Annotated in this window: 45 protein-coding genes (1 of these 45 running past the window's edge); 28 read left to right on the plus strand and 17 right to left on the minus strand. The window is 59.5% G+C overall.

Translation table 11 applies throughout. The features are described from left to right. The 3 genes from CK220_RS25700 to CK220_RS25710 form a co-directional block, all read left to right on the plus strand. The coding region (locus CK220_RS25700) for an Ig-like domain-containing protein (protein ID WP_141245226.1) at positions 1–3,552 on the plus strand (3,552 nt) is incomplete at its 5' end. An 81-nt stretch (positions 3,553–3,633) separates the two neighbouring features. Beyond that, positions 3,634–4,002, plus strand: a complete 369-nt coding sequence (locus CK220_RS25705) for a hypothetical protein (RefSeq protein WP_095814206.1) — start codon at positions 3,634–3,636, stop codon at positions 4,000–4,002. Positions 4,003–4,035: 33 nt separating this feature from the next. Then, positions 4,036–5,433: an ABC transporter substrate-binding protein gene (locus tag CK220_RS25710; RefSeq protein WP_095814207.1), complete on the plus strand. Its 1,398-nt coding sequence runs from the start codon at positions 4,036–4,038 to the stop codon at positions 5,431–5,433. Between the two features lie 7 nt (positions 5,434–5,440). Here the strand turns inward: CK220_RS25710 and CK220_RS25715 are convergent, their stop codons facing one another. Genes CK220_RS25715 through CK220_RS25735 form a run of 5 tightly spaced genes read right to left on the minus strand, consistent with a single transcriptional unit; the run spans position 5,441 to position 9,897 of the window. Next, on the minus strand, positions 5,441–5,986 hold the full coding sequence (locus tag CK220_RS25715; RefSeq protein WP_095814208.1) for a prepilin peptidase: 546 nt from the start codon (positions 5,984–5,986) through the stop codon (positions 5,441–5,443). Then, a complete protein-coding gene (locus tag CK220_RS25720) occupies positions 5,983–6,531 on the minus strand; it encodes a tetratricopeptide repeat protein (RefSeq protein WP_095814209.1) in 549 nt (182 codons plus the stop codon). Before CK220_RS25720 ends, CK220_RS25715 begins: the two co-directional genes overlap by 4 nt. 52 nt (positions 6,532–6,583) lie before the next feature. Beyond that, positions 6,584–7,531 carry a type II secretion system F family protein gene (locus CK220_RS25725; protein WP_095814210.1) on the minus strand — a complete coding sequence of 316 codons (948 nt, stop codon included), beginning with the start codon at positions 7,529–7,531 and terminating at the stop codon, positions 6,584–6,586. Positions 7,532–7,546: 15 nt separating this feature from the next. Continuing rightward, entirely contained in the window at positions 7,547–8,515 is a 969-nt protein-coding gene (locus tag CK220_RS25730) for a type II secretion system F family protein (protein WP_095814211.1), read from the minus strand. Beyond that, positions 8,512–9,897, minus strand: a complete 1,386-nt coding sequence (locus CK220_RS25735; protein ID WP_095814212.1) for a CpaF family protein — start codon at positions 9,895–9,897, stop codon at positions 8,512–8,514. Before CK220_RS25735 ends, CK220_RS25730 begins: the two co-directional genes overlap by 4 nt. Before the next feature lie 498 nt (positions 9,898–10,395). On the opposite strand from CK220_RS25735, the gene CK220_RS25740 reads away from it, so the two are divergent. The 10 genes from CK220_RS25740 (at position 10,396) to CK220_RS25785 (ending at position 18,661) form a co-directional block, all read left to right on the plus strand. After that, positions 10,396–10,614, plus strand: coding sequence for a Flp family type IVb pilin (locus tag CK220_RS25740; RefSeq protein ID WP_095814213.1), 219 nt, complete (start codon positions 10,396–10,398; stop codon positions 10,612–10,614). Continuing rightward, the gene (cpaB, locus tag CK220_RS25745; protein WP_245429398.1) at positions 10,601–11,746 is read left to right on the plus strand and encodes a Flp pilus assembly protein CpaB; all 1,146 of its coding nucleotides are present in this window, start codon (positions 10,601–10,603) and stop codon (positions 11,744–11,746) included. The genes CK220_RS25740 and cpaB overlap by 14 nt, the downstream gene beginning before the upstream one ends. 113 nt (positions 11,747–11,859) lie before the next feature. Continuing rightward, positions 11,860–13,242: a type II and III secretion system protein family protein gene (locus CK220_RS25750; RefSeq protein ID WP_245429399.1), complete on the plus strand. Its 1,383-nt coding sequence runs from the start codon at positions 11,860–11,862 to the stop codon at positions 13,240–13,242. Then, positions 13,229–13,522 carry a hypothetical protein gene (locus tag CK220_RS25755; RefSeq protein ID WP_095814216.1) on the plus strand — a complete coding sequence of 98 codons (294 nt, stop codon included), beginning with the start codon at positions 13,229–13,231 and terminating at the stop codon, positions 13,520–13,522. The genes CK220_RS25750 and CK220_RS25755 overlap by 14 nt, the downstream gene beginning before the upstream one ends. Before the next feature lie 66 nt (positions 13,523–13,588). Then, positions 13,589–15,142 (plus strand): pilus assembly protein TadG-related protein, encoded by a 1,554-nt coding sequence (locus CK220_RS25760; protein WP_095814217.1) that lies wholly within the window; start codon positions 13,589–13,591, stop codon positions 15,140–15,142. A gap of 62 nt (positions 15,143–15,204) precedes the next feature. Next, on the plus strand, positions 15,205–15,687 hold the full coding sequence (locus CK220_RS25765; RefSeq protein WP_245429400.1) for a TadE/TadG family type IV pilus assembly protein: 483 nt from the start codon (positions 15,205–15,207) through the stop codon (positions 15,685–15,687). A gap of 41 nt (positions 15,688–15,728) precedes the next feature. Continuing rightward, entirely contained in the window at positions 15,729–16,328 is a 600-nt protein-coding gene (locus tag CK220_RS25770; RefSeq protein ID WP_245429401.1) for a TadE/TadG family type IV pilus assembly protein, read from the plus strand. Next, positions 16,325–17,488 carry an AAA family ATPase gene (locus tag CK220_RS25775; protein ID WP_095802502.1) on the plus strand — a complete coding sequence of 388 codons (1,164 nt, stop codon included), beginning with the start codon at positions 16,325–16,327 and terminating at the stop codon, positions 17,486–17,488. The genes CK220_RS25770 and CK220_RS25775 overlap by 4 nt, the downstream gene beginning before the upstream one ends. Before the next feature lie 55 nt (positions 17,489–17,543). Next, positions 17,544–18,107 (plus strand): L,D-transpeptidase, encoded by a 564-nt coding sequence (locus CK220_RS25780; RefSeq protein ID WP_095814219.1) that lies wholly within the window; start codon positions 17,544–17,546, stop codon positions 18,105–18,107. Then, entirely contained in the window at positions 18,104–18,661 is a 558-nt protein-coding gene (locus CK220_RS25785) for a hypothetical protein (RefSeq protein WP_095814220.1), read from the plus strand. The genes CK220_RS25780 and CK220_RS25785 overlap by 4 nt, the downstream gene beginning before the upstream one ends. Before the next feature lie 41 nt (positions 18,662–18,702). On the opposite strand, the gene CK220_RS25790 is transcribed toward CK220_RS25785, so the two are convergent. Beyond that, positions 18,703–19,239, minus strand: coding sequence for a hypothetical protein (locus CK220_RS25790; protein ID WP_095814221.1), 537 nt, complete (start codon positions 19,237–19,239; stop codon positions 18,703–18,705). 129 nt (positions 19,240–19,368) lie between these two features. On the opposite strand from CK220_RS25790, the gene CK220_RS25795 reads away from it, so the two are divergent. Both CK220_RS25795 and CK220_RS25800 read left to right on the plus strand, forming a co-directional pair. After that, the gene (locus CK220_RS25795; RefSeq protein WP_095814222.1) at positions 19,369–20,070 is read left to right on the plus strand and encodes a thermonuclease family protein; all 702 of its coding nucleotides are present in this window, start codon (positions 19,369–19,371) and stop codon (positions 20,068–20,070) included. A gap of 251 nt (positions 20,071–20,321) precedes the next feature. Continuing rightward, positions 20,322–21,068 (plus strand): GGDEF domain-containing protein, encoded by a 747-nt coding sequence (locus CK220_RS25800; RefSeq protein WP_245429402.1) that lies wholly within the window; start codon positions 20,322–20,324, stop codon positions 21,066–21,068. A gap of 67 nt (positions 21,069–21,135) precedes the next feature. Here CK220_RS25800 and CK220_RS25805 read toward each other — a convergent pair whose 3' ends face one another. The 7 genes from CK220_RS25805 to CK220_RS25835 all read right to left on the minus strand — a co-directional run bounded on the left by CK220_RS25805 (position 21,136) and on the right by CK220_RS25835 (position 29,825). After that, on the minus strand, positions 21,136–22,566 hold the full coding sequence (locus CK220_RS25805) for an NAD-dependent succinate-semialdehyde dehydrogenase (RefSeq protein WP_245429406.1): 1,431 nt from the start codon (positions 22,564–22,566) through the stop codon (positions 21,136–21,138). Positions 22,567–23,127: 561 nt separating this feature from the next. Further along, positions 23,128–24,228, minus strand: coding sequence for a patatin-like phospholipase family protein (locus CK220_RS25810; RefSeq protein WP_095814225.1), 1,101 nt, complete (start codon positions 24,226–24,228; stop codon positions 23,128–23,130). 109 nt (positions 24,229–24,337) lie between these two features. Beyond that, positions 24,338–25,030, minus strand: coding sequence for a peptide-binding protein (locus tag CK220_RS25815; RefSeq protein WP_095814226.1), 693 nt, complete (start codon positions 25,028–25,030; stop codon positions 24,338–24,340). Positions 25,031–25,042: 12 nt separating this feature from the next. After that, positions 25,043–26,017 carry a hypothetical protein gene (locus CK220_RS25820; RefSeq protein ID WP_095814227.1) on the minus strand — a complete coding sequence of 325 codons (975 nt, stop codon included), beginning with the start codon at positions 26,015–26,017 and terminating at the stop codon, positions 25,043–25,045. Beyond that, positions 26,014–27,348: a metallohydrolase gene (locus CK220_RS25825; RefSeq protein WP_095814228.1), complete on the minus strand. Its 1,335-nt coding sequence runs from the start codon at positions 27,346–27,348 to the stop codon at positions 26,014–26,016. The genes CK220_RS25820 and CK220_RS25825 overlap by 4 nt, the downstream gene beginning before the upstream one ends. After that, a complete protein-coding gene (locus CK220_RS25830) occupies positions 27,330–29,231 on the minus strand; it encodes a serine protease (RefSeq protein ID WP_245429403.1) in 1,902 nt (633 codons plus the stop codon). Before CK220_RS25830 ends, CK220_RS25825 begins: the two co-directional genes overlap by 19 nt. 69 nt (positions 29,232–29,300) lie before the next feature. Beyond that, positions 29,301–29,825, minus strand: a complete 525-nt coding sequence (locus CK220_RS25835; RefSeq protein WP_095814229.1) for a hypothetical protein — start codon at positions 29,823–29,825, stop codon at positions 29,301–29,303. A gap of 685 nt (positions 29,826–30,510) precedes the next feature. On the opposite strand from CK220_RS25835, the gene CK220_RS25840 reads away from it, so the two are divergent. Both CK220_RS25840 and CK220_RS25845 read left to right on the plus strand, forming a co-directional pair. Continuing rightward, positions 30,511–33,429 (plus strand): PAS domain-containing protein, encoded by a 2,919-nt coding sequence (locus tag CK220_RS25840; protein ID WP_176479207.1) that lies wholly within the window; start codon positions 30,511–30,513, stop codon positions 33,427–33,429. 17 nt (positions 33,430–33,446) lie between these two features. Beyond that, the gene (locus tag CK220_RS25845) at positions 33,447–35,273 is read left to right on the plus strand and encodes a CHAT domain-containing protein (protein WP_095814231.1); all 1,827 of its coding nucleotides are present in this window, start codon (positions 33,447–33,449) and stop codon (positions 35,271–35,273) included. Between the two features lie 32 nt (positions 35,274–35,305). Here CK220_RS25845 and CK220_RS25850 read toward each other — a convergent pair whose 3' ends face one another. The 3 genes from CK220_RS25850 to CK220_RS25860 all read right to left on the minus strand — a co-directional run bounded on the left by CK220_RS25850 (position 35,306) and on the right by CK220_RS25860 (position 39,599). Next, entirely contained in the window at positions 35,306–36,412 is a 1,107-nt protein-coding gene (locus tag CK220_RS25850; protein WP_095814232.1) for an MBL fold metallo-hydrolase, read from the minus strand. A gap of 7 nt (positions 36,413–36,419) precedes the next feature. Next, on the minus strand, positions 36,420–38,801 hold the full coding sequence (locus tag CK220_RS25855) for a S8 family serine peptidase (protein WP_095814233.1): 2,382 nt from the start codon (positions 38,799–38,801) through the stop codon (positions 36,420–36,422). Positions 38,802–39,095: 294 nt separating this feature from the next. Next, positions 39,096–39,599, minus strand: coding sequence for an NAD(P)H-dependent oxidoreductase (locus CK220_RS25860; protein WP_280952757.1), 504 nt, complete (start codon positions 39,597–39,599; stop codon positions 39,096–39,098). Positions 39,600–39,958: 359 nt separating this feature from the next. Here CK220_RS25860 and CK220_RS25865 point away from each other — a divergent pair, with 359 nt between their 5' ends. From CK220_RS25865 to CK220_RS25900, 8 genes are all read left to right on the plus strand, one after another. Beyond that, the gene (locus CK220_RS25865; RefSeq protein ID WP_095814284.1) at positions 39,959–40,570 is read left to right on the plus strand and encodes a cupin domain-containing protein; all 612 of its coding nucleotides are present in this window, start codon (positions 39,959–39,961) and stop codon (positions 40,568–40,570) included. Between the two features lie 122 nt (positions 40,571–40,692). Then, positions 40,693–41,631: a substrate-binding domain-containing protein gene (locus CK220_RS25870; RefSeq protein WP_095814234.1), complete on the plus strand. Its 939-nt coding sequence runs from the start codon at positions 40,693–40,695 to the stop codon at positions 41,629–41,631. Positions 41,632–41,705: 74 nt separating this feature from the next. Continuing rightward, positions 41,706–42,503 carry an ATP-binding cassette domain-containing protein gene (locus CK220_RS25875; RefSeq protein ID WP_095814235.1) on the plus strand — a complete coding sequence of 266 codons (798 nt, stop codon included), beginning with the start codon at positions 41,706–41,708 and terminating at the stop codon, positions 42,501–42,503. A gap of 59 nt (positions 42,504–42,562) precedes the next feature. Further along, positions 42,563–43,504 carry an ABC transporter permease gene (locus CK220_RS25880; protein WP_176479218.1) on the plus strand — a complete coding sequence of 314 codons (942 nt, stop codon included), beginning with the start codon at positions 42,563–42,565 and terminating at the stop codon, positions 43,502–43,504. Positions 43,505–43,508: 4 nt separating this feature from the next. After that, positions 43,509–44,600 (plus strand): phosphotriesterase, encoded by a 1,092-nt coding sequence (locus tag CK220_RS25885; protein ID WP_095814237.1) that lies wholly within the window; start codon positions 43,509–43,511, stop codon positions 44,598–44,600. 59 nt (positions 44,601–44,659) lie between these two features. Continuing rightward, on the plus strand, positions 44,660–45,430 hold the full coding sequence (locus tag CK220_RS25890) for a glutamine amidotransferase (protein WP_095814238.1): 771 nt from the start codon (positions 44,660–44,662) through the stop codon (positions 45,428–45,430). 3 nt (positions 45,431–45,433) lie between these two features. Next, the gene (locus CK220_RS25895; protein ID WP_095814239.1) at positions 45,434–46,342 is read left to right on the plus strand and encodes a PfkB family carbohydrate kinase; all 909 of its coding nucleotides are present in this window, start codon (positions 45,434–45,436) and stop codon (positions 46,340–46,342) included. Beyond that, positions 46,339–47,181, plus strand: a complete 843-nt coding sequence (locus CK220_RS25900) for a BtpA/SgcQ family protein (RefSeq protein WP_095814240.1) — start codon at positions 46,339–46,341, stop codon at positions 47,179–47,181. The genes CK220_RS25895 and CK220_RS25900 overlap by 4 nt, the downstream gene beginning before the upstream one ends. A gap of 262 nt (positions 47,182–47,443) precedes the next feature. Here the strand turns inward: CK220_RS25900 and CK220_RS32090 are convergent, their stop codons facing one another. Then, a complete protein-coding gene (locus CK220_RS32090) occupies positions 47,444–47,617 on the minus strand; it encodes a hypothetical protein (protein ID WP_176479208.1) in 174 nt (57 codons plus the stop codon). Between the two features lie 99 nt (positions 47,618–47,716). Here CK220_RS32090 and CK220_RS25905 point away from each other — a divergent pair, with 99 nt between their 5' ends. The 3 genes from CK220_RS25905 to CK220_RS25920 all read left to right on the plus strand — a co-directional run. Continuing rightward, positions 47,717–49,279, plus strand: coding sequence for an anti-phage dCTP deaminase (locus CK220_RS25905; RefSeq protein ID WP_095814241.1), 1,563 nt, complete (start codon positions 47,717–47,719; stop codon positions 49,277–49,279). A 257-nt stretch (positions 49,280–49,536) separates the two neighbouring features. Beyond that, complete coding sequence (locus tag CK220_RS25915; protein ID WP_141245227.1) at positions 49,537–53,118, plus strand: STY4851/ECs_5259 family protein; 3,582 nt, start codon at positions 49,537–49,539, stop codon at positions 53,116–53,118. Then, positions 53,115–57,671, plus strand: partial view of a DEAD/DEAH box helicase gene (locus CK220_RS25920; protein WP_095814244.1) — the 5' portion only. It continues 1,554 nt past the right edge of the window; 4,557 of the gene's 6,111 nt are visible here — the first part of the coding sequence; the start codon lies at positions 53,115–53,117; its stop codon lies beyond the right edge, outside the window. Before CK220_RS25915 ends, CK220_RS25920 begins: the two co-directional genes overlap by 4 nt.

The raw sequence follows: 57,671 nt of genomic DNA on the forward strand, positions 1-57,671 counted from the left end.
ATCGTCGACGACGTGCCGACGGCGCATAACGACACCAACAGCGCGCAGTCGGGCCAGACGGTGACCGGCAATGTCGAGACCAACGATACGGCCGGCGCCGACGCCATCGCCTCGATCGCCTGGACGGGCTCGTCCGGCAACACGGTGACCGGCAGCTTCGGCACCCTCACCTTCGCCGCCGACGGCTCCTACAGCTACCACGCCAACCCGAACGCCTCGGGCACCGAGGTGTTCAACTACACCATCACCGACGGCGACGGCGACACCTCGCCGGCAACGCTGACCATCACCGTCAGCAACGGCCAGCCGCAGCCGGTCGCAGCCACCCAGACCGTCAACGAAGCCGCACTCGACACCACCACATCGGGCAGCGACATCGATCACGGCACGGTCACCGGCTCCAATCCGTCGAGCACGGCCGAGACCGTCACCGGCACGCTCTCGCTCGGCGATCCCGACAGCCCGCACGTCACCAACATCCAGGGCGCGACCTCCTCGGCCGTCGGCGGCAGCGCCGTCACCGTGCAGGGCAGCTACGGCGTGCTGCAGATCGACCAGAACGGCAACTACACCTACACGCTGACCAAGCCGTACGACACCTCGCCCGACGCCAACAACGGCACCAACACCGAGACCGGCAAGGACGTCTTCACCTATACGGTCACCGACGCCCACGGCAACACGTCAACCTCCACCATCTCCATCAACATCGTCGACGACGTGCCGACGGCGCATAACGACACCAACAGCGCGCAGTCGGGCCAGACGGTGACCGGCAATGTCGAGACCAACGATACGGCCGGCGCCGACGCCATCGCCTCGATCGCCTGGACGGGCTCGTCCGGCAACACGGTGACCGGCAGCTTCGGCACCCTCACCTTCGCCGCCGACGGCTCCTACAGCTACCACGCCAACCCGAACGCCTCGGGCACCGAGGTGTTCAACTACACCATCACCGACGGCGACGGCGACACCTCGCCGGCAACGCTGACCATCACCGTCAGCAACGGCCAGCCGCAGCCGGTCGCAGCCACCCAGACCGTCAACGAAGCCGCACTCGACACCACCACATCGGGCAGCGACATCGATCACGGCACGGTCACCGGCTCCAATCCGTCGAGCACGGCCGAGACCGTCACCGGCACGCTCTCGCTCGGCGATCCCGACAGCCCGCACGTCACCAACATCCAGGGCGCGACCGCCTCGGCCGTCGGCGGCAGCGCCGTCACCGTGCAGGGCAGCTACGGCGTGCTGCAGATCGACCAGAACGGCAACTACACCTACACGCTGACCAAGCCGTACGACACCTCGCCCGACGCCAACAACGGCACCAACACCGAGACCGGCAAGGACGTCTTCACCTATACGGTCACCGACGCCCACGGCAACACGTCAACCTCCACCATCTCCATCAACATCGTCGACGACGTGCCGAACGTGTCGACTAACAATGCCGTGCAGTTGGACGACGACGCGCTCGTCGGCGGCAATCCGGGCGGCACGGGTGATGTCAATCCCGACACCGCCAACACCACCGGCACGCTGGCGCACAACTACGGCGCCGACGGCGCCGGGTCGACGCTGCTGACCACCACGGGCACCGTGCTGCCCGCCGGCTTCACTGCCGCTGTGAGCAATGGCGGCCAGACGCTGACCATCAGCCAGGGCGCCATGGCGGTGCTGCTGATCCAACTCGCCGACACCACCTCCGGCAACTACACGGTCACGCAGTTGCATGCGATCGACCACCCGACCGGGCTGAACGAGAACAACGTTGCGTTCACCCTAAACTACGTCACCACCGACGGCGACGGCGACACCGCGACCGGCTCGCTGGCGATCAACGTCAACGACGACACGCCGACGATCAGCAACATCCAGGATGCGATCATGCCGAACGTCAGCAACACCGACGTTCACGGCACTTGGACGCCGTCCTTCGGTGCCGACGGGGCGAGCGCGACGTCCGCCATCACTCTGGCAATGGGAACGGCTCCGAGCGGGTTGACCTACACGCAGACCAGCCAGGGCACGAACGTCAACGGCGATGCGGTGGTCCAGGTCGATGTCAAGAGCGGAGCCACGACGCTCTACACGTTCTATGAATACACCCACTACGACACGACTACGCATTCGTCGGAGATGTTCGCCTATACGAACCTCAACGACGCGAAGAACGCGACGGGATCGAATGAATATTTCACGCTGACTGCTTCGGCTGACGGCACGTACGATTTCCACCTCGTGACGAACAGCCTGCAATCGACCTCGGTCTTCGACGTCATCAATGGCATTCCGAATGGCAACGGCGACTATGTCAAGATCGCCGGCGGCGCAGCCAGCTTTGGCAGCGGTGCGGTACCTTCCAGCGGCTACGACGTTATTATCGACGGCTTCCAGGCCGGTCATCTCGCGACTGCCGACAGGGTGTTCAAGAATGCGAACGGCATGGGCATCGAGAATGGCAACCTCGATACCAACGAGACGATCACGTTCAAATTCGGCCTCACGCAAAGCGCAGTCACGGTTGGCATCGGAAAGGGCGGTAACGACACGCTCGAGCATTTCCAGGTAACCATCTGGGATTCGACGCACACCACCTCCGCAACCTGGAACGTGACCCAGGCGGACGGCACGCCGCTGATCGTCGACGCCGCCCATTGGGGCACCAACGGGACCAGCAGCGGCTCGTTCTTCAACTTCGGCGAGGTGGACGTGCAGAACATCGCCAGCGTCAGCGGCGAGGATCCCAAGGTCGTGCTTTTGTCGCTGACCTACAACTCACAGACGATTGTCAGCGATACGACGCTGAATTTCGCGCTCGGCATCACCGATCACGACGGCGACACCTTCACCAGCACCGACAATCTGTCCGTGGCGCTGGTCGGAACGCATTCCGGCAGCGGCTATCAGCTGACGGGCGTCAACACGACGGGCGAAGTCATTGCTGCAAGCTCGGGAGCCGACACGCTGCACGGCGGCACCGGCCTTGGCGATACCGTCGACTACAGCAACGCAATTGCCGGGGTCAGCGTCAACCTGCTGACACAACTGGTCGGCGGAGCAGGAGGGCTTGGCGACACGATCAGCGGGTTCGAGAATGCGATTGGTTCGAATTTCGCCGATACGTTGACCGCCAACAACACCGGCAGCATCCTGTCCGGGGGCGGCGGCAATGATACGCTGGTTGGCGGCAACGGTAACGACCTTCTGATCGGTGGCACTGGCCAGGACACGCTGACCGGAGGCGCCGGCGCCGACACATTCAGGCTTGATCATCTCGACATCAAGGACCTGATCACCGACTACAACGGCGTCGGCGGCCAGGGCGACAAGATCGATCTCACGGCGCTATTCCAGACCAACGGCGGCAACATTGCCGACTTCGTCAAGTATGACGCCGGCACCGGCAACTTGAGCGTGGATACGAACGGGACGACGGGCGGCGCCAACTTCTTGGATGTCGCGACGCTGCAGAACCATCCCGCAGCGAACACGATCACCATCCTTTATGATGACGGCCTGCACACACAGACGACAACTGTGGCTTGAGCGACACAGCGTCCGGCCAGAAGAGCATGCTATCATTTCATATTAGCGGGTAATGAATTCGCAATTTGGAGAGGGGCTTACATGAAACATTCCGTAAGACTGCTGGCTTCGGCCGTGGCGGTGCTGCTCGCCGGATCGAGCGGCTTTGCCGCAGATATCATCGGCGAGCCGGCGGTGAATTATTGCCGCACCGTCGGCACCTCGGACCTGGTGCTGACTGACAACATGGTCGAGCTCAAGGACAGGGTGGTCAAGCTGATGGACGACTCCGTCGCCGTCGCCAACAGCCCGGAATGGATCAACTCGTCGCGCCCCGCCTTCGTCTGGGCCTCGGAAGCCAAGGTCGCCTGCGGCAAGGCCTATGGCTACCTCAAGACCAACTACAAGGACGAGGACTATCTGAACAAGTGCGAGTGCTTCCACGACCGCATGGTCGAGTACATGCACTGAGCTGACGGGCGCCGACCAGCTGCGATGATTGCCATGAGAGCCTGGGCGAAGGCCGCCGCTTGCGCGCGCCCGGCGCCGGTTGCCGCGCATGCCGACGTGGCGCGGCACTTCCGACGCGGGGTTCCGCGAGCCTTCGAGCAGTTCATCGTTTCAGGCAAACGCCGAACTGCAGCGACTATTCGTTTTTGCGCAATTGCGGACGAGAAACCGCTGCGCAGTTTTCCTGGAATTGCTGCGGCGCTCGCGTTTGCCATTGTCGCGGCGATCTCCGGCTGCCAGTCGAAGAACGGCGCATCGGAGGTGCTGGATCCCGCGGCGATAGCCGCGCCTAGCAGCCAGGCCGGAGCCACCACCGCCGCGCCGGCGCAGCTGACCGCCAGTTCCGCAGCGACCGCCCCCAAGGGCAATCTGACGCTCGGCACTGGCTCGACCAAGATCGCCATGCTTTTGCCGCTCTCGGCCCCCGGCAGCGCGGGCGAGAACGGCAGGAAGATGTATGATGCCGCGCGCCTCGCAATGGCCGATCTCGGCGACAAGCTGGTGACGCTGACGATCGAGGACACGCGCGGCGACAGCTTCTATGCCAAGGACCTGGCGGTGAAGGCGATCACTTCGGGCGGCGTGAAAATCGTCATCGGGCCTGCCGAGCTTGCGGCGGCGCAGCACCTTGCCAAGCTCTCCGGCACGCAGCGGCCGCCGGTGCTGGCGTTGGCCGACAATTTCGCCGGCGGCCCGGGCGTCTATTCGGTGCGGCTGAGCGAAGCCGACAGCGCGGCGGCGGGCGCGGCAGCGGTCGCCGGCAAGGGCGCCAAGAAATTCGTGCTCTTGGTGCCGGCGGGCGCGAACGCCGGCGCCGTCGAGGCGCGGGTCGCCAACGCGCTCAGCATCTATGGCGCGACGCTGGCCGTGACGCTTCCCTATTCGGCGTCGGACGCCGACAAGGTGGTGTCCGACATGGGCTCGCTGGTCGAGGCGCCCGACGCCGTCGTCGTCGCCAGCGGCGACAACAGCCCTGTCGCCGTGCTGGCGGCGCTGAAGGCGAAGGGCATTCCGGGCAAGGCCGTAAGCCTGATCGGCACCGAGCGCTGGCTCGAGCGCCCGATCGATCCGCTCTATGAGGGCGCCTATATCGCGACGCTCGACCAGAGCGAGACCGGACCGATCGCCGACCGTTTCAAGGCGACCTACAACTATCAGCCCGATGTCAACGTCGCCTACGCCTATGACATGGTGGCGCTGTCGGCCGGCATAGCGAGCTCGGTCGGCCCGAACGGTTTCTCCAAGCAGGTGCTGGAAAACGCCAGCGGCTTCCGCGGCTCGACCGGCCTGTTCCGCTTCCGCGCCGACGGCTCGAGCCAAAGGTCGATGCCGTTTTTCAAGGTGGAAAAGGGTAAACTGAAGCTGGTGGAGAAACAGACTGCGGGGTTTTGAGGGCTGGCTAGTTAAGCTGCCCTAGAACCCCGGAGCTACTGGCCATTGCCACATTGGCATAGATCTGAAACGCGATTGCGCAGATTGCCGCCGCCGAAATCGGCACGCCGAAGGGCACGACGCCTTTGCGATCCAGGTGCTGCACATAGTGCCGGAACATCCCGACCGGCAGCAGAAAAGGGTTTCTCACCAAGACTGCTGTCGCGAGTGCGAAACCCAACAGAAACACCGAAAAGACGACTAGGCCGCTTCCTCCAATCAGAAACGGCGTGACAGCCATCAGCTTCACATCGCCGGCACCAACCTTGCGCAGGACCCAGAACGGAAAGAGCGCGATGAACAGGACCAGGCCGGCAATGGCGCTCAAGCCCATGTCCCACCATGACCCCGCCTGAACGGCAAGGAGCTGAAACGCTCCCAGCCCGAGGCAAAGCAGCAGCAGAACGTCGCGGTTGGAGATCTTCTGGGTCGAGAAATCGACCCAAGCGACCCTCGCAAGCAGCGGAATGGCCAAGGCCTTGAGCAGCAGCGACGCGGCCAGCAAAAGGCTCATGACCGCTCGATATTCCGCACGCTGGACGACAGAAGCTTCAGATTGTTGGCCACGGTTGGATCGTTGGGCGCGAGCTCATAGGCCTTGAGGAAATTCGCTCGCGCGTCCTGCAGCTTGCCGCGCAGCAGATAGGAGTAGCCGACGTTGTTGTAGTATTCAGGCGTCGCGCCGAGCAGCTTGTAGGCCCGTCTATAGGCCATGTCGGAAAGATCGAAGCGGCGGATGCGGTCGCAGGAGGCGGCAAGGCCCAGCCAGGCGACGCCATCGTTGGGCGCCAGCCGCGTCGCCTTGTAGAACAAAGCACCGGCATTGCCGTAATTTTCCGAACGGAACTGGGTCTTGGCCTCGGTGACCGCCTGGTCCGAGGCATAGTAGTCGACGTCGCTGACGGTCTTCAGCCCATCAAAGGCGTCGCCAAAGGCGGTGTAATCGCCTTTCGCGGGTTCGTTGGTGCGCACGACACCGTCGCTTGGATCGGTCTGGCAACCGGCCAGCAACATAGTCAGCACACCAGCAGCGGCCGCGAGGCGTATTTTCCCTGTCATTCTGTCCCCCAGGGCTCCCCCGACTCAGTTCAGAACCTAAGCATATGACGGCTTAGAAGAAAATGCCTTTCATGCGAATGATCACCGGCAGCATGAGGATCATCATGACAACCGGGAAAATACAAATGCCCAGAGGGACCATCATTTTCACCGGCAAGGAATTGGCGCGTTCTTCGGCCCGAAGAATTCTTTGGCTTCGCATTTCGTCACTGTACACGCGCAGCGCCTCGGTGAGACTCGTGCCGAGTTCTTCGGACTGCCTGAAGAGCACCGCCAATGATCGCGCCTCGTCCAGCCCGATGCGGTCGGAAAGATCACGCAGAGCCTCGCGCAGCGGCTTGCCAGCCCGTAGCTGCAGATTCATGATCGCGAGCTGGATACCCAGCCATTTGTGCGTGCCAGCCAATTCCTGGCTCACCCGCTCGACCGCTGCCTCGAGGCTCATGCCGGCATCGGCGCAGGTGATCATCATGTCCATGAAGTCGGGAAAGCCGCGCCGATAGATTTGCTTCTGCCCATTCTCAAAACGATCCAGCATGATGCTTGGAATGACCAGGCATGCGAGGCCAAAAAGAGCGGAGCCTGCAAAAGATATGAACGCTGGTAGGTTTTGGGGCAACACCCGCGATAGAAGCGCATACGCTGCCAGAAAGCCCACGCAAACCGCGCCAAGCCGAGTGAGTGTGTAAATGACAGGCGCACTGTTTTGATAGAAGCCGGCACGAAACAGCTTGGCTTCAAGGGCATTCGGTTCTCCGCGTTCTTTCTCGAGCGTACGAAAATAGGCATCGACCGGACGCTGGGCTGCGATCTTGGCAAGTTGGTCTTGTCCCGCCAACGATCGCCGGTCGGCGATGCCTTCCGCCATCAAGCTTTGTGTAACCAGCTTCCGCGTCTGCAAGGCAGGCAGAATGATAAAGGCGCCAAAAAGGAAAAGAGCCATGGCCGTCACGAACACGGCGATGGAGATCAACAGGCTAAGATCTTGACCAGAGAACAACTCTATCCAATCCCGTTAGAAGTCGAAGTTAACCATGCGGTACATGATGAAGTCACCCAGAAGTGCCCAGAGGCCGAAGATCGTGAAAACTGGCAATATTATCGGATTATTCCAGACGGTTCCATAATATGACGGCGCAGCCAACTGGAGAATTCCGAACATCACAATTGGAAAAAGCGAAATAATCCATGCCGATATACGCCCCTCTGCGGATAGCGCCCTTATCTTCATCCGGAGCTTTTGCCGCTCACGAAGAACGGCTGAAAGATTAGCGAGGATTTCGGTCAGGTTGCCGCCGGTTTTCGATTGGATCGAAAGCGACACAGAAAGCAGATGCAGGCCTTCAAAGCCGACGCGTTGCGAAAGTTTTCGAACCGCCTGCTCTACACTCAGTCCGAAGGTGATTTCGTCCGCGACGATGCCAAATTCTGTACCCAGCGGATCGGGCATCTCGCGCGCGACAAGACCTATCGCAACCGAAACAGGATGCCCGGCCCGCAGTGAGCGCACGATCATGTCCAATGCGTCGGGCAGTTGCGCGGCGAATCTCTGGATTCGCTTGTTCCGCGCCCGGCGCAAGACGAGAAGCGGCAATACTATTGCGACCACCAAGAAAATGATCATGGAAGCCAGCGCGGAATAATTGAGCAGAAACGCAAAAAGCAGCGACAGCGCAAGGCCCGACAACATGAACATCGCAGCAAAAGAGAGCGGATTCCCCGTAACGCCGGACTGCGTGTAGAGCCGATTTAGCCAAATGAATCTCGACAGGAAATCTCCCGACTCGCTGAGACCGCGTTCACTCAACAGCCCCTGCAAGGTCTTTTCGGCTGGAGTGTCTTCGGCGAGCCGCTTCATGCGTAAATTTATGGTGCTGGCGCGCGAACGACGGCTGGCGAACGAGAGATAGAAGGCCTCACCCGCAAGGATAACTGATGCGGCTGCTAGCACATAGAAAAAGTAAAGCAGGGTTTGCGTGCTCATAGCGCAACCTGCGGGTTGAAGGCGTCCTTAGCGAAGTGGAAGCCCATCGTGGCGGCTTCTTGTGCAAACCGGGGGCGAACGCCAGTCGCACGAAAATCGCCGACGATCGTGCCGTCGGCTCCGACATCGCGGCGAACGAAGTGATAGATTTCCTGAAGCTGCACGACATTGCCTTCCATTCCGGTCAGTTCCGAAATGGAGATGACCCGCCGGCCGCCATCGGATAGGCGTTGCGTCTGCACGATGATGTCGATGGCCGAAGCGATCTGCGCGCGGATAGATTCATGCGTCATGGGCATGCCGGCCATGCCGACCATCTGCTCAAGGCGCGAGAGCGCGTCGCGCGGCGTGTTGGCGTGGATGGTGGTCATCGACCCTTCGTGGCCGGTGTTCATGGCCTGCAGCATGTCGAAGGCTTCCTCGCCGCGCACCTCGCCGACGATGATGCGATCGGGGCGCATGCGCAATGCGTTCTTGACAAGCTCGCGCTGACGAACCTCGCCCTTGCCCTCGACATTGGGCGGCCGCGTTTCCAAGCGTCCGACATGTGGCTGCTGCAGTTGCAGTTCCGCAGCGTCCTCGATGGTGATCAGGCGCTCCTTGCTCGGAATGTAGCTCGATAGGGCGTTGAGCAGTGTCGTCTTGCCGCTGCCGGTACCGCCCGAAACCAGGATCGACTTGCGCGTTTGCACGGCGATCCGCAGCATATCGACCATCGGCGGCCGGATCGAGTTGAAGGCGATCAGCCGCTCCAGCGAATAAGGGTGCTTGGAGAATTTGCGGATCGACACCAGCGGACCGTCGACCGAGATCGGCCGCACGGCAATGTTGACGCGCGAGCCATCCTCAAGGCGCGCATCGACCATCGGCGCAGACTCATCGACCCGGCGGCCGATTGCCGAGACGATCTTGTTGACGACGCGCAGGAGGTGCGCCTCGTCGCGAAAACGGATCGAGGTTTCCTCGATCACGCCCCGACGCTCTATGAATACGCGCTTGTGCGTGTTGATCAGGATGTCGGCGATCGAATCGTCCTTGAGCAGAGGCTCGATTGGGCCGAGCCCAAGCATCTCGTCAGCCGTGTCGCTGGTCAGTTGATCGAGCTCACGCGCATTCAGAGGCACGTTCCGTCCACGAACGAATTCGCGGACGATGGGCCGAATCTCATTCAGAATCTCTTCCTTGGAAGCGTTCTCAAGCGCGGTGAGATTGAAGCGGTCGATAAGATGGCTGTGGAGTTCGACCTTTAGCGAAAGATAATCGTCACTATGAGATTCGGCTTCCGCCGCTGTAGCAACTGCAGTGTCATTCGCGATCGTAGCAGGGGCCCCTGGCTGCGGCGAGCGCGACTCATTCGGTCCTTTGATGAAACGCCCCAACATGTCACCAACCCCTCCTAATTTCCCCGACATCGAAACTAAGCGTTAACCACGAGAGGCACAAGCGGCCCGGAGGACACACTGGACTTATTACTTGCGACATAGTTAAGAAATTGAGATTTGAGAAATCGTTTTATTTTGCCCAGCTCGACGCCGACCGACCAAAGTCCTAGGACCTTTGCCGCGACATAGGCGGGACGCACCTCTAACCCCTTATAATATAAATATATATGTCATACCTCTAATGTGTTGTTCGATGGGTACGGGTGTGGCCGAATTGTGAACGAATGGTTAAGATCGCTTGAAAAGCGAAACGAATCAAGCTGTTGTCAAAATTGAGAAAGTCTCAAATCGAGTATTGAAAGGTTAAGGGACTGTTAATCCGTTTGACTCGGCTTTTTCGCAGGACCTAGGATTGAATTCGACGGGGGATGCTTGGGTATGGGGTTCATTCCTTAGGCTCGTCTCGTCGGGTTGAAACCTCCAAAGGGAGAAATTGGCATGAAGAAGCTCATGACGATGGCCCGGCAGTTCCGCGACGACGAAAACGGCGCTGCTATGGTCGAATATTCTATCCTTCTCGGCATCATTGCGGTTGCAGTCGTTCTGACGGTCATCGCGATCGGCGGCTGGGTCACGGGCCGTTTCACCGGCCTTTGCACCGCGCTTGACGGGACCAACATCGGCTCCTGCAACGCAGCCACCGGTGTCGGCACCTGATGTTTTTCAGCGTCAGGCCCGGGCTTGCCCGGGCCTGACGCCTATAAAGGAACTGGGGCATTGTGCCGGGCAACTGGCCTTTTTGGGGTTTGGGCTTATGCGTGCCAACACGATCATCATGATTATTCTCGCCGGCGTGTTCGGCGTCGTCGCGGTTGTCCTCGCCAATATGTGGCTTGCCGGTCAGCGCAGCGCGATGGCACAGGCGAATGGCGTGCAAGCAGGCACCCTGGTCGTCGCGGCAATGCCGCTGAAATTCGGCGACGCATTGAGCGCCGACAAATTGCGCGAAATTCCTTGGCCCGCCGGCGCAGTCCCGGCCGGGTCTTTCAAGACGGTTAAAGATGCTCTGGCCGGCAATGGCGCCAGGCAGGCGCTGCAATCCATCAGCGCCAACGAACCGATCCTCTCAGCCAAGATCACCGGACCAGGCCAGCGGGCCACCCTGTCGGCGGTGCTGGGAGAGGGCATGAAGGCCGTGTCCATTCGCGTCAATGACGTGCTGGGCGTCGCCGGCTTCGTCTTCCCGGGCGACCGGGTCGATGTGTTATTGACGCGCACGGTGCGCGATGGGGGCGGCGGGGAAAAGAGTTTTGTCGACGTGCTCCTACAGAGCGTCAAGGTGCTTGCGATCGACCAGGTTGCGGACGAGAGCAAGGACAGCCCGACCGTGGCCAAGGCAGTGACGGTCGAGGTCGACACCAAGGACGCACAGAAGCTGACTTTAGCCGCCGGAGCGGGTCAGTTGTCGTTGGCCCTAAGGCAGGCCGCAGGCAGCCGGGGAGAAACGACAGAGCGAGTGACCCTCGCCGACCTGATCGGCGATACTCCGGAAGACGTCGCCAAGCGGCAGGCGGAGCTCGATAGGCAGAAGGCCGCGGACGCTGCCGCCGCCGAAGACCGCAAGCGCGCCGACGCCAAGATCGATGGGCTGGCACAGGCCGTTGAGCGGGTCGGAACCCAGATCGATCAATTGAGCAAGGTGAAGCCCACTGTGGCACCCGCACCACAACCTCAAGAAGTTGTAAAGGAAGTGGTCAAATATGTGCAGCCGGAGCCGCCGGCCCGCGCTACAATCGGTGTGTTTCGAGGTGTAAAACTCGAAACATATGATGTGCCGCGGCTAAAGTAACGCTGGCATATTAGGGTGAGGGGCCCGAATCAGCCAGCGAGGGGGTAGCATAGATGCGTGCGTTCTGGGGACCACTTACGGCGGCTGCTTTGGTATTGTCTTGCGCATTGCCGTTGAGTTTCGCGGCTCGCGCCGCCGACCGCTTCATCGATGTGTCGAGCCCGTCGCTGCACCGCATCTTCGTGCCCGTTTCGCAATCCGCCACGATCCAGGTCAACGCCACGCTTGGCGATATCGTCGTCGGCGACGAGAAGATCGCCGATGCGCAGCCGATGACCGACAAGACGCTCTATGTCATCGGCAAGAGCCTCGGCACCACCACCGTCAATCTGTTTTCCGAGGACAAACGCTCGCTGGGCACTCTCCAGATCGAGGTCGGCCAGGATGTCAGCGACATGGCGGCCGCCATCCGCCAGGTGGCGCCGAAGGCGCGCATCGAGATCGGCTCGATCAACGGCAAGGTTCGGCTGAGCGGCCATGTCAAGGACGCCGCGACGCTGGCGCAGATCGTCGAAGTGACGCAGCAATATGGCCCTGATGCCATCATCAACGCCGTCACCATCGACGACAGCGAGCAGGTCAATCTTTCAGTGCGCATCCTGGAAGCCAAGCGCAATGCCGGCCGCGATCTCGGTGTCTCTTTAAAGAGCACAAACAGGAGCGGCACGACCCGCACTGGAACCGGAATCGCCGCAGTTGATGAGGATGGCGCAGTACTCGGCCCTGGCGATCTTCTGAGCGGTCTGTTGTCCAATAGCAGCCCGTTCGGCGCACTGATTACCCGCGTCATCGACAGCAACATCAAGGTCGACCTGATCATCGAAGCACTCGAGTCGAAAGGGGTGGTGCGGCTTCTGGCCGAACCAAACCTCACCACGGTTTCCGGCGAAACCGCCAGCTTCAACGCCGGCGGCGAGGTGCCGATCCGCAGCGTCAACAGCCAGGGCGAAATCGAGATCCAGTTCAAGCAATTCGGCGTCAATCTGAATTTCACGCCGGTGGTGTTGGACGACGGCAAAATCCGCATCAAGCTTGCGCCGGAAGTCAGCGACCTGACCGGCTTCACGCCCGCCGGCGATCCCATCTTCACCAACCGCAAGCTGGCAACCGTGGTCAATCTGCGTGACGGCCAGAGCTTCGCCGTCGGCGGACTTCTCTCCAGCAAGAACACAAGGCTGCAGGAGCAGGTGCCATGGCTCGGCCAGGTGCCGATCGTCGGCGCGCTCTTCCGTAACTCGAGCACGCAGAAGGAAGAGACCGAGCTGGTGGTCATCGTCACTCCGCATCTGGTACGGCCGACGAAACCCGGCGAGCAGCTTGCGACACCTTTCGACAAGACGAAGCCGTCCAACGATCCGGAATTGTTCCTGCTCGGCCAGCTCGAAGTCAGCAAGGACATGATCAGGAAATATGAGCACGGCGACGGCGTCACCGGTCCCTATGGCCACATGCTGGATGTGAAATCGAAGGACAAGCTGGTCTATGTCAAGAAATAAGCTTCTGCTCGTCCTTCTCGGCACCAGCCTGCTCGCGGGCTGCGCCGCCGACTATCTGAACAATTACGACACCATGACGCTGGCGTCGGGTGACTCTCAGAAGGCCAATCAGCTGCTGCAGACGGTCGATCCGTACAATCCGGTCTCGAACAACACGGAGATCGAAGGTGACGGCGCACGTGCTGTCGGCGTGGTTCAGCGGTACAAAGTTCCGCCGCCTCCACCGCCAACAACAAACATGACAGTCAATGTCGGCACGTCAGGAGTGACCGCTCCGTGAGTTGAACAAGGGGATGCGGCGGGCAGGCATTCGAGGGGCCTGACACCAGGGGTAGAGAGTAAGGCCATGCTGCGGACCATTCGCGCGTTCTGGCACGATCAGAGAGGCATAGCGCTGATCCTCGTCAGTATCATGCTGCCAGCGATCATCGGGTTTTCCCTGCTGGCAATCGACATGAGCAGGATGAACAACCTGCACAACGACCTGCAGAATGGCACCGACGCTTTGGCGCTCGCCGCCGCCGCCGAGCTTAACGGCAGGTCCGACGCCTGGACGCGCGCACAAAACGCGTTGGACAATCTCGTCGCCAACGACACGCGGTTCTCGGATGGCGGAACCACAGTGCTGACCACCGGAAACGGAACAGCGACGGTGGACCCGACATATTCGGCATGCCGGTCCAAGGGACGAGTTTCCTGGTGCTTCCTTGCAAGCATCCCGGCTAACGACTCGGACCCGATCACAGCTGCCAACTATGCAGCGTCGGCCGTCGTGACACGGTTTATCCAAGTGAGGGCGCAGCCGGAAACATTCACGGCGATCTTCCCGGTCTCCTTCTCGTCCTCCGGTAGCGCCGCCGACACCAGCTACAATGTCAGCGCGATCTCGGTTGCCGGCTTCACCTCGGGCGTTTGCAACTACACGCCCGTCTTCATGTGCAATCCTTATGAGATGGTGAACGGTACCAATTCTGCGGGCGGCGCGACGCTCGAGCAGGCGGTTTCCGATCCGGCTATCCACCGACGCCTCATCGAGCTCCGGATGGTGGGAAACAACGCCGCCTACGGCCCCGGCAATTTTGGCTTCCTGGCCCCGCCGGATGATGTCGGCAATGGTGCCCAGGCGCTGGCTCAGACGATCGCCACCTCGGCGCCTCGCGGCTGCTATTCGGCGCAGGGCGTCAGCACAAAGACCGGCCAGAACACCGGACCGGTGCAGGACGCGTTCAATGTACGCTTCGGCATCAAGGCGAGCGGCAATGCCTTCAACAGCGCCGAGTACGGCCCGGCATCGAATGTCCGAAAGGGAGCTTCGACCGGCGGGAACGGAAATGGAAACGGAAACGGGAATGGCAACAGCAACCAGTGCCCGCAGTACAATCAGCTGACGTTCAACGCGACAGGGAATATGGGCCTGCCGAGAGACGCGACCACGCCGTATATGGGCGGAAGGATGGGTGACGGGAACTGGAACCTGTCCGGCTATTGGAGCACCAATTTCGGGGCCACCAGCTACCCCTCTTCGTGGAATACGACCAAGCCGACCCGGTACCAAGTCTACAAATATGAGAACGCAAACAATCTGATTAGCCACGCTTCAACAGGCGGCGAAGTGGGAACGCCGCCGAGCGCCTGCCAGGCGCCGGTCACGACCGTGGACCGCCGCCTGCTCTATGGCGCGATCCTGAACTGCAATGCGCTGCAGGCAGCCGGCAACAACCTAAACGGCAACAGCACCAATCTTCCCGTCGAGGCTTTCGCCAGCTTCTTCATGACTGAGCCAGTTCCAGGCGCATCGGCAGGCGGGTCCGTCTTTGTCGAGCTCGTCGACATCACCGGTCGCGGCGGTGCAGGAACGCTCGACAATTTCCTGCGCGACGAAGCGCAGCTCTATCGGTGATGGCCATGAGAAACCCGCTGTCACGCGCGCTGAGCCGTTTTCGTCGTGACGAGCGCGGCACCGTGCTGGTCGAGATGGCGATCGTAGCGCCCCTGATGTTCATCCTGTCGGCAGGCGTTTTCGAATTCGGCAATCTTATCCATGACAAGCTTCTGATCGAAGCCGGCCTCGAAGATGGCGCGCGGTTCGCCGCTCGCTGCAACAGCCAGCTTTACACCGATGCCGGACTCACGATTGATTGCGCCAATACCGCCAGGAACATTGCCATCTTCGGCAATGTGGCGGGGTCTCCACCGGCACGTGTCCGCGATTGGCGGACAACGGACGTGACGATCAACATCGCCGACCCGGCCACTTGCAGGAACGCGATCGATCCAAGTACCGGGACCGTCCTCTACCTTTCGACGACAGCCCAGGTCTGCATCGTAAGGGCGTCCGCCACCTATCCCTATGCCAGCCGCGACAGTGTTGGATTTCTGTCCCTGCTCAATATTTCCGGCATCACACTTTCTGCCAGCCATGAGGAGCGGTTGATCCGGTTCTGATGATGCTGAAGCGATTCGCAAGATCGGAAGACGGAACGGCAATGGTCGAAATGGCCATCGCTGTTACGCTGTTGCTTACCCTCACTCTCGGCTTTATCGATTTCGGCTATGCCTTGTACCAGTGGAATGCGGCGACCAAGGCGGTGCAGATCGGGGCGAGGCTTGCCTCCATTTCCGACCCGGTGGCTTCAGCCCTAACTACCGCTGCACCGATCTCAAATCCGGGAGCGCCGGTCGCTGCAGGCGCCTATGGCCCGTTTGTCTGCACCTACAGCAGCGGCGGCACCGGCTCCTGCTCCAACGGCGGCAATCTCAGCCCCGCCGCTTTCAGCCGTATTTTCCGCGGCGACACCGCGAACACCAATGATGATGCCTGCCCTGCCCTGGGCACCAATCAGCGGCCAGGCATGTGCCACTTCTTTCCGGGGCTGAGGCGAAACAACGTTGTCGTCACCTACGCGGCCACCGGCTTGGGCTATCAGACGCGACTGGGTGGGCCGGTGCCGACGATCAGCGTCAGTCTGCAGAACATCAGCTTTCAGTTCTTCTTCCTGGGCGGTCTGCTCGGGTTCGGCAATATGACCATGCCTTCCATGCTGAGTACAGTAACGGGTGAAGATTTAAAGAGTACCTCGCCATGAACGCCATCGACACCAGAGTGCTGCCGACGAAACGCAAGCAGGTCGCGCTGTTTTCGTCGGATGCGAATTTCAGGCACGACGTGACGACCCGGCTCGACGCGCTGGCGATCTACGACGTCAGGGTTTCCGAGGCGGTCGAGTTCCTGAAAGGGCCGCCGGTCGATGCGCGGCCGGGCATCATCATCCTCGATCTCGGCGATGGCGAGCTGCTCGGCAACAATGCGCTCGTCGAGGCGCGCTCGGCCTGGGCTTCGGTGCCGCTGATCGCGGTCTCGGGCGAGCTGACGTCGGAGCAGACCCGGGTGCTGGTGCGCATGAATGCGTCGGACTGGCTGCACAAGCCGCTCGACCCCAAGGAGCTGCTCAACGCCGTCACCTTCCACGACACCGGCAACCAGGGCACCAAGAGCCGCATCGTCACCTTCATTGCCGCCAGCGGCGGCGCCGGCGCGACCACGCTGGCGATCTCGGCGGCCGAGCATCTCGCCTCCAAATCGGCCGAGCGGGCGGCCTCGACCTGCCTCGTCGACCTCGACTTCCAGAGCGCCAATTGCGGCGCCTATCTCAACCAGTTCAACCAGTTCGACCTTGCCGGCATCATCGGCCAGCCGGAGCGGCTCGATGTCGAGCTGATGGACGTCATCAAGCTGTCGCGGCCGTCCGGCCTCACGCTCTATTCCTTCGAGCGGCCGCAATTGCCGTTCGAGCCGCGCGGCGCCGATTTCGTCTTCCGGCTGCTCGACCTCGTCGCCTACCGCTTCGACGACATCGTCATCGACCTGCCCAACATCGAGACGCCGTGGCACGAGTCGGTGCTGCGCACCAGCGACGAGATCTTCATCGTCTTCGAGCTCAACGTCGCCTCGCTCAGGCAGGGCAAGCGGCTCTACAAGAAGATCCGCGAATTGCGCGGCAACGGTGTCTCGATCACGCTGGTCGCCAACAAGCACAAGCGCAAATGGTTCGGCAACCACTTCTCGCGCAGCGAGCTGGAGAAGATCTTCAAGGCGCCGCATATCAAGTCGCTGGTGCTCGACAACGCGCTGCTCGCCGATGCGCTGAACCGCGCCATCCTGCCTTCCGAGGTGGACGGGCGGGCCCGCTTCAACAAGGACCTGAAGCGCATGTTCAAGGAGCGGCTGGACAATGCCCAGCGCTAGAGCAATTCCAGGACAAGCGCGCAGCGGTTTTCCATCAGGAATTGCGACAAAGCAAATGCGGCGGATAGCGACAGGCCTCGCCGGCGCCTGCCTGATCGGCATCGCGCTGGCTGTGCCTTGCGGTTTCGCGGAAGCCGGATCGGGGCCGCCGCCGCTTCCCGCCATGGGCCCCAGCCTGCGCAAGACGGTCGCCTTCCAGACCGGCGAGCAGCCGGGAACGATCATCATCCGCAAAAACGAGAAGGCGCTCTATCTGGTCAGCAGCAAAGGCCAGGCGCTGCGCTACCAGATCAGCGTCGGCCGCGACGGCTTCGGCTGGACCGGCACCGTCACGGTCGCAGCCAAGACCGAATGGCCGGAATGGCGCCCGCCCAAAGAAATGCGCGTCCGCCAGCCGGAGCTGCCGGCGATGGTGCCCGCCGGTCCCTACAATCCGCTCGGCGCCAGGGCGCTCTATCTGTCGCGCGAGGGGCGCGACACGCTCTATCGCATCCATGGCACCAACGATCCCAAAGGTGTCGGCTTCGACGGCACGTCCGGATGTTTTCGGCTGACGAACACGGATGTGATAGATCTCTTCAAGCGCGTCGCGGTGGGCGCAAAGGTGGTGGTTGAATGACGATGATCAGCGAGCCGGACATTCCGGCAATCGAACTCAGCGAACAGGAAAAGACGCCGGGCAGGCCGAGCCGGGCGAGAACCATCGGCGCGGTCGCGGCCGGCGCGGTCCTCGTCACCGCCATCAACGTCACCGCCGCCATCTACCTCTATCGCGGGGTCAACGACCTTCGAGCATTGGAGGCGCGGCTGGACCAGCTCGGCCAGTTCGAGCAGCGGATCGGCGCACGCATCGATACCGTCAACAACGGCTTCCAGAGCCGGTTCGAGACGCTGGACCGGCAGCTGCAGGCGAGTTTCGGCCAGATCAACGGCAATATTGCCCGGCTGGAGCAGGGCCAGCCCGTCGCCGCCGATGCCGAGACGCCGCGGGCGCCAGAGCCCGGTTTCGCCGGCACGACCGTGGCGGAGGCGTCGGCAGTTGAAAACCCAACCGAGCCCGACTCCGCCGGCGCGCCGGCATTCAAGCGCAAGGCCGCGCCGCCCGGACCCAATCCGTCCTATCAGCGCATCCAGCAGGCCGACGGCAAAGTCTACTACAAGAAGATCAACTGACGCGGCATCGCGATAGCGGAAGGCATTCCGATCAGCACGGTCTAAAGATCACGCTGCAGCGCCAGGATGCGGACGGCGCGGGTTTCGGCGCGCAGCCTCGCCTCGCGCAGGAAGGCGACATGGCAATAGGCGCAGGCCGCAAGGCCAAGGCACAGCACCATGCAATTTTTCAAGCTGAAGTCGATCGCCAGCGAGAATTGAAATCCGCGCGGCGCGGTGAAGGTAGCGATCGTGCTCGCCGTTTCCGAATGGCTGCCGGCCGCTATCATCAGCCCGGCGAACATCAGCGCGGCATGGTTGGCGAGGAAGAAGCCGGCCGATCTCTTGGCCTGGCAGGCCATCCAGCAGGCGGCAGACGCGACGACGATGATGGCGGCGTTCAGCACCATCGAGCCGCCGAGATAGAAATCCACCTGCTGCCAGAACATCGTCGAGAAGGGGCGCAGCTCGAGCCAGATGCGCCACATGGTCGGGCTGGCCGAATAGGTTCCGAGCAGCAACGTCGCCGTCCGTTCCGCCGCCAGCAGGAACAGCATCAGAGCCGGGAAGGCAAAGAGCAGTGTCGGCTTGCGCGTCATGTCATCCCCTCGACATCCGATGCTCGACTGTAGGCCGCATTGGTTGCGCGAGACTTAACGCAAAGCCTTGCTTTTCAAGCGATGTCACCGGCGCCTAATGTATGATCGGGTGAAACGACGAGGCGCGCTTTGGGCGAGGCGAAATCGACCAGCCGGCTTGCCACGACGCTCGGCAGCCTTGGGCTGGTCGCGGGCGCGCTGCTGGTCGCCGCGTCCAGGCACTGGTTGCCGTCGGAGCTCCCCTCCTCGCCCGCCCAGGTCGCGAGCGAGGCCCGACCGGCCTCTCGCGTCGCCATCCATGACACACGGCTAGGCCAGCCGGCGCGCAGGATAGCCGAGGACCTCATCGCGCCGCCGCCGCTCGACGTGGCGGGGATCGATCGCATCGAGCCCCGCCCTCCGCTCGGCGAGCTCGGCCTCGCCGCGCCGCCGAAGACGCCGATGCCGCAGGGCTGGCATGAGACGCTGCTTTATAGCCCGGTCGCCACCTCGTCGGCGATATTCGAGGCCATGGGGCGCAGGGTGATCGTCAGCGGGACCATCGACGTCGATCCCGCCAAAACCTGCGCGTTCGGCGACGCCATCTGGCCCTGCGGGCAGCGCGCCCGCGCCGCCTTCAATGCCTGGCTGCGCGGTCGGGCGGTAAAATGTGTACTGCCGCCCGATGCCGACCGCTTTGCCATCGCCGCGCCCTGCATGCTCGGCAAACAGGATGTCGGCGCCTGGCTGGTTGCCAATGGCTGGGCAATGGCGTCCCCCTTGGGCATCTACGGCAAAGCCGAAACCGTCGCCAGGGCTGCCAAGATGGGGATCTTCGGTCCGCCGCAATAGGCCATTCCCGGAAAGGCGCATAGCGGCATTCCGTTCGGCATTGCGTAATAACGGAATGGTTAAGGCAGCTCAGCGATCTTACCAAACGCTGACCCGGTTTGCGACGAATCACATCGGAGCGAGAACCGGGCCGCAGCCGCCGGCGCCATCCAAGGAGAAAGACACTGATTTCCTTCAAATTGTAGGCCTCGCTGAAACGGAAATCGTAACACACCGCCTTTAAGCCAATGCGTCCAACAGGAGATTGGCCAGTGAGCATAAAAAACGAGACCGCGCCGGCAGCGGCCTGGAAGCATGTCGTCTGGCTGTCCCTGCTGGGCACCGCCGGCTGCGTCGGCCTGTCGCTCGGCCTCAACTATCTGCTGCTGCTCAGCGACGCGTCGACGCCGTTCGGCCGCAGCGTCATCACGGCCGCCCTTCTGCCCATCATCATCGGTCTGCCGCTTTTTGCCCTGCTCGGCTGGAGAGAGGTCGAGATCCGCCGCTACCGGCAGGAGCTCACCAGGTCCGGCACCTACGACCATCTGACCGGCTGCCTGAACGGGGCCGTGTTCACGTCGATGGTCGACAGGCGAGCGGCCAGGCCGGCCGGCCCGCGCTCCGGCGCCTTCCTGGTCATCCACCCGGAACATCTATCGGCGATCAATTTGCGCTTCGGGCTCGAATGGGGCGATGAAGCCTTGCGGCTCATCGCCGCCGCCATCCGGTCCTCGGTGCGCAAGGAGGATCTGATCGGCCGCATCGGCACGGCGATGTTCGGTGTTTTCCTTGCCGGCGCGACCGAGGAAGACGCCAAGGAGATCGGCAAGCGCATCCGGGAAGCGGTCGGGCAGATCTATTTCGCGCCGAAAGGCGACAAGGATGTGCTCGCCATACGCGCAGGCGGCGTCGTCTTCGAGCATGAGCTGGCTTTCGAAGATATGTTCCGCTCGGCCGAAGAAGGATTGTCCGAGTTGCAGGACGAAACCGACTTTCACTTGTCCCATTTCAACAACTGAGCGGCGCAACCAGCAGCCCAACCCGGCCGACAACCTGGCCGCGTGCTGCGGTTCATAGCTCTGCGTCTCAGATGCCGCCCATGCAGAGATATTTCATCTCAAGGTAATCCTCGAGGCCGTGGCGGGACCCCTCCCGCCCGATGCCGGACTGCTTGACGCCACCGAAGGGTGCTGCTTCCGAGGACATGCGCCCGGTGTTGATGCCCACCATGCCGTATTCCAGGGCCTCCGCCACACGCCAGACACGCTTCAGGTTGGAGGCATAGAAATAGGCGGCTAGTCCGTAGATCGTGTCGTTGGCCTCACGCACGACCTGATCGGCATCCTCGAAGCGGATGACCGGAGCCAATGGCCCAAATGTCTCCTCCTGCGCCACCGTCATCGCGCTGGAGATGTCGGTAAGGACCGTCGGCTGGAAAAACGTGCCGTGTCTGGCAATCCGGCCTCCGCCGCACCGGATCGCACCGCCTTTTGCCACGGCATCGGCGATGTGGGATTCGATCTTGGCGAGAGCCCGGCTGTCGATCAACGGGCCGATGGCGACACCGGGATCGAAACCGTCGCCGACCTGAAGCTCGCAAACCCGCCGGACGAATTTGTCGACGAACTCATCGTGAACGCCCGATTGGACGTAAAGTCGGTTCGCCGAAACGCAGGTCTGGCCGGCATTGCGGAACTTCGCCTGGATCGCCCCGTCCACGGCGGCATCGATGTCGGCGTCGTCGAAGACGATGAAAGGCGCATTGCCGCCGAGCTCGAGGCTGACCTTCTTGATCTGGTCCGAGCACTGGCGCATGAGCAGGCGCCCGACCTCGGTCGATCCGGTAAAACTGATCTTGCGCACTTTGGGATTGTGGCAGAGCTCGCGCCCCACCGCGGCACCCTCCGAGGCATAGACGAGGTTGACAACGCCGTCGGGAAAGCCGGCTTCGGCGGCGAGCGCGAACATGGCGCCCGCGACAAGCGGCGTCTGTTCGGCAGGCTTAAGCACAATGGCGCAGCCTGCCGCCAGCGCCGGCGAAATCTTGCGCGCCACCATCGATGTGGGAAAGTTCCATGGCGTGATCGTGCCGACGACGCCGATCGGCTGCTTGATCACCAGCATGCGGCGGTCTGTCGAGGGCGCCGAGATCGTCTCGCCATAGATGCGATTGGCTTCCTCGGCATACCATTGCAGATACGCCGCCGCATGCGAGACTTCCGATTTGGCTTCGGCGAGCGGCTTGCCCATCTCCGCGGTGAGGATCGCCGCAAGATCGTCGGTGTGGGTGACGATCAGTTGATGCCACTGCCACAAGATTTCGCTGCGCTCCCGGGCGGTCAGCCCCGCCCATTCGGCCTGAGCGCCATAGGCCCTATCGATCGCCGCCCGCGTCTCCTCGATCCCCATGTCGGGAAGTTCCGCCAGCAATTCGCCCGTCGATGGATTGAAGACCTCGAACGTGCGCCCGCCGACCGGCGTGCCAAGCGCCGGCACACGGTCGATCGCGCCGAACAGGTCAGGGGATTTCAGGTGGCGGGTGATCGGCAGGCACAGGGGCAATACCGGTCTCCTCCTTCAAAGAGCTGACGTTGCACAAGGCCAAGATGTATTCCGCACGTCCGTGCCTCTCAAGTGCCGAGCGTGATAGATGGCGCTTCTTGGTCTAGGTGTCTTCTGTATCGAGGCTGACCTTGACGGTTGCCCCAGCTTTTGCCGTTCCTATGGTGTCGCCAACGGGAATACGGACCTTCCGTCCAGCGGAAAATCTTCAAGTTGGAGGGGCGCGTTGTCGAAGGTACTAGACGCCGGGCGTCTTCCATCGCCCAGGGTCCAGACAGTGTCGAGCTAACACCACCCCTGTGTACCAGACAGGCGGCGAAAAAACCAAGAAGGTCAGATAACTATTCCCAGTCAACGGGATAAGCTGGTGCTGCGAGAGAGGATTGAACTCTAGATTACTTCAATAAAATCAATAACTTATGATGATCTTTGTAACATTGTGACAGACTAAAGAATGGCCGAAATTCGAACACCAGCGTTTTGATGCGAAACTTGGGGCAACAAAAACAGTCTTCCTCAGCTCAACGGGAAATTCGGCAGTGGCCAGGCTTTCGGCGCCGGCTCGTCTTGAGTGATACGGCTGCGCATAGCCGCGTCCATCATTAGCCAGCCCCAGTTGATCAATCTGCCTTGCTCCTCTTCCGAAAACGGGTTGAGCCGGGTGCGCATTCGAGCAAGTGCTGCGACGGTGGCCGTGTTCACTGTCAGGCGCTGCTGCGCCGTGAAATCGGTGATATCGACGTCGATGCCGCAAAATGCTGTGACGCGCTTCGCGGCACTTGAGGTCGCGAAGAGCAGCCTTTTGCGCAGAGCACGCGCTTGGTCTGTGGCGATATCCAGAGCGCGAAGCGCCTGTTGAGGCCAGAACGCGCTGCTCACATCCTCGACGCCGAATGGTGCGCCGGCATCGCTGACGATAACCGGGTTGAAATCATCGACCGTCTCGAGCCCGAGATTGTCGTAAGCACCGCCGTCGGTCATTGAGAGTTCGCGCGTGTATTTCGCATCGCCATAGTGGCTTGTCCCTTTGATATTCACCCACTTCGTTGGATCAACCTTGATGACGACTGGCGAAAGCACCGGCGGAAATGCGCTCGACGCAGCAACAGCCACCGCCAGCCTGATGTCGGGATTTGGAATTTGGCCGATCGAGTATTCTGCCAGACGCAGCTTTTGCATGCGCACCAGCCGGCCGGTCTGCAGGTTCGTTGCGTTGAAGACGAATTGTGGGCTGTCTGGCAAATGCTGAAGCGTGATACCTCTGTAAAGATCGTCATAGGTGTCGGCCAGCACGTCAGCGACCGTTTTGCCTGGGAGCGCGGCCCCCCAGCCGACTGCCGCGCTATCGACTGAGCGGCGGCAGAAGGCCCGCAAGGGATCAACCACCTCCTTCTGCAGGTTGGTGATGACGCCGTTGGCGACGTTAAGGCGTGGCCATGCCGCGGCCAGCATGCCGCTTGCGATCGAACCTCCAGAAACGCTGGAAATTCGACTGACCTTAGTAAGATAACTTAGCTCGTTGAGGCGCATCAATGCACCGCAATGAAACAACGTCGCCCGGAAACCCCCACCGGACAGCGCGAGCGCCGGCGTGTTGTGATCTATGGACTGAGACATTTTTCGGTCTTGTTGGGTTTCGGCACGGTTTGCACCGGTAACCTAGCGTGGACTTTACATTAAACCATTCTGATAGAATGGGCTGTGTGTCGTCAAAATTCCCTAGCAGTCAAAACAGACCCTTTGCGGCCGTTAGGTTGGCGTCGATATGCTCGCCGTAGTAGATGCCTTTGTCGTCTTTGTAGCCCTGTTTGAACCCTTTGCTCGCCATGTCCTTCTTCGTGCCTTTGACGCCGCGGTTATAGGCTATCCCCACGAATACAGCCTCGTTGTGCGACAACGCTCCTTTGTCGGCACCGTATAGACCTTTTACGGCGTTCTGAAGCTCGACCGCGCCCTTTTCGAGGGTCCCATCCCAGGTGGCCCATCGGCGATCAAGGAAATAGTCCGGATCATCTTTGAAAAACTGAATGTCGTGCTGAAACATTCCAAAGCCGTGGCAGAACTTGTCGGGGTTTTTGACCACTGTCTTGAAGCCCGTGTTGATCTTGGCGATCCGCTCCAGCGCTGTCCTCGCCACGTTGAACATTGGCTTACCCTTGGGCGCAGCCTCGAGCTCGGTTCTATTCTTTGGCCAGGCGCTGCTTCGCTTCGGGAAATCCAAGGTATCACCGACGCATACCGCTAGAACGTCCTCCGGCGTCCCCACCTTGTATATCTTTGCCCATATGTAGAACGTCTCCTGGATTCCGATTGAAATGACCAATGACTTCGGAATTGGAGTGTTCCTCAGCTTCGCGTCAATCTTCGCGCCAAACGTGTCGTTCATCCAGATCATTGCATCTTGAATAGCCGTCGTCATCTGCTCCCCCGATCAATCAAGGCTAAGTTCGACCGACTGAATTCCCGCTTTCACATCCACCATTCTAGCCGATTCAAGCTGCTTGCCTGCGGCAAGTGCTCGGGTCGCTATTCTGTGGGTGCCGACGCGAACATTGTCGAGCGCGATGGTCTTGCCCACGCTGCGTGCGGCCTCGGCGCCGTCGAGTAGCACAGTGACCTCACCGTCAAAATTACCTTTGATGGTGAGGTTGATTTGCCCCGGACGCAACGCGTCCACGGCTGCCTTTGCTTCGGCAGCTGCTGCTTGAGCGGTTTTGACATGGTCCTCGATCCGCTTGGTCACGTCCTCGATGCCTTTTTTCGCCGCCTCGTCGAGTTCGCCGCCCGATGTCTGGAATTCTTTGTTCCACTCCGTCGCCTCTGCCGTGGTGATTTTGTCAAGATCGTTGCAATAGGCCTCGGCGAGGGCGAAGATTTGGTCACGGGCCGCGGCCTCAGCGGCCTGGACATCAGTCGCCTTCCGAACCTTCTCGAGTTCTTTAAGCATCTCGAACTCTAACTTGGTCCAGAGATCACGCATCGAAAGAATTGCGATAACATAACGGAAATACGCGCTCGCCCTGTCCGTCGCGCGCTCATAGAAGGCAATCGCCCCCATCACGGCGTATATCACGAGGGCAAGAATCAGCGCGATGCGGCTCCACGGCGCAAAGCCTGGATCAAGCTGAAGCGCGGCCGCGGCCGCGGTCAGAAGGAAAGCCAGCGCACCGGCAACGGCAAGAAAGATCCGCGAACCGAAGACCCATCTAGTGCTGGTCGCACGCTTCGCGTCATAATAGTCACGGCGCTTCCTTGTAAACTCTCCGAGCCGTTCGAAGATATCGGACACGAGCTCGGCAAAAGTCATCGGCCCGTAGATTTGCGGCGCAAGTTCAAACGGAATGAAGGTGTTGCCGTTGCGATGTTTTGATTGGAACCGAGGCTTCGTCTTGTCATCTGCCGTCATCGATCGATCTCCACATCAACAAAGCCCTTGGACCCGAGCAAGCGCTCGAGGTCGGTGCGTAGCGGTTGTGGTTTGGCGAACGACTCGCTCTCGAACTCGGCGAATTTCGGCACATTCGAAGTCGGAATACCTGCCCCCCTCAGGGCAATTTGATAGTTTTTGGTATTGGAGACGCGCCTCCCGATCTCAACAAGAAGGTCCGAGCGGGGAATCGTTTCATAATTTCCTCGGCGCGTCGAAACGACTGCTTTGGCCATGGCTTTTGAATCTACTGGAAGGATCGAATCCAGAATTGCAAGTGGCTCGCCTTTGCTCGCGCCTGGCATCTGCCAAGGGGTGGCATTCACACTGCCATGATGGCCAATCTTGAGGAAAGCAAGGGGACCGTCGAGCTGTTGCTTGCGGAGATTCCACATCACGTTCCAGGCACAGTTTCCCTTACCTTTCTTGAACCCTTGGTCCCATTCGGCGTCGCCGACGAAGAGCAGTCGCTTGCCACCCCACTCCAGCAACAGGACGACGCTTGTGTTGTTGCAAACTTTGCCGTCGAGGTCAGCAAAAGCGAGCGCCGTCGATAGCATGCGCGATCGCAACTGGCGGAAGTCGGCGGGATCTATGTTTTTTGGTATCACGATATCAGAAGCAGCAGGCACCGCAGCGGTCACCGATGGCAACCCGGCTTCAACAAAACGCAACGCGCTTCGCAGCGACGGGTCCCCGGGGTCGCCCAGATAAAAGAAGTCGATATCTCTCTCTGGTCCAAGCACACTAATGCTCGCGCCATTTAGCGGCAGTTTCAGATCTGCCTTAGTCGAATCGGCGTGAACGTAGATCGGTTTGATTTTACTCCTATTGGGAAGCGTCTCCCTGAGCGTCGTCATTGCGTCCTTGTTGAGAGCCACCGCGCTAGCCAATTCCTGTAACCCAGGCCCGAGCGCTAGATTAAGCCGGACCGCCTGCGCCATCGCGCCTGCAGCAAAAGCGTGGAGCTTCTTGGCCTTCTCGGCCTCCGGATGGTTCAGGTCCATCGCGGCGTTCATCCAAATGGCACCGAACGAAAAGTCATCCCAGAGCTTCAGACCAAAACCAGTCATATGATCTTTGTGCTCATGGGTAACTACCAGGAGGTCGATCCGGCGTTTGCCATCGATCAACGGCAGTAAGGGCCTGAGTTTGCCCACGGCAGTCGCGAGAAGATCGGTGCTGCTCAACGTGCCGCAATCAATCAGGATGTGGAAGTCACGACCGTCGATATGTGCTTTCGGGACGCAGCAATATATGCAGTCACCTAAGCCGACGTCGAAGAGCCGGATCAGAAGCTTATCTGCCATTGCCGATCTCCGGTGTTATGGCTTTCGGCATGCTCACTGATCGAAAAATGCGGAGCAAGCTCGAAGCGGATGATGCCGTCCACGTTGCGAGCTCCAAATGGCGGCGAAGCGCGCGCAAGCATGCCAAGCTCGCCCGCGATCAATTCTCCGATCATTCCCGACTTGATTCTGGCCGCAATTGTGCCGAGGAGTTCTTCCCTCCGCTTCGCACCATTCGCCTGTTCGGCAAGCGCCTCTGCACCTTTGCCGACACTCACGGTCCCGGGCTTGCGGGCCCAGTGAATTCGGTTGCCGTTTTGGTCGAGGACCATCGTGGCGCCGCAAAGCATTGTGGTGCGCTCTCCGTTGAAACGGCCAAATCGCTCGCCTTCGAGACGCAACTCCTCACGCCAGATATATTGCACGACGATCTGGTCAGGCATTGATCGGAGATCAGGAGTCCGCTTACTGGCGCGAACGACGTCTGTAACTAAGATATCGGCATTGAGGGGGATAAGAAGTTTTGCGCGGTTGTCATCAAGGAAACGGTAGGCGCCCCCGCGCGAAGCGGCGATCGCATCGACTGAGTGAAATACGTCGAGCTGAGGCCGCTTAAATACCGGTGTAGGTGCAAGCAGCGCTTCGCGTTCCTCCTCCGCAAGAATGCCGCGCCCAATGAACTTATCGATCATCATAGATCGATATCCTTTGGGGTCGGTCGGATTGGCCACCTGTTCGGCCCGAAGGACCGCAAGGGCATAGTCCCGGAAGGTCACGGAGCAGGGAGGCAAAAGATCAAGCGGTTGAATTGCCAGCGATTGCATTCTTGGAACGGTATGAGCAAGCGCTGCTCGGTCGCTCGGTTGCTTGATGCTGCCTGCCTGGAACCGCTCCAATTCCGCCTCTCGCTGCTTGGCAAACACTCCCTTGAGAATGTCGAACATTGCTCCAGTCAGGACCTCGGACAGCGCGTGAGGTTCAAGGTTCCCAGCCATTGATTTCATCGTTTCGGAACTGAGTGCACTTCGCAGATAGGGCGCGTCCGAGACCGCTTCTCCAAATTGCTGGGCAAGCCCAGCCAGCAAAGTTGCAGCATCAAGGTTGCCCTTGCTTTCCTCAAGGACGTGTCTGCGGAAGGAATTGTTGCGGAATGCCATTAGGATCGCGGTGAGATCGCCTAGAAATTCATGAAAGCCCGCAGCCTCGGCACCAATCGACTCGTAAAAGTAAGGTCGCAATCCATCGAGAATGGCGTGGCCAAACTCGTGATTGACGATGTCACTAGAAAGGCATGTGTAAATGCGTTCCTTTCCCTCCCCGAACCAATAGAACTGAAGCGATTTACTCGCGCGGTCATAGTAGGCATTCTCGCCATAACCGGCATGAGGGAGGATGATGAGCCGATTGCCTTCGAAAGCCCAGCTAATCCTGCGACCCAGCCCAAAACCACTCTCGAAGAAATCCAGCGTATTCTGAACGATGGCCCAGACGCTCAGCTGATGAAATTGCGGAAGCGCGATCGCTTTCCCGTCGAGAGGCGTGCCGTTTGGCGCTATATAGCGGTTATTGCTGCTGTCCCAAACCGCGCTGGGCGCCAGGGTGTTGCTGGTCGAATCATAATCGACGACCACGAACCGAGCGCTAGTCGGACCATCGCGGAGGCCGGGCTCCCAAGGAGTGTTGAAGTCGGTGTCAATGCCGATATCTTTGTAGAGTTCGGCAACGCGCGGATCCTTGAAATAGACCTGGACCGGCATACGTAGGCCTGTCTCCTTCTGAGCGTCGAGCGATAGGTAGTGCCGCGACGAATAGAGGTTCGTCATCGTGGCGCGGGAGAGCACAGGATCCAGTTTAGGCGACTTGCTCGCTTTCGCCTTCGCCGTCTTGCTCCTCGCATTTCCCATGCCGTGCGCCTCCCCCTTTACGATCACTCCCCCGAGATACGCGTCACGATAGTAGGCTTTGAAAGTCGGCTACTGAATCACGACCGTCGCATTCGGTATTCTGACGCCATTGTTCGCCGGAAAAGACGCGCCAAGGAATGATTTCAGGTCATCGATGATTGCGATGACGCGGTTGCGGCTATCGATGAAGGCGATGTCATCGCTTACGTTTGCAAGATCCGTTGCCGGATTGATGCAACCAATGGACGAAAGGAACCCGCGGCCTGGATGAAATAGAATTCCTACCCGTTTGCCGGTCGGAAGCAGTAGCAGACCCGGTCTCTTAAGCGCAGCAGGATTCACGTTCGACGTATAGCCGATCGTTACATATTTATCGCCCGCCTGAGTGAACAGGTTATAGGTGCCGGCCTCTACACAACGATTATTGCCGGCGGTCTTGTTGTCGCCGGGCCCCTTCGTCTCTGCAGTTGCCCCAGAGAGAGCACCTGCGCTGACGCCGTCATGAAAGACTTGATACTTTCCCGTGGTTCTTCGCCGACTATTTCGCGTCTGCTCCCCAGCACGGGTAATACGCAATTCCCATTTTTTCGCCACTGACCACGCCCCCCTTTTGAGGTCTATATTACACGACAGTTTAACAAACGCGAGTGCTTAATCCCTTATTTTGAAATTTTGGATGGTGTCTTGGCTGTTTGTCGGGAACCATGTCGTCTCTCCGTCCATGCAAATAACGATAAGGATACTTCGCAATTCAACTTCCAACCGCCGGCACTTCGGATATTGAGTTTTGACGATTGGTCCCGCAGACCTTCGAGCCGACACCACGGGCGGTGCCGGTTGGTTGCCGTGGCTTGAACAGTTGAAACGTCGGCTCACTACCATTCGACAAGCAGTTCGCCCTACGCAATCCGTCAATCGGATTCCGACAGCTTCAACAAGCTGGCCTTGCGCGCTTCGGCACGAGACTGGCGTTGTCGCCGATATTCCGTTACTCGAACCCTTTCAGACGAGCAGGGTTGTATTGTCGATTGACCGGAGGGGCCAAAAATTTACGCTGTGCTCATTCTTCGTCCTAGTTGCCAACGAATCGGGAACGCGGCACACTACTTTCGCAAATTCACTGGAAAAGATGCTCGGGTGGCGTTCTCTGTGACTTATCCCTGAATTGTTTCATTATTCATGCTTTGCAGTCGCAACAGCTTGGCTGCATCGGCGTCCATTTTCAGGCATGCAAATGAAGCGAAATGCCTTACCGCATACGGCATTTAAAGAGGCTGGAATGACGAAGCGACAGGTATCTATTGATTCTGGCGGAAGCGTCGCAACCAAATCCGACAGTCCAGAAGCAGAGCTCCTTAGGAGAATAATTAGCGACAAGAGCCAAGAGGGGGCCGTCGAGGAGCTGATTTCGAAATTGAGGGGTCCCGGATACACGTTCGTAGAGCTTTTTCGCGATGCTGCCGGCCTGAAACAAAGCATCGTTGCCGTCAAAGGGCCGTGGAACCAAGTGATCGACCGCTGGAAGAGGCTTGACCGCACTGTCAGCGAGTGCGTGGTCCGCACTTCGGCGGCGCACGAGAGTTTCATGGACAAAACTGCTCACGCATTCTGTGAGATCGATCGAGAGGGCCTCATCGTTACCGCCAACGCGGCGATGCACAAATTCGACCCAAACTGTATTGGGAAGCCCTTGGCGAGCTACTTCGGCGAAATGGCAGAGTCCGTTCGCACCGCGATCGGAAATTCGCCGCGCCAACTTTTCCAACTGACGTTCAACGGCGAGCGAAAGTATCCGGTGCTGGCCGAATTTGGCAGGATCGAGACCGCTGGCCGCAATAGCGGCTACGCTCTGCTCGTTGACATGACAGACCTCTTCAATGCCGATCGGAAGGCGCTGGACGCCGCGCCGACGGGCATGGTCAAACTCGACGTTAGGCAACGGATTATACACGCCAACGCGGCGGCACTTAAATTGCTTGAGATCTCCGAGGCTGAAGCAATTGGCCGCGATGCCCGAACATTCATCACGGATGCGAAAAGCAGACGGACGGTCAAGCACCAAACCGCCGTGCGCCGCCAGGGTCGCGGCGGTGTGTATGAGGCTTTGTTCAGAACAGAGAAGAGCGGCAAGGAGGTGAAGCTGAGATTAACCAGCACGCCACTGTTCGACTCGACTGGGGCCTTCTCCGGTTCACTTATTTCGCTCCAGCCGATCGACTACGAGCGCGCGCATGAGGATATCGCTAGACTTCTCGCCACTGAGACCGACGTGCAGAAGCTCTTCGATGGCCTCGTCGAAATTGTCCGTCGCTTCGTTGAATTTGACTGGGCCGATCTCGTGGCATTCACGCCAAATCGGGACTACTCGCACTCTTTCTGCCGGTATCCGGTAGGAGGCCGCCCTGCTTACCATTCTCGTTGGTTCCCGATCCCGATTGAATATCGCAATTGGGTTGAAATGCCCAAGTCGTGGATAGCTGACTACGAGAATTTCCTATTGTCTTCCGAACCCGGCAAATCCCTCCTACAAACAAATCGCGATGTCCAGGACGCGATCGCGGTAGGCGTTAAGGCACTCATTACCGTCCCAGTTCTCTCCGGAGGCCGGGTATTGGGCGCGCTCTCACTCCAATCAAATCAGATCGGCAAATATAACGCAGCGACCCAAAAGACGCTCCACCTTCTCGGCCTGGACCAGGCTCTTCAAGCCATTTTTAGGGAGCGAGAGCGAACGGAGGAGCGTTTTTATTCCAGTTTCTTGAAAAAGCTTTGGGCGTCCAAATCTCACACCGAGCTTGCGCAGGCTATAGTCACCGGAATTGCCGAGCATTACAATTTTCAAACTGTCTCGATCTTCCGAGTCAACGCTATTCGCCAGCAGTTCGAGCCGCTAGCGGAAGCGAGCCGCGGGCTGCGACGCCGCATCAGCCCATCTGATTACAAGCTGCCTCTCGACAAGGGTCTGAAAGGTCTCGCCTATCAGCGCAAAGATGGGGCCATACTGCAGGATCCGAACGATGGAAGTGAAGAAGCCAGCGCGTTTCTGACCGCGCGGAAAGCCTTAGGCGTGACCGACGCAACGAAGTCAGAGCTCTGCATGCCGATCCGGGCGCGGAAGCGCACTCTGTGGATGCTCAGTATTGCTGATGACAGGGCGCATGCCTTCGCTGACACTGACTATACGGCGATTAACAAGATAATCGAACAGATCGAGCCTGCAATCGAGTGCCTCTTTCAGGACTTGGTGCGTCAACAATTGATCAGTGCTTTCCCGGAGGCCGTAGTTGTCGCAAGCATCGAGGGTAACATCCTGCGTTGCAACGAAAAAGCATCGCAAATGTTCGAATGTAAGTCGTTGGAAGGCCGTGCCCTCTCGGAATTCTTGCTTGATGAAGAAGGCCGTGCCGCATTCAAGGAGAGGAGATCAGCTCCAACATTGACCATTATTGTTGGGTCTCGTCGGAAGAAGACAACGGTTTTGATGTCCATTTTTACCCTTCCGGAAGAATTCGATCACATCGTCTTGCGTCTGCAGGATGTGACGAAGCTGCAATGGGAGACCGACCTCGAACGACTAAAGGCCGCGCTTGCAGAGGCGACCAGCCAAGTTCGCGTGCCACTCTCTTTGGTATCAAGTTTCGTCCAGCAACTTGAGCAAAAAGCCACTGACAATGGTTTGGCTGACCTGGCGAGGAACACGGTCCGCCAACTTGGACGCATCGAGCTGACTTACGATCGAGTGATGGCCTCTTATGGCAACAAGGCGCCCGTGAAATCCGGGAAAGCCGAGGTCAACCGCATCCTCCGTTACCTCATTGGCCAACTTCCAGATTTGAGCCGTCAAGTCATCAAGCACTCCGCGTCCAAGCGAGAACGCTGGGTTTCAGCCGACGAATACCGTTTAGCCTTCGCACTTGAATCCATGCTGGCCTATCTCCTTCGGGCGCACTGTGGAGAAAGCCTGATAGCAATCAACGTTAGTGATGTCGGCAACTCGGTCCAAGTTTCCATGTCGGGGCCAGTCCGGCAGATCGACGCAAACGGTGAACTTGCTACTCTAGTCGAGGCGACCCGAACGGATATTGCTCTCGGCGACGATGCAATAAGCCGGATCGCCGGTGACTATAAAGGCGCATTTACACGACGCCGTCGGCTGCAAGGTCGCGAAGAGCTGTTGATCCGGCTCCCATCGGCCTGAGCAGAAGGATTCTCGCAATGACATGGACGATCATTGTAGCAACAGGTGACACGGATCAATTGATTCAGCTTGTTGACTGTGCGGAAAAGATCAAAGAGCTCATGAGTTCGGCCGACCGCGTCCGTATCCTCAACGCTAGATCACTTGAAGGTGTCAAGGAACTGCATGGGCAGATTGCCGAGCCGGAGAAGGAGCTGATTATCATCGAAGCCGATCTCGCATCGAATCAGCCGAGGCTCAACGGCGGCGCACAATCTGGCCTCGATCTACTGAAGCAAATACAGGAAGAAGAAATCCCGCCGGCGTCGATTCTGGTTACAAGCCATGGCGAGCATTTGTTGGATGTCCAGCGCATGAAGCGATCCGAAATGCTTCTGGTCGACTCTGGAACGGAATACATCAGCCTGTCCGTGCGGCTTGCCCGCAGCCTCGGCGTGGTGAGCGCGCAACCGACAAGTGCGCTTTCCATCGACGAGACGAGCACAGCATCGAACGCAGCACTACCCGAAGTTCGACTGGAATTGCCGCCGCCGTATGCGCTGATTGAAGTCGACCTGCTGGAAGACGTGAATCATTCCATGGTGCGACTTCAAATCAACGATCGCCAACGTCCACAAGAAGATCGCCCAATAGCTCCGCTCTACCTTGACAAGGACGAAGTCGCGAAATTTCTGGAGGATTCCCGTCGATTCAGAAAGAACGTTTCCAATGTTCGACTGCAAGCTTTCCGCAAGCGTTGGTATGCCCATTATGCTTCACTGGGTGAAAGAGTCCACGACATGCTTTGGCGGACAAAGTTTTCCGAATACTATCTCCTCGCGGAGGGAGCCGTCGGATCGAATATTCGCTTGCGGTTCAATCTCGAGCCTGCCGTGTTCGATGGCCTTTGGGAATCAATACGCACGAGACGCAGTGACGGTTTCCTGATGCTCACAAATAGCGTAACGCGCAGGGCACGACGCTACGATAACATTCAGCTGTCCTCTGAAGGCGACATCGGCAACCTGAGCATTTTGGGAGTGGGATCCAAAGTGTCCTCCAATTCAACGCCGGTCGGACCGCAGGATGATACCTGGACCCGCTATTGGAACAAATTTGGTCGCCCGCTCCCACCTCTTGACCATGTTGAAGTCGAGATGCGGATGCTGAAAATGCTCCGCACCAGGGGCAGGCGGCAAAGCAAGGTTGGCGACGCACCCGAAAGCTCGGGGGTCGACGTCAAGATTTTGCCATCAGTGGCAGATGCCGACACTTGGTCGCTCGCCGACGCGCTAGAGCAGGAGCTCAAAAAGCATCCGCGCCGCTACGATGTCGTGCACTTTGCCGGCCACGCGATCTTCGCTTCGGACGCAAGGGGGGACCAAAGGGGCTATCTCGTTTTCTCCGGCTCGCCTAACCCGCGCGCCGTGCCGATTGCCAAGGTTGCAGGTTGGCTGGCGGGGACAAGCGTGCAACTCGTGTATCTGAGCTGCTGCAGAAGCAGCGCTCCGAAAGCCGCCATCGAACTTGCCAGCAATAAGGTCCCCATGACCATAGGGTTCGAATGGAATCTTGACGACTCCAAGGCGGTCGACTTCGCAAGTGCCTTCTACAAGTCGCTGTTGTCATCGGATTTTAAGGTGTGCCACTCCTTTCGCCAGGCACGGTCGCAGCTAAAGGGGGACTACGAAAGCGCCGATTCCATATGGGCCTCGCCCGTGCTCGTCACTCAACCGGAGAATTGGATGCAGGTCGAGGGGGTTCTTCGCCCGCCGGCTCGCACGCGCCGCCACGATGCGGCGGCCCGAGGCATGCGCGCAGCCGTCGACGAGCCCTCGGCTGACCCCAACATGCCTTTGGTGTAGGGGGGCCGCGCACTCCTGCACACGAAGAGCCTCTATGGGCTCAACGCTATCTCGAAGCTGTGCTGGCCGCACTGCAGGATCTCCAATGAATAGCCGAAGGTAGAAGGCTTCAGCTTCCGACGCAGCCTCTCAGTGGTCTCAGTTTCATTGGTCACCACGAGCGTGATCGGGCGACGCGCATCGCGCGCGCTTTCCACGATCCACTCCAGCGTCGAGAAGTCCGGGTTGCCATACCTACCATTCGCCGAGATCACATAGATGTCGGCGGTGACGGCTCGGAAGAAATCCCGTGTAGTGTTTCGGTCGCTTCCATGATGCTGCACCTTGAGAACGTTGACGTGAAGTCGACCGTCATCGGTGAGCTTCGCGGTCTTCAGTCCCTCGCAGATGTGGTCACCACGCGCGTCGCCGGTCAAAAGTAGCGTCTTGCCGTCACACTCGGCAACGATCACAATGCTGCTGAGATTGGGCACGCTCTTATCCGCCATCGCGGCAACCTTTGGGTTCACCGCGACCCTCTCGGATGTCTCCTCGAGCCATTTCAACCATTCGGCGCGTAGCGCCTCGAGATTGCCATTGGTCGGGCCGGCTATCGTGACCTTAAGGGGGCCCAGCTTGATGGCCTGGCCTGCGGTATCCACTAAGATGAGGTCGTCCTTGAAACCCTTGTTTGCAGCGATGGCCAGCTTTTGTGCCATCAGCCGCAGCCGATGTCCCTCCTTCACTCCGTAAAACGCATTGGCTGACAACGGCATGGCAACGTTCATTGCGCCTGCGGTCGCCATTAGCGACTGTAGGGTCTGTGCGATCATACCGGTCGGGTCGATGGTTTTCGAAAAGGAGTTGTGCCACAGGCCGCCCACTCGCACACGCGGCGGGCGGCCGCTGACAGCATCATCCTCCATGGCGGCGAAGAGTTCGAGCAGGCCGATAATATGGTCATTGTCGATGTGGCTGAGCACGATGCGGTCGATCTTGCCGCCAATTCCGATGATGCCGTCGAGAGCTGGATCGAGATCGGCAGCGAAATTGCCCGGCGGACCGCCGTCGACGAGTAAATAGCGCGGCCGTGTCCGAGTGCCGAACTCAAGAATCAGGCTGTCCCCGTATTGTGCTTGAACGACGTGCAGCTTGAACATGCTGACCTCAGAGCTGGGTGAGCTCGGAAATGGGCGAAGGGCGCGATTCTAGATCGCCGGTTACTACCAGCGCAAAAGTTTGTGGTGGGTCCCGCAGGGTATCTGCCAAAACAACGATAGTGTGACGGCCGGGCTTTGGCTTGTCGATACGCACGATCTGAACATTGTTGTTCGGATCGTCCTTCATTCCCGAGATATTAAGCACGGCTGCGGCGTTGCCGTTGCCTACAAACTTTTCACCGGCTTCATTATCAGCGATCAACAGCAGGCTATTTTGCAGACTGCGCGCCGCAGGGTCCGTCCAAGCGAGGCATATCCGCAATGGCAACCTGTCGCCCACCGTGATCTCGTAGCGAAATTTTTGTCCGGTTCGTCCGAATATTTGGGCCGGTTTCTTCCAAGAATCGACGAAGGCGAGCGCCAACCCGGGAGCAGCAGCGCCGGGAATACTCGCCGCCATATCAATCCTGCCGAAACCCTGGTGGAAATTCGGTTCCCCTGGCAGAGGAGCGACAGCACAGACACCTGTCATCCGTCTTGTTCCGTTGATCAGCGTAGCCTTCAGAAGAGCTGCGCTCGGCTCGTTCCACTTGCCCTCTTTCTGAAAGCACTCCCTTACCAGCGCAGCGCATCCCGCGACATAAGGCGCAGCCATGCTGGTGCCTCCCATGAAAGCGTAGAGCGGGTTGTTGGGGTAGGCGCCCCAGAACTTGTAGAGTGCCGCCTGGCTCGATTTTGCCGCCGCAATATCGGTCCCGGGGGCGACGATGTCGGGCTTGATCCTCAGGTCGTCAGAAGGCCCGCGGCTGCTGAAAGCAGCGATGCACTCTGGATCGCCGGAGACCTTCTGGCTAGCGATAGGACGTTTTGGATAATTCTCGTGCCAGGCTTCGCCCCAAGTGAGCTTCGCATAGCCGCCGATGGTGCGGCTGTTGCGGCTCGCTCCAACCGTAAGCCCGTTCTTCGCCGTCGCTGGTGCAGCGACAGAAGGCCAGTCAACAAACCCAGAGGATGCACTGGTCTTGGCTCCCGGCTCGCGAGGCACCGCAATCCCATCGTTTCCCGCCGCAATAACGATGAGCATGTCGGGGTGGGCCGCCACGAAACGGTCGACATCCATCGACATCTCAGAGTATCGCGCGTAGGCGAATGCGCCCCAGCTGTTGTTGTGAATGCGGACGCCCATCTCATATGCCTCAAAGAAAAGCGATTTGAGGTTGTTTGGAAGCCCGCCAAGGCCGCCATTGGGGTCGAGAACCGATTGGAAGAAGAGCTTCGCCTTCGGCGCGGCGCCGCATACATCGCCGTTCGACTTAATCCCGTCGCCGAGCGCGCACCCTGCGACGTGAGTTCCATGCCCTTCGGGGTCGCTATGGTCGCCGGGTCGACCCAAGGCGCTGATTCCAATTATGCGACCTTTAAAATCGGGATGGGAATCGTCGATGCCTGTGTCGGCCACGCCGATGATCTGCCCCTCCCCCTCGAACCTGTGCTTCGGCTCGCCGGACCGTTCGATCCCTAGGATCTCGCGCGCCATCCGGTCAAGCAGTCGCGGCGGTTGCAGCTCTTCGACAACCGCTACCTCTGGCCGACTGGCAAGCTCGATCAGGTCGACGCTATCCTGCCTCAGTGACACGCGCAAAGCGTCCGGGTGGGTAACTATCGGTTTGCGACCTCGCTTCGTCAACCATCGCTCTACCGCTGGCAAGTCTTCGGCGCGATGCACCCGGACCGCATGCGGCAACGTGAATCGCGGAGCTGTCGACTCCGTTTCCAGGCCGCGAAACGTGCGCTCTGCCGAGGGTGGCTCCCTACGTCGCCTGGCGTCAGCGACGTGCAGCGTGTCCGCCTCTGAGTAAAGCTGGATGCTGTCGACAAACGACAATGCCGCACAGACGCGCACTTCCTCTGGCTTGAGGTGACACGTATACTTGTTGCTGCTCAACCGCTCAATCAGCCGGATCCTTTTCAGCTCGCCTCGCCGGCTCTCTGTCAGCGGACCGTTTAGCCGAATGATATAGAACTGTGGGCGAAGGACATCCTCCGATATGATCTTCTCGTCCGAGCCCTTGTCAGCGATCGTGATGGCCAAAGAGCGGCCGCCCCGTATCGTCGCGGGTTTGCGGGGAGCGCCACCATGCGACTCGCCGCCCCGTGTCGCCTCGGCGATCGGCGGCGAGACGGCGTCCGACCGCGATTCAATTATCTCGACTGGCTTTACTACGAGGCCACCGCTGGCGAGCCGACTTATGTCCTTCGAATCGATCACGCCTATGACGTAACCCTCGGTCCATTCCGCTTCCGTAATCGTCCCTACCGTTTCAGCAGCGCGGGCGACATCCCGTTCCCTCTCGTGCATAAAAAACGCTTTTACCCGATACTTGGCCATCAAACATCCTTCCGCGGAATTCGATCTGCGAGCGCCGTATATCTGGCTGGGCTTAAATGCTATATCACAAATAGGAGCGGCACCCAACTTGCAATATGACTTCAGTCGGGCGCAATGACCTCCCGGCGACGTCAAATGGTGTTGCTATTGCTAGAGAATATGTTTTGCGATCGCTACACGGTAGCGAGGTTGCTTGGGGTAGGCGCTCGCGTGCCATGCAGTTATCTCACGACAGCGATCAGTGCCGAAAGAGGATTGAACTCTGGATAGTTCAAATAAAATCAAATACTTACGTCATAGCTTGTAACATTGTGACGGCCGAAAAAATGACCGGGAAGTCGCCCCTATTCCCCATGGTTTCGGCTGGACGCCAAAGACCTGCCCGGCCCATCTAGATCGGGCCTCAATTTGAATGCCTGGGCTGCCACCGGTCGCCGCGAGCAGCACGGTCTTGCCCGTCAGCGCACGACAATCGACGAGATCGAACAGGTGTTTGAGGGCGCCAGTGTAGGAAGCCCGATAAACGGGCGTTCCGACCACGAGCAGGTCGGCCTTCTCGACACGCTGGATGATTGCTTCGCCGGAACCGCCAAGTGCGCCGCGGGATAGCCCAGCGAAAAGCGACGGCGCCGCTTCGGTGATTTCGATCAGACCGGTGTCGGCCGGCACCCGAAACGCGACCGCCTTGACCAGCGCGTTCACCATCGCTGTGGTGCGGGATGGCGTGCTTACGCCGCCTGATATTCCTAGAACCGATATCGTGCCTCGCCGTCCAACTCTCGGTTCCTGTATGCACAACAGGCCATTTCTAAGCTGGGCAGACGATATTTGACATTTCTATAGAGATAACGAACTATGTTTCATTTTTTGGCTTCGGAGAGAAAAATGGCCGTTCTGCTCCATGATCTGTAGCGACGCCCATGTGGGAGTAGACAGAAGCGCAGGCCATCGCACGAGAAGGATCGAAACGGCCTCAAATTCATCCATCGACATTTTCAAAGGCGCCTTTTCCTTGCGCAATCAGGAACGCGTGTTGGAATAGACGTCATCAGCGTTGAGCCATTTATCGAAATTGAGGGACCCCACTTGCAAATCGGCCGCCGCTGTCTTTTGCTCGCGCGGCAGTCCTCCCTTGATGTTGAATGCTCGGCGAACGGATGAACAAGATCGATCGGCGACGACCAGAACCCGAAATGGGCGGCACCGTAAATGCGGCGCGGCTTGGAACGCGGTTGCGCCTCGCCCGCCAAACGCGTGGCATGACGCTAAAGACGCTGGCCACTGCTGCGAACTGCTCTGAAAGCCTCTTGTCCAAGATCGAGAACGGCAAGGCTTCGCCATCGCTGCCCATGCTTCACCGCCTGGTCGAGGTTCTGGATACCAATATTGGCTGGATGTTCGAAGAGGTCGACGATGACGAGGCGATCGTCTTTCGAGCTGGTGCGCGGCCGTTGATCACGCTTGACGCGTTGAGGCGCGGCGATGGCATCTCACTGGAACGCGTCATTCCGTATTCGTCCGGTCACCTGCTGCAGTGCAATATCCATCACATCGAGCCAGACGGCGAGAGCGAAGGTCCGATCCAGCACGTCGGCGAGGAAGTCGGCTATGTGCTCGCGGGCCGGATCGAGCTGATCGTCGATGGGAAGAACCATGACCTCGCTGCTGGCGACGCGTTCGTGTTCAGGTCGGAGTTGCCGCATCACTACCGCAACGTCGGCAAGGAGCGCGCGAGCATTTTCTGGGTCAACACGCCGGCGACCTTCTGATCGCGTTTCGGCCGTTCAAACTCATTGACAAATATTCAAGTGTCTTGAATTGTTGCCTCGTGCCTGTAGCACCAATGGGACCAACCAAATGAGGTTTGGCCCGCAAGCAAGGGGAATCGCAAATGCGTCTGTTCAAACTTCTCGTCGGTTGCGCGGCCGTCATTGCCATTGGCTCGACAGCCGTGGGATCAGCTCTCGCCGACACGTTCGCTCTCGTCAACATTAACCAGCAGGCCCTGTTCTTCAACCAGATCAACGAGGGCGCTCAGAAGGCAGCCGATGCCGCCGGCGCCAAGCTGGTCATCTTCAATGCCAACAACGTCCCGAGCGCGCAAAATGATGCGATTGAGACCTACATCACGCAGAAGGTCGATGGCATCATTCTGGTCGCCATTGACGTGAACGGCGTCAAGCCAGCAATCACCGCCGCCAAAGCGGCTGGCATTCCCGTGGTCGCTATCGACGCGCAGATCCCTAACGGCGACAACGTGTCGTTCATCGGTGTCGACAACACCAAAGCCGGCGAGGATATCGGCAAATTCTACGCCGATTATGTGAAGACCGAGATGGGCGGGAAAGCCAAGATCGGCATCATCGGCGCGCTCAATTCTTTCATCCAGAACCAGCGGCTCGACGGCTTCAAGAAGGCCGTCACCGATAGCGGCGAGGCGATCACTTTCCTCGACACGGTCGACGGTCAGAACGTTCAGGAGACCGCGTTAAGCGCTTCGGAGAATTTGATGACCGCCAACCCGGACATGACGACGCTCTATGCGACCGGCGAGCCGGCGTTGCTGGGTGCCGTTTCCGCCGTGACCAGCCAGGGCCGCACCGGCGACGTCAAGGTGTTCGGCTGGGACCTGACCAAGCAGGCGGTTCAAGGCATCGACGATGGTTGGGTGGTGGCGGTCGTCCAGCAGGATCCGGCCGGCGAAGGCAAGGCCGCGGTCGAAGCGCTGTCCAAGCTCAAGAAGGGCGAAAAGGTCGACCCGATCATCAACATTCCGGTGACGATCGTGACCAAGAAGAACGTCGACCAATACCGCGCGATGTTCAAGTAAGCTGCACCGAAGATCGAGCCGTGGCGGCGCTTGAGGCAACGCCGCGGTCTCTTTGCCAGTTCCGTGGATCCAAGATGAGCAGTGGCGATACCTATCGGGTGCGGATGAGCGGCATCTCAAAGCGCTACAACGCCATCCAGACGCTCGACGACGTGTCCCTGACGCTGAAGCCGGGCGAGGTCCTGGGCCTGGTCGGCGACAATGGCGCGGGAAAATCAACGTTGAGCAAGGTGCTGTCGGGGGCGGTTATCCCCGACGCCGGCACGATCGAGATCGACGGAATGCCGGTGACCTTCAACTCGCCGGCGGACTCGCGTGCGGCACGCGTCGAGATGGTCTATCAGGACCTGTCGCTCTGCGACACGATCGACGTCGCCGGCAATCTCTTTCTCGGCCGCGAGCCGCGCCGGCACATCGCCGGCATCTCCTTTCTCGACAAGAAGCGCATGCACGAGCAAACGCGCCAGATGCTCGACCGCCTCGGCATCGTTATCGCCGACACACGGCTCAAGGTCGAAAATCTGTCCGGCGGGCAGCGACAGTCGATCGCGATCGGCCGCGCCGCCTCTTTCGAACCATCGGTGCTGATTATGGATGAGCCGACGGCAGCGCTTGCCGTCGCCGAGGTCGAGGCCGTGCTCGATTTGATCCGCACGGTGAGCGCGCGCGGCGTCAGCGTCATTCTGATCACCCACCGCCTCCAGGATCTGTTCCTGGTCTGCGATCGCATCCAGGTCATGTATGAAGGACGCAACGTCGCCGAGCGGCTGATCGGCGAAACCAATATCGAGGACGTGGTCAATCTGATCGTCGGCCGCAAGTTCAATGCTCGTTCCGCTGCCAGTCGACACCGCGACGGAGCACCGAGATGAGCGAAGCGACCCACTCCGCTCAGTCCCGAAGGGTGCGCGACGCCACATGGCGAGAAGCGATGCTCGCCAATGGCAGTGTCGTGTCGATTGCGCTGTTCTTTCTTGTCGTCTGCATCATTTTCTCGGTAGCGACCAACGCCTTCCTGACATCGCCCAATCTGTTGAACATCCTGCGACAATCGGCACCGCTGCTGATCGTCGCCGCGGCGATGACCTTCGTCATCACCACCGGCGGCATCGATCTTTCAGTCGGCTCCGTGCTGGCGCTGGTGGCAACGCTGTCGGCGACACTTCTGCAGTTCGGCTTGCCGTGGCCGGCGGTTATCCTCGCCATGCTCGCGCTGGGTGCCCTGCTTGGCGCGGTGCAGGGGTATTTCGTGGCCTATGAAGGCATCCCTGCCTTCATCGTCACGCTTGCCGGGCTTTCGGTGATCCGGGGCGTGGCGCTGCTCATCACCGGCGGCTACTCCATCCCCGTCGAGCCGGGAAGCTCTTTCACGATCATAGGCCGCGCCTGGTTCCTTGGCGTGCCGGTGCCGGCGCTGATCGCGCTGGCGATCCTTGCGATCGCCTATCTGGCCTTCAACGAGACGCCATTCGGCCGCTATGTGACCGGCATCGGCGCCAACGCCGAAGCGGTGAGACGTGCCGGCGTGAACACGCGGCTGATGACGCTTTTCGTATATGTGATTTCCGCCACCGCGGCGGCGCTTGCGGGGATCATCATTGCTGCGCGGCTCGGATCCGGGTCCTCGAATGCCGGGCAAGGCTTCGAGCTTGAAGTGATCGCGGCCGTCGTGCTTGGCGGCACCAGTCTCTTCGGCGGCCGCGGAACGATCATCGGCACGGTGCTCGGCGCACTAACCGTGGCCGTCATCGGCAACGGCCTGATCCTGGCACACCTGTCGCCTTTCCTGACGCCGATCGTGACCGGAACGATCATCCTGATCGCCATCTGGCTGAACTTCCGCCTGTTCCGCGGCGCAGTGCGAAGCCGTTGAGCTCATGAACAGTCTCTTCGATAACGCGCCGCCCAAGCAACGGCTGGAGATCGGGGTCGAGACCGGCCATGTGATGACCGTGCTCGGCCCTATTCCTGTCGACGAGATGGGGATTACCCTGATGCACGAGCACATCTTGCTCGACGGCGCGCGCATCTGGAAATGTCCTTGTCATCCGGACGACATGGCGCTTGCCGAGCAGCCGGTGAACATCGAGATCATCGGCGAACTGCGCATGAACCCTTACGTGAACCGCGACAACGTTTCGCTCGACGACAGTGACCTCGCACTGTCGGAGCTGCAACGCTATCGCGCGCTGGGCGGTCACACCGTCGTCGACCCGACCAATATCGGTATCGGCCGAGAGCCGGAAAAGCTTGCCCGCATCAGCCGCATGTCCGGCCTGAAGATCGTCATGGGCACCGGCTTCTATCTCGAGCACACCCATCCCGAATGGCTGAAGGCGATGGACGTCGACGCGGTGACCGAGTTCATCGTCAACGATGTCGGCGGCGGCAAGACGCAGCCGCCGATCCTGGCCGGCCTGATCGGCGAGATCGGCGTCAGCAAGGACTTCACTCCCGAGGAACGAAAGTCGCTGAGAGCTTCCGCCCGAGCCTCGCGCATCGCGGGCGTGCCGCTGTCGATCCATCTGCCGGGTTGGGAGCGCCTGGCGCATGAGGTGCTCGATGTCGTGGAGGCCGAGGGCGCCGATCTTCGCCACACCGTGCTCTGCCACATGAATCCCAGTCACAATGATCTGGATTACCAGACAAGCCTCGCACGGCGCGGCGCCTTCCTCGAATACGACATGATCGGCATGGACTATTATTATGCCGATCAGGACGCGCAATCGCCTTCCGATGAAGAGAATGCGCGAGCGATCGCGGCACTTGTCGAAGCGGGCTTCGGCGACCGCCTGCTGCTTTCCCAGGATGTGTTCCTCAAGATCATGCTGACCCGCTTCGGCGGCTTCGGCTACGGCTATATCCTGAAGCATTTCATACCGCGTCTGAAACGGCATGGCGTCGACCAGCCAGCGATCGACCGCATGCTGATCGCCAATCCCAAGGCCGTATTCGCGCGGCAGAATTAACGGCCCCAGACTTACGGCGGCCCAGCTTTACGGCAGCCAAGACCTACCACGGAGTTCAATTGTCCAAGAAAAAGATCCTGCTGGCCGGTGAGTCCTGGGTCTCTACGGCGACCCATATCAAGGGCTTCGACCAGTTTCCGACGGTTACCTACCATACCGGCGCCGACGAATTGCTGACGGCGCTGAAGGCGACCGACTTCGACGTCACCTTCATGCCGGCGCACGAGGCGCAGCGCACCTTTCCGCAAACGATCGAAGCCCTCTCCGCATATGACGCGGTGGTGCTCTCCGACATCGGCGCCAACACGCTGCTGCTGCATCCCGATACCTGGGTTCACTCGAAGAGAACGCCGAACCGCTTGCGTCTGCTTCGCGACTATGTGAGCGCCGGCGGCGGACTTTTGATGTTCGGCGGCTACTACAGCTTCCAGGGCATCAACGGCGGCGCGCGCTACCGCAAGACGCCGGTCGAGGAAGTGCTGCCGGTGAACTGCCTCGCGGTCGACGACCGCATCGAGGTCCCGGAGGGCTTTGCGCCTGTGGTGAACGGTCCGTCGAGCCATCCTATCCTGAGAGGTCTCGGTGCGAACTGGCCGATGCTCCTCGGCTTCAACGAGGTGACGCTGAAAGACGGGGCGGAAGTTCTGGCCACCGTGTCGTCGGAATATGGATCACTGCCGCTGCTCGTCACCGGCCACTACGGCAAGGGCCGCACCGTGGCCTGGACGTCCGATGTCGGGCCGCATTGGCTGCCACCGGAGTTCATTGCCTGGGAAGGCTACAAGACCCTGTTCGAACAGATGCTTGGCTGGGCAACTGGCGGGAACTGAGCGATGCACGTCCACGTCGTGGGCAACGCCTGTGTCGACACCACGTTTCGCCTCGGCCGCTTCCCTACCGCCGGCGAGACGTTGAACGCCACCGCCTATGCCGATGGCCTCGGCGGCAAGGGTGCAAACCAGGCGGTTGCGGCAGCGCGCACAGGCGCGGCGGTGACGCTATGGACGGCGCTCGGCAAGGACCCGGTTGGTGCATGGATCAGGAGCCGGCTCGACATAGAGCTGCCAGACGTGCAGGTGAGCGAATTCGACCTGCCGAGCGACCGCTCGACCATCGTCATCGATGCTGGCGGCGAGAACTTCATCGTCAGCGGCGCCGCCTGCAGCGAAGCATTCGATCCGAGCGCGCAAACCGCACTTGCGCGCCGCATTTCGCCGGGCGACATCCTTGTCTGCCAGGGAAACCTGCGAAGCGCGGCGACAAATACCTGCCTGAGAGCGTCTCGGGAAATTGGCGCGCGCACCATTTTAAACGCCAGCCCTATCGATGAGGCGGCTCTGCCTGACATCAGTCTGGCAGACATTTTGGTGGTTAATCAATCCGAGGCGAAAGCACTGACCGGTCAGATGGACATGGCGGAAGCGGCCGGCGCGCTCGCCGCCAAAGGGGCCGGGACAATCGTGATCACGCTCGGCGCCAAGGGATGTCTTGTGCTTGGCCGGTTCCAGCCAGGAACACTTCCTTTGCCGGCCCCAGAAGTCGAGGCGCTCGATACCAGTGGTGCCGGCGATGTGTTCTGCGGCTGTCTGGCCGGCGGGCTCGCAAAGGGGATGCCGGTTACCTCAGCGCTGAAGTTCGCGCTCGCGGCCGCAGCAATCTCGGTGACACGGCCGGGCACATTGTTATCCTGCCCTACCACGTCTGAAATGGCGGTGCTCGTCGATCAAACGGAGTTCTCATGACCCAGCCCCCACGTCCGATCAGGCAATCAGGCGGCGATGCACTCGTTCAGCTTTTCGGCCGCAGCAAAGTGGTGATCGGCGTCGTTCACCTTGCGCCGCTTCCTGGCGCACCACGCTATGATGGCGAGGCTATAGAGGCCATCTATCAGCGAGGACTCGACGATGCGCGCGCCTATCTCGATGGCGGATGCGACGGCGTGATCGTCGAGAACCATGGCGACATTCCCTTTGCCAAACCTGACGATATCGGACCGGAGACGGCGGCCTATATGGCTGTCGTCTCCGACCGTATTCGCCGCGAACTCGGCAAGCCGATCGGCATCAATGTGCTGGCCAATGCCGCGATCCCGGCGCTGGCGATCGCCAGTGCCGCTGGCGCGGGCTTCGTCCGCATCAATCAATGGGCCAATGCCTATGTCGCCAATGAGGGCTTTGTCGAGGGCGAGTCGGGCCGAGCAGCACGCTATCGCGCCCGGCTGCGCGCCAGCGGTATCCGCATTTTCGCCGATGCTCATGTCAAGCATGGCGCGCACGCCATCGTTGCCGACCGCCCGGTGGAGGAATTGGTCAAGGATCTGGTCTTCTTCGACGCCGACGCTATCATCGCGACGGGTCAGCGCACCGGGCACGCTGCGGATCTGAGTTACATCCGCATGATCAAGGACGCCGCCGGCCTCCCGACCCTGGTCGGCAGCGGTGTGACGCTCGACAACGCCAACGATATCCTTGGCATCGTTGATGGCGTCATCATTGCCAGCGCGCTGAAGCATGAGGGCGTGTGGTGGAACCAGGTCGACGCCGCCCGGGTGAAGGCATTTATGACCGGGCTGAGGCGATGACCGAGCGGAAATCCAACCGCCTATTGGTTGTGCATGGGGAAGAAACCGCCGCCAGATGAAGGGGGATTGAACTCTAACTTATTTCAATAAAATCAACAACTTACTATACATTCTGTAACGTTGTGACGCGCAGCCAAACGACCTAGAATTGGGGATAAAAAGCAGGCGTCTTGGTTCTACCCCGATCAATCAGGGCGCGACCAGAATGACGGCGAACGCCCAAGCTCAAACGGTGGCCTGGTCGATTTGCTGCGATGACGAGCTACAGGTTTTTAGACGTCAGCTGCTGCCTTGGGGGGCGATCACCCTTCGAGATAAAATCCTCGAACTTCTTCTGGTCGAAATTGAATGCCTGATTGAACCGCTCGGCAAGCTTCTTTGCGGCTTCACGGATTGCTGACTCTTGCTCTTCACGTAGGGTCATGGGCTGGTTCATGCTCCTCTCCCAGAGTTTGCGAATCGCTGACCATCACCATAGTTCTCAGTGATTCACCGAGGCTAGTGAAATCAGCGGACTCCATTTAGGTTCCCTAGGATGTCAAACTCACCACTTATAGAACATCCCGAACTCGTGTTCGGACTGGCCGGACCGCTTGGTGTCGACCTGGATGGGCTTAGCGACAGCCTCACCCAATCCTTGAGAGCAGTAGGCTACCATGCGGTTAGCATCAAGTTAACAGACGAGATGCAGGCTTACACAGCTGACATAACCCTGTCAGCGTCGTCCGCATACCACGAGCAGATAGCCGCCAAGATGGATTACGCCACGGCTCTGTGCCGGAAGTATGGTAATCCGGCAACGATGGCTCTTATCGCTATCGACGCTATCCAACGCAACCGAAGAGCGATCTCCGGTTCGATCAACAAGATACCGGACACCCCTACGGCCTATATCGTTCGTCAACTCAAACGTCCCAACGAGGTCGAGCGCCTTCGGCGTCTCTACGGAAAGCAATTTGTGCTCGTGTCGGCCTACACAGCTGTCGACGAGCGCTTCAATCGAGTGTTCGAGCGCATACAGAGGTCGATCTCAACACGTTCTACTCCTGCCGACGTGAAGTTTCAGACCAACAAGATCCTCGAGCGTGACGCCGACGAGGATGACGTCAACGGCCAGCATATTCGCGACACGTATCACCTTGCCGACGTTTTCGTCGACGGGAACACTCGGCAGGATATGGACCGCACCATAGATCGCTTCATCAAGGGCTTCTTCGGGAAAACCGATGTCACCCCCACGAAGGACGAATACGGCATGTATGCCGCGAAGTCGGCTTCATTGCGCTCGGCAGATCTCTCGCGCCAGGTAGGTGCAGCTATTTTCTCGGATGCCGGCGAGATAATAACGCAGGGATGCAATGAGGTGCCAAAGGCGTTTGGCGGGACCTACTGGGATCAAGAACAGCCAGACTTCAGGGACGTGAAGCTTGGGTATGACCCAAACGAGGCTCTTAAAAAGCAAATTCTCAAAGACCTGGTCGAGCGACTGCACGAGGCTGGGATGTTATCCGAGACCTGCACCTCTCTGGGTCCGGTGGACTCAATTGTCGCTACGCTAACGGCAAAAAAGAAGGACAAGCAGGGCGTCACCAAAGGGCCTTTGGCTGATGCAGCAATCATGGATTTGACGGAATACGGGCGGATCGTGCATGCGGAGATGTGCGCAATCTGTGATGCTGCCCGCCTTGGCCGGAGTGTCAAGGGTGGCACACTGTTCTGCACAACCTTCCCCTGCCACAACTGCACGAAACATATCCTCGCGTCTGGCATTAGGAGGGTCGTTTATATCGAACCTTATCCGAAGAGCCGCGTCCAGGAACTCCACGGCCATGAGGTCTCGCTAGAGAGCGAGAGCGCCGACAGAGTCGGCTTCGTCCCCTTCATAGGCATCTCGCCATTCCGCTATCGCGACATATTCCAGAAAGGCAGGCGCAAGAACCCTGACGGAAGCGCCTCGAGTTGGCTCGGCGGAGCGCCCGCGCCAATGCTCGATCCTGGCTTAGGCGCTTACCTTGATAGTGAAGCAGGCGAGCTGCTCGTCCTCACTGGCTCCTACGACGAAAAGGAGTTACCGCCCGAAAAAGGTGATGGCAGTTAACCGGGCCAGCTCGATCTCAATCGATTGCCGAAGGCCTGGAGGGGCCGCCTCTGGCAGGCGAACTTGGGCCAGACGTTAAGCCGAAATCAGATTTTCTGCTCGGGCTCCGGCAAGTGGAGATCCTTTCCGATCTATGAGCAAGTTGCACCTTGTTGCACAGATCTCGTAGCACGAGCTGTTTGATCGCTCGAAACATCATCCACAGGCTCTGTCACCACCACTCACCCAATTTACCCCGAGTGCGGAGGCAAGCCGTATTGCGCAGCGCCACCGGTCTAGGCGCAGACCCAGGAAAAGATCCCCGAACAAGTATCCTTTGTGCCAATCAAAAAGCGTTTTTCTTTTATTTCAGATCGTGCATTGTTGATTGGGGTATTGGGGAGAGGAAATTGGGGCGTGTAGGTTCTATCGATCTGTCTCGCCTTCCAGATGAGCAGCTTTGTGAGATATTTGAGCAAAGGCGGCACGACGCTCAGTTCCTGGATGAGCTCAATCGCGAACTGAAAATGCGAGAAAGCGATGAGGCTCTCGAGCTGCAGTTCGAGGTAGTTAAAGCTCGTCGTGCTTTCACTCGAGTTCCGCAAGCCAAGGCAGAGGAACGGCCTCGGCAATCCGGCCCGGTCCGAGATTGGCTCCGAGCTTTTCTGTCGGCAAGGAACACTCCGCAACCAGATACACGACCGCTCTATCGCTATCGTATGACCGACCATGAATTTGAGCGCGTGAAGGAGATCCTTCGGTATTTGGCGTCGGAAGGGCGCCTAGTTACCCCGGACGACCGCGCAGGCGCGCTATTCGTCGCTTATTGCGCAGAATGGTTCAGACGCGAATCGAATTCGACCTTTCTCAGATGGAACGACCCTGCGCCCGACCTCTTTCCGGCTATCCCAGATTCCTGCAAGCGCGATTTGGCCGACCGGGGATTGCGATACTGGCGACGCGATTTGCGAAGAAGCGAATCCGGCCGCGAATTCCTACTCACCGTAGCGCTGGAGGGTGGATTTCCGGTCCGCATTCTCACCAGCGGCGCACGAGCATGGCTCAGGGACTACCTTCGATCGATCATGCGCCGGGCCATCGCCTCGAGGGTGGATACACTTGAAGAGATTCTGGAGATCGCCGAAGAAGAACGCGGCAGGATGCGCAAAAGCTATCAGCACGCGGATTTTGTTGCCCTCTGCTCCGAACTGGTCGAGAAACTTCTGAATCTTCGCCACCGGGCCGAGGCCGAGGCAGCTGGCAATATTCGCAATTCCGCGCTGCTCGACATTAGGCTCCCCAGTTGGAGGGAGGACCTCCCGATATACGTTCCGGCCGAGGACGAAGCGCTCGTAGCCGAGTTACTGACCGGGCTGCTCGATGAAAGGATGGCCGGACTCTCTACGGAGGGTGTCGAGGCTCGACGGTTTCTGGCCAAATTCGATGGACAGTGGATAACGGCGTTGCAGTTGCTGGCAGACGGAGAGATCCCGCCGTCGAAATTGCCTAACCTGCCTACGCAGGGCCGAGTAAGGGCGGTTCCTACTGGAGAACTCAGCAACCACCTTTCTGGAGAGTTAGCGCTGTTTGAGGCGCCTATGGGAGAACAGCGTCGCTGGCGTGTTCTTCCCTATACGCGAACCGCAAAGCTAGTGAGGAATTTTCCATTCTCCGCGGCTGTTACCGTGACGCTGACGTCTCCTGGTTTAGCCCCTTGTCCTTTGATTTGGCCACATGGCGAGCCGTTGCGTTCGGATTTACTAGTATTTCGCGAAGACGAAGGTTCAACGCCAGATAAGCCACTCCTGCGCCTATTGCGATCAGGCTCGGTAAGCTCTCCACATAAGACCCTCTATGTCCTGTTTCCAGAAGACTGGTCGATTGAGTCGGCATCAGAAGCTGCGATTGCTGAGATCGAGGTGCTACCCCATCTTGGACGCAGGCTAGCCCGTCTGGTCGGCACAGCATATTTCCGCGGTGGCGAGAGTGAATCGATCCGTTTCAGAGTTGAACCCGATACCGAGGGTCGCGAACACGAGCTCGAATTTCAATCCAGCACGACCCTAGGATTCGATCTTGCAGATAACCAATGCGAACTAGCTATCTCGCCGGTTAGTCCGCTCATCCGTGATGGAGGTAACCAGCCGAGGCCGCCACGTGCCGGCGAACTATTCTATCGGCGACCGGGAGCCAAATGGGCGGAATGGCAGGGGCGTATCGACGCCTCGGGCATGGTAGAATTTTCGCTGCGCGACCCCGTAGCTGACATCCAAATTGAGAGGCGATTGGTAGCACTATTTCCGGTTGGAGCCCACGTAAGTGGGGCAATGAAGGATGCACGAAGCGGCCAAATCCGGTTGGAGGGGCTGCCGGGTTGGAAGGCTTCGATAGCCGATTCTTCATGTGTGACGGACCAGATCAACGCAACGACCATCTCATTCAGATTTCTAGGACGCCCGTTATATCGCCTCCCAATACAGATTCGTCCTCCCGTGGGTGACACATGCGAGGTCATCGTTCCGCTTGTCGGCAGAGATGGTGCCATTGCGCTGTCTGATGGCGCAATTCTAGAACCCGGAGCGCAGGTTGATCTCGGGACGCTTAGGGGTGCAGTCGCCATATCACCCTGGAGAACCGTCCTTCACCTCGGAGCCAAGGGAGCTAGGTCGGGCGGACTGAGCGCCGCCGTGGACGGGGAGCTGCCGTTGGGCGTTTTGAAAAGCGCCTTTGATGAAATTCTCGCGAGCCTTCCCCTCCAGGACGATCTGGCGGAGCTTGTATTCGTAGGCGACACACGTTTGCCCATCTTCATAAGCCGCTATCGGAGCAAGCAACTCGTGCACGAGGATGGGATGATTCGATGGCCAGAGGCGGCCAGCGGGAGCGGCATTCAACCTGTCGCAAGGATGGTTTTCGATCCTCGCCATGAGCACGCTCTGGAGTCAGAGGCATTGGGGGTCTGGCGATTCCCTGAGCGATGCAAGGGACTCTGCCTTGTCTATCTTCGCCAAGGTGCGGATGTAGTTTCGAGACCCCTACCCGTTCAGCGGCCAGACTCACCCGAAATTCATACCGGCAATTTAGTGTCCACTTTCACAATAGCCGATTATGCCACTCGCCAAGCCGAGATCGGGCATGCGCTTAATGGCATTGGCCAAGAAGAGGGCGGCTTCCGGTGGTTGCTTGAAGCCGCCACTCACCTGAATGGCCTCCCTGCGAACGCCTTCGACGCGCTGAAACTGCTACCATCCTACCCCGAAGCACTGATTGGACTTCTGTTCAATGCCCGCGATGCCGGGGAACGCGCGCTCATTTGGTCTCTTCAGAATGAGTTGCCCTTCCTCTGGCTTGAATTGCCATTGTCTGCCTGGCGTGGGGCACTTGAGGCCAACTTAACTGCCATTTCCACGTTGCTCGAACCTATTTTCGGTGCCGAGAAGGCTGGCACACAGGCGCTAGGACGCTTGGCCAGTTTACGTTCCGAATTGACGCCGCTGGAACCGGCATTGGCTTCCATATTCAGCCGGGTGGGAATGGGCGGTGAGGCTACGAACATCCCTTCGCTCAAGGATCTCACCGCTGGCTACATTGCGAGCCAGATTCATCGAAGCAATGAGGGACGCAACGACCTTGCCGCCCGATTGATGGAATCCGGCTTGAAGCTCCCGCCGGAAATTCTGTTGAAATCCCACGAGGATTTCGCCGGTCTCTTTGCACCGATCCTACTCGCCGCCAGCGCCCAGGCAAAATTGACGATCGAGCACGACCTTGCGCTGCTGGCGCGTCGCACGATCCGTGAAGACCCGTTCTACGTGTCCGGAGCCTACGCCCATCTTCTGAAATTTTATGGCTACAAATGACAAAAACGCCGTTCGACGTGTTGCATGAAGTGAAACGACGCACGGCTGAGGCCGTGGTCTCACAATCCGGACTCGCCCATGATGGGCTGCGACAGATTCTCCGTGAAATGCTTACCGGGAATAGCACCGCGGGCGGCGCTTTGACGCAAGAGGCGGTAATTGAGGGAGCGCATCCCTTCGTTACTGCAAAAAAAGCCATGCAGGAACTCTCAGGATCCTTGCTGCATCCGGATCTCGTATCAGCATTGGACTCATTGCCGGCCGACCACGACTACCGTTTCCCGCGAACGCGAAGGCCTTTCCTGCATCAGGCTGAAGCGTGGCGATTGCTCGCCGACAATATCCCACGATCGGTGTTGGTGACGTCGGGAACCGGCTCGGGAAAGACGGAATGCTTCCTGCTCCCTATTCTGAGCGACCTGGCCGCACAGGAGGGATCCCCGCGCGAGCCGCTCCGGGGCGTGCAAGCCATAATGCTTTATCCACTAAACGCCCTGATTGAAAGCCAACGCGAGCGTCTCTCCGCCTGGACAAGGCCCTTCAATGGCAAACTTCGCTTTTGTCTATACAACGGCGATCTTCCAAAGGACGCCAAGGAATCCGACCATCGTCGATCGCCGGAGCAAGTGATCGATAGGACACAGCTCCGTGCCAACCCCCCGCCCGTGCTTGTCACGAACGTGACCATGTTCGAATACATGCTTGCGCGCGCTGAGGATCGGCCAATCTTGGACGTTTCGAAAGGCAAGCTTCGCTGGATTGTCCTTGATGAGGCCCACTCTCTAGTTGGCGCGGCGGCAGCTGAGATCGCCCTGTTGCTGCGCCGGGTGATGCTCGCCTTCGACGTAAAGCCGGAAGAGGTTCGCTTCGTCGCTACATCGGCGACAATCGGTTCGGGCGAAAACGTGCGTGAGCAGCTTCAGCGTTTCCTGGCTGACGTAGCAGGCATTCCTGATGGTCGCGTTAGCATAGTCGAAGGGCGTCGTCTCATGCCGGGCCGGCCACAGGGTCGGCATGATCCAATCGCTGGCGATATTCAGAGCGCCGATCCTGGCCGGTTGTATGACGTGTTCGGACGTGATCCTCAGACTTGGAGCTTGGTCGAAAGACTGTTCGCGGGAAGCATGCCGCTCTCCGACTTTGAACAGGTTGCCCGGAACTATGGTGTATCTGCCCCCGAGTTGGTCACGGCAATGTCGCGCGCGGCGCGCAAGACTCCCGATGGCGATCTGGAGCGTCTTTCGCCAATGCGTCTTCACGCTTTCGAGCGCGCCATGCCTGGCGTGTGGAGTTGCATCAACGCGGGCTGCCCGGAAAGGCCTTCGGACTGGCCATTTGGCCGGATCTTAGCTGAACGTTCGGATCACTGCCCGTCCTGTCTTGCGCCAGTGCTGGAGATCGTAAATTGCATCGAATGCGGCGAGGCATTTTTAGAGGGGACAGAGAGAGGCTCGCGGCTGTCAGCACCCCTGCGCAGCCCTCCACGCGACGAATTCGCCTTCGAAAGCGCTCGTGACAACGATGCCGGATCAGAGGCTGGGGATGACCCCGAGGAAGAGGCGCAAGAGAAGGAGGCTGTATTCGAGCGCGACCGACTGTTCGCCGTCAATTCAACCGCCGCGGCGCGTGGATTTTGGTTGGATGCGAAAGCAGGTTGGCAAGTCGCTGACGCGCCCACCGAGGGCGGCCTATCACTCTTGTGCGAAGAACATGCCGGCCCCCGCAGCTGCCCACATTGCAGTCCGGATGGTCCCAAAAAATTTGACATCTTGCGGCCCCTGCGGTTTGGCGCACCCTTCGTCCTTGGCAATGCAGCGCCGATCCTGCTTGAGGGAGTAGAGCCGGCGAAAGCGACCGACGGCGAGAAACTTCCCTCTGGCGGGCGCCGCCTCCTCTCCTTCACCGACAGTCGCCAAGGCACCGCCCGCATTGCCGCTAAACTGCAAGTCGAGTCGGAGCGAAACTTCGTTCGAGGCTTTGTCTACCACCAGCTCGTAGCCTCAATGCAGCCCAAAGCGGGAGCAGGCGAAGAAATTGCGGGTATCCAGACCGATATTCGGCAACTGGAAACCGCAGTTCAGACCACCCGCTTGCCCGCGCTGGAGGGAATGCTAGCAGAGAGAAGGCAGGCGCTGTCCGCGCTGATTTCGGGCAATCAGGCGGGCGTCGCGTGGCCAGAGCTCGTCAACCGGCTGTCAGAACGAATAGAGGTCGCTGAATGGATCAAGGCAGTCTGGCAGAGTCGCGACGAGACCCAATTCCCCGATCCCGAGAAGGTCGCTGAATTTCTATTGCTCCGCGAATTCATTAGGCGGCCGCAGCGCGCCAATTCGTTGGAGACGCTGGGAATGGCGCGGCTGCGCAACCCTGCGATCGACAGGATCAAGGAGCTCCCGGGGGCGCTCCGTCGCAGGGGAAAGACCCTAGACGACTGGCGATCTTACCTTGACGCCGTCCTTACCCACTTTGTGAGGACCAATGGCGCGATTTCAATATCGCGACAATTGCTGCACTGGATATCGCCGAAGGCGAAACTGAGGTCACTGGTCGGTCCGGAAGAACAGACCTATCAGGATCAAAGCCTGCGGGCCTGGCCGAACGGCTTTGTCCGTGCTTCCCCTCGTTCGCACCCGGTAGCGCTGATCGTTCACGGTCTGGGGTTGGACCTGGATAGCTCAGCTGACAGGGCTGACCTGGCCGAGTGCCTGAGCATGGCCTGGCATCAGGTCCAACCGACGTTTTCCGCGGATCCTGAACGGCGCGTTTACGATTTTTCCAAATCCTTCGTTGCGCCAGTCACGAGTGCTTTCTATTGCCCCTCGACCCGTCGGATTCTTGATGCTGCTCCTTTCGGGCTGACGCCTTATGGGCTGCAGGACAAGGCAGGGCAACGCCGCCTGGCTGCTCCCGTCGTCATGCCACGACATCCTGAGCCCTTGTTTGGGCGCCACGACATGGACGATGCCAGGCAGGCAGTCGATCAGTGGATTCAATCCGACCCTGCTGTGAAGGTCCTGCGGGACCGAGGCGCATGGAACGGGATCTCTGATCGTGTCGCACTGTTCGCTGATTACGCGCGCTCGGCCGAGCATTCAGCCCAGCAGGCGAGCGGGCGATTGCGCCGATACGAGCGAGACTTCAAGGCCGGCAAGATCAACATTCTAAATTGCTCAACTACAATGGAAATGGGCGTGGACATCGGCTCGGTCTCCTCGGTCATGATGACCAACGTGCCGCCATCAATTGCCAATTATCGCCAACGTGTCGGTCGCGCCGGTCGTCGCGGTCAGGCAGTCGCCCTTGCGTTCACGTTCTGCAAGGACAGACCTCTTGATCGCGAGGCTTTTCGCGACCCGCATGGATTTCTTCGGCGGACACTCTCGGCCCCAATGGTCACGCTGAGCAGCCGGCCGATCGTGCAACGCCACGTAAATGCCTTTCTGCTGGGCGCATTCATGCGCGACCGAGGCGGCGATACGATCAAGATGCAGATCGGCGCCTTCTTGGGCTGCCCGACCGAACCGACCGAAGCCCGCCCGCTCAAAGCCGACCGTCCTGTCGAGACTTTCATTGAATGGCTCGAACGACCAGGAGTAGCAACAGATCACGAAACAAACCTGGTGGCGTTGACAAAGCGATCAATCCTCGAGGGCGACCGGACGCTGCTGGAGCATACACGGAATGCGATCACCGATCTTTCAAAGGCCTTCGTTGCGGAATGGGAAGGCCTGGTAGCCCTTGCGAAGGATGAAGGCGTTAGAGAAGCGGGCAAGTCCAGAATCGCAGTCGAGCTTAGGCGGATGTGCGGGGAATTTCTGCTGAGCGGGTTGGCCGATCGAGGTTTCCTTCCCGGCCACGGCTTTCCGACCGATGTGGTTTCGTTCATACCTGGTAAGGAGTTCAAATCTCCGGAAGATAGCCAGGATGGGGCGCGCCAGTTCCGAACCGTTGGCCCGCAGCGGTCGCTGGACTTGGCGATTCGGGATTATGCCCCCGGCTCAGAAGTCGTGCTCGATGGACTTGTGCACAAGTCAGCCGGCGTGACGCTCAACTGGAAACGGCCTGCGAGTGAAGAGAACCTGACCGAAGTCCAGAGCCTGCGCTTTCACTGGCATTGTGCCGAATGCGGGGCAAGCGATACGAAGCGCGGCTCAGGCCCAGAGCAGTGCCAAGCTTGTGGCGCCGACCATCCTTATAGCCACGAGTTCCTCCGGCCTGCCGGGTTCTCCGTCGATCCGCGAGCCCGTGTGCATGCTGACACCGACATGCTGACCTATGTCGCGCCGGAGGATCCGGTCGTGTCGGCGCGGAATACAGCGTGGCGGCGTCTGCCGGTCCCCGAGCTAGGCCGTTATCGATGCAGCCGAGAGGGTCTTGTATACTACTCCAATCGCGGCGGACAAAATGGGTTTGGCTATGCGATATGCCTGCAATGCGGCCGGGCAGAACCCGACACGGACAATCGCGGCCTGGTCGCGCCCCCGCCGGCGCTGGTTGACCATAAACCCTTGCGCTTCCGTCAAGGACAAGAGGTTTGTCCGGGTAACGAGAAG

This window comes from Mesorhizobium sp. WSM3860 (genome assembly GCF_002294995.1).
Taxonomy (GTDB): Bacteria; Pseudomonadota; Alphaproteobacteria; order Rhizobiales; family Rhizobiaceae; genus Mesorhizobium.

What these genes read in the sequence shown, in the direction of transcription:
- CK220_RS25875 (WP_095814235.1), top strand. Translation starts at nt 41,706, where the DNA reads ATGAGCAGTGGCGATACCTATCGGGTGCGGATGAGCGGCATCTCAAAG.
- CK220_RS25775 (WP_095802502.1), top strand. Translation starts at nt 16,325, where the DNA reads ATGAACGCCATCGACACCAGAGTGCTGCCGACGAAACGCAAGCAGGTC.
- CK220_RS25755 (WP_095814216.1), top strand. Translation starts at nt 13,229, where the DNA reads ATGTCAAGAAATAAGCTTCTGCTCGTCCTTCTCGGCACCAGCCTGCTC.
- CK220_RS25715 (WP_095814208.1), bottom strand. Translation starts at nt 5,986, where the DNA reads ATGAGCCTTTTGCTGGCCGCGTCGCTGCTGCTCAAGGCCTTGGCCATT.
- CK220_RS25895 (WP_095814239.1), top strand. Translation starts at nt 45,434, where the DNA reads ATGCACGTCCACGTCGTGGGCAACGCCTGTGTCGACACCACGTTTCGC.
- CK220_RS25820 (WP_095814227.1), bottom strand. Translation starts at nt 26,017, where the DNA reads ATGACGGCAGATGACAAGACGAAGCCTCGGTTCCAATCAAAACATCGC.
- CK220_RS25870 (WP_095814234.1), top strand. Translation starts at nt 40,693, where the DNA reads ATGCGTCTGTTCAAACTTCTCGTCGGTTGCGCGGCCGTCATTGCCATT.
- CK220_RS25850 (WP_095814232.1), bottom strand. Translation starts at nt 36,412, where the DNA reads ATGTTCAAGCTGCACGTCGTTCAAGCACAATACGGGGACAGCCTGATT.
- CK220_RS25830 (WP_245429403.1), bottom strand. Translation starts at nt 29,231, where the DNA reads ATGGGAAATGCGAGGAGCAAGACGGCGAAGGCGAAAGCGAGCAAGTCG.
- CK220_RS25770 (WP_245429401.1), top strand. Translation starts at nt 15,729, where the DNA reads ATGGTCGAAATGGCCATCGCTGTTACGCTGTTGCTTACCCTCACTCTC.
- CK220_RS25810 (WP_095814225.1), bottom strand. Translation starts at nt 24,228, where the DNA reads ATGTCTCAGTCCATAGATCACAACACGCCGGCGCTCGCGCTGTCCGGT.
- CK220_RS25885 (WP_095814237.1), top strand. Translation starts at nt 43,509, where the DNA reads ATGAACAGTCTCTTCGATAACGCGCCGCCCAAGCAACGGCTGGAGATC.
- CK220_RS25760 (WP_095814217.1), top strand. Translation starts at nt 13,589, where the DNA reads ATGCTGCGGACCATTCGCGCGTTCTGGCACGATCAGAGAGGCATAGCG.
- CK220_RS32090 (WP_176479208.1), bottom strand. Translation starts at nt 47,617, where the DNA reads ATGAACCAGCCCATGACCCTACGTGAAGAGCAAGAGTCAGCAATCCGT.
- CK220_RS25740 (WP_095814213.1), top strand. Translation starts at nt 10,396, where the DNA reads ATGAAGAAGCTCATGACGATGGCCCGGCAGTTCCGCGACGACGAAAAC.
- CK220_RS25855 (WP_095814233.1), bottom strand. Translation starts at nt 38,801, where the DNA reads ATGGCCAAGTATCGGGTAAAAGCGTTTTTTATGCACGAGAGGGAACGG.
- CK220_RS25840 (WP_176479207.1), top strand. Translation starts at nt 30,511, where the DNA reads ATGACGAAGCGACAGGTATCTATTGATTCTGGCGGAAGCGTCGCAACC.
- CK220_RS25880 (WP_176479218.1), top strand. Translation starts at nt 42,563, where the DNA reads ATGCTCGCCAATGGCAGTGTCGTGTCGATTGCGCTGTTCTTTCTTGTC.
- CK220_RS25815 (WP_095814226.1), bottom strand. Translation starts at nt 25,030, where the DNA reads ATGACGACGGCTATTCAAGATGCAATGATCTGGATGAACGACACGTTT.
- CK220_RS25825 (WP_095814228.1), bottom strand. Translation starts at nt 27,348, where the DNA reads ATGGCAGATAAGCTTCTGATCCGGCTCTTCGACGTCGGCTTAGGTGAC.
- CK220_RS25785 (WP_095814220.1), top strand. Translation starts at nt 18,104, where the DNA reads ATGACGATGATCAGCGAGCCGGACATTCCGGCAATCGAACTCAGCGAA.
- CK220_RS25720 (WP_095814209.1), bottom strand. Translation starts at nt 6,531, where the DNA reads ATGACAGGGAAAATACGCCTCGCGGCCGCTGCTGGTGTGCTGACTATG.
- CK220_RS25865 (WP_095814284.1), top strand. Translation starts at nt 39,959, where the DNA reads ATGAACAAGATCGATCGGCGACGACCAGAACCCGAAATGGGCGGCACC.
- CK220_RS25780 (WP_095814219.1), top strand. Translation starts at nt 17,544, where the DNA reads ATGCGGCGGATAGCGACAGGCCTCGCCGGCGCCTGCCTGATCGGCATC.
- CK220_RS25790 (WP_095814221.1), bottom strand. Translation starts at nt 19,239, where the DNA reads ATGACGCGCAAGCCGACACTGCTCTTTGCCTTCCCGGCTCTGATGCTG.
- CK220_RS25730 (WP_095814211.1), bottom strand. Translation starts at nt 8,515, where the DNA reads ATGAGCACGCAAACCCTGCTTTACTTTTTCTATGTGCTAGCAGCCGCA.
- CK220_RS25735 (WP_095814212.1), bottom strand. Translation starts at nt 9,897, where the DNA reads ATGTTGGGGCGTTTCATCAAAGGACCGAATGAGTCGCGCTCGCCGCAG.
- CK220_RS25710 (WP_095814207.1), top strand. Translation starts at nt 4,036, where the DNA reads ATGAGAGCCTGGGCGAAGGCCGCCGCTTGCGCGCGCCCGGCGCCGGTT.
- CK220_RS25905 (WP_095814241.1), top strand. Translation starts at nt 47,717, where the DNA reads ATGTCAAACTCACCACTTATAGAACATCCCGAACTCGTGTTCGGACTG.
- CK220_RS25845 (WP_095814231.1), top strand. Translation starts at nt 33,447, where the DNA reads ATGACATGGACGATCATTGTAGCAACAGGTGACACGGATCAATTGATT.
- CK220_RS25705 (WP_095814206.1), top strand. Translation starts at nt 3,634, where the DNA reads ATGAAACATTCCGTAAGACTGCTGGCTTCGGCCGTGGCGGTGCTGCTC.
- CK220_RS25900 (WP_095814240.1), top strand. Translation starts at nt 46,339, where the DNA reads ATGACCCAGCCCCCACGTCCGATCAGGCAATCAGGCGGCGATGCACTC.